Below are 52032 nucleotides of genomic sequence, written 5' to 3'. Positions count from 1 at the left end.
CCGTACTCAAGTACAGCCTGCGGCTAGTTTCCTAGTTTGCTCTTTGATTTTCATTGAGTATGAAATGAGAAGACAAAAAGATTGTCACAAACACCTATTTTTTTGATAGAATAGAAGTAGTGAAAAAAGAAATGAGTTAGACATGTCAAAAGGATTTTTAGTCTCTCTTGAGGGACCAGAGGGAGCAGGAAAGACCAGTGTTTTAGAGGCCTTGCTCCCAATTTTAGAGGAAAAAGGGGTAGAAGTGCTGACAACCCGTGAGCCAGGCGGAGTCTTGATTGGGGAGAAGATTCGGGAAGTAATTTTGGATCCAAGTCATACTCAGATGGATGCGAAGACAGAGCTCCTTCTCTATATCGCCAGTCGCAGGCAGCACTTGGTTGAAAAAGTTCTTCCAGCGCTTGCAGCTGGAAAACTGGTTATTATGGACCGCTTTATTGACAGTTCAGTTGCCTATCAGGGCTTTGGGCGTGGTTTAGATATAGAAGCGATTGATTGGCTTAATGAGTTTGCGACAGATGGACTGAAACCTGATTTGACTCTTTATTTTGATATCGAGGTGGAAGAAGGGCTGGCTCGCATAGCTGCGAATAGCAATCGTGAGGTCAATCGTTTGGACTTGGAAGGGTTGGACTTGCATAAAAAAGTTCGTCAAGGCTACCTTTCTCTTCTGGACAAAGAAGGCAATCGTATTGTCAAGATTGATGCTAGTCGCCCTTTGGAGCAGGTTGTGGAAACTACCAAGGCTGTCTTGTTTGACAGAATGGGCTTGACAAGATGAAACAAGATCAACTAAAGGCTTGGCAGCCAGCTCAGTTTGACCGCTTTGTCCGTATCCTAGAACAAAATCAGCTCAATCACGCCTATCTCTTTTCAGGTTTCTTTGGAAGCTTGGAAATGGCGCAATTTTTGGCTAAGAGCCTCTTTTGTACGGATAAAGTAGGCGTGTTGCCATGTGAGAAATGCCGAAATTGTAAGCTGATTGAACAGGGAGAATTTCCCGATGTTACTTTGATTAAGCCGGTCAATCAGGTCATCAAGACAGAACGGATTCGAGAATTGGTGGGGCAGTTTTCTCAAGCAGGGATTGAAAGCCAGCAACAGGTCTTTATTATTGAGCAAGCGGAAAAGATGCATCCCAACGCAGCTAATTCTCTGCTCAAGGTCATTGAAGAACCCCAGAGTGAGGTTTACATTTTCTTCTTGACCAGTGATGAGGAAAAGATTTTACCGACCATCCGTAGTCGAACCCAGATTTTCCATTTTAAAAAGCAAGAAGAAAAGCTCATCTTGCTCTTAGAACAAATGGGATTGGTTAAGAAAAAAGCGACTCTTTTAGCCCAGTTTGCTCAATCGCGAGCTGAAGCAGAAAAGTTAGCCAATCAGGCAAGCTTTTGGACCTTGGTTGATGAAAGTGAACGCCTGCTGACGTGGTTAGTAGCTAAGAAAAAAGAAAGTTATCTGCAGGTTGCTAAATTAGCCAACTTGGCGGATGACAAGGAAAAACAGGATCAGGTTTTACGGATTCTTGAAGTCCTCTGTGGACAAGATATCCTACAAGCAAGAGTAAGAGTGATTTTACAAGATTTGCTAGAAGCTAGGAAAATGTGGCAGACTAATGTCAGCTTTCAAAATGCCATGGAATATCTGGTCTTGAAAGAAATATAAATTCAAAAATGAACGATAAAGAAAGGAAAGGGCTGTTTTATGGACAAAAAAGAATTATTTGACGCGCTGGATGATTTTTCCCAACAGTTATTGGTGACCTTGGCCGATGTGGAAGCCATTAAGAAAAATCTCAAGAGCCTGGTAGAAGAAAATACAGCTCTTCGCTTGGAAAATAGTAAGTTGCGCGAACGCTTGGGTGAGGTGGAAGCAGACGCTCCTGTCAAGGCCAAGCATGTTCGCGAAAGTGTCCGTCGCATTTACCGTGATGGATTTCACGTTTGTAATGATTTTTATGGACAACGTCGAGAGCAGGACGAGGAATGTATGTTCTGTGATGAGTTGTTATATAGGGAGTAGGCATGCAGATTCAAAAAAGTTTTAAGGGGCAGTCTCCCTATGGCAAGCTTTACCTAGTGGCGACGCCGATTGGTAATTTAGATGATATGACCTTTCGAGCTATCCAGACCTTGAAAGAAGTGGATTGGATTGCTGCTGAGGATACGCGCAATACAGGTCTATTGCTCAAGCATTTTGACATTACTACCAAGCAAATCAGTTTTCATGAGCACAATGCCAAGGAAAAGATTCCTGATTTGATTAGTTTCCTGAAAGCAGGACAAAGTATTGCTCAGGTTTCTGATGCGGGTCTGCCTAGCATCTCAGACCCTGGTCATGATTTGGTTAAGGCAGCCATTGAGGAAGAAATTGCGGTTGTGACTGTTCCAGGTGCCTCTGCAGGAATTTCTGCCTTGATTGCCAGTGGTTTAGCGCCACAGCCACATATCTTTTACGGCTTTTTACCCAGAAAATCAGGCCAGCAAAAGCAATTTTTCGACTCAAAAAAAGATTATCCTGAAACTCAGATTTTCTATGAATCTCCCCATCGTGTGTCAGATACGTTAGAAAATATGCTAGAAATCTACGGTGACCGCTCGGTCGTTTTGGTCAGGGAATTGACCAAAATCTATGAAGAATACCAAAGAGGTACCATTTCTGAATTGCTGGAAAGTATCGCTGAAACGCCACTTAAGGGTGAATGCCTTCTCATCGTGGAAGGTGCCAGTCAGGATGTGGAGGAAAAAGACGAGGAAGACTTGTTCTTAGAAATCCAAGCCCGCATACAGCAAGGTATGAAGAAAAATCAAGCCATTAAGGAAGTCGCAAAGATTTATCAGTGGAATAAAAGTCAGCTCTACGCTGCCTACCACGACTGGGAAGAAAATGACTAAACAGGGAAGTTTGCCTTCTTCCCTTTTTTTGTTATACTAGTAAAAGAAAAAAATAGAAAGATTTGTGGGTGTTAAACAAGCCAGTGCCTTGTTTTGATATGAACTTAGGTTCCACCCAAAGAGGTATTAGTGTCGTGTCTCAATCTTATATCAATGTTATCGGTGCTGGTTTGGCAGGTTCTGAAGCAGCCTACCAAATCGCAGAGCGTGGTATTCCAGTTAAACTTTATGAAATGCGTGGTGTCAAGTCAACACCCCAGCACAAAACAGACAATTTTGCTGAGTTGGTTTGTTCCAATTCTCTTCGTGGGGATGCCTTGACAAATGCTGTTGGCCTCCTCAAGGAAGAAATGCGTCGCTTGGGTTCTGTCATCTTGGAATCTGCTGAGGCTACACGAGTTCCTGCAGGCGGTGCCCTTGCGGTGGACCGTGATGGTTTCTCCCAAATGGTGACCGAAAAAGTTGCCAACCATCCCTTGATTGAAGTGGTTCGTGATGAAATTACAGAATTACCAACAGATGTTATCACAGTTGTGGCGACTGGTCCTTTGACCAGCGATGCTCTAGCTGAAAAGATTCATGCTCTCAATGACTGCGATGGTTTCTATTTCTACGACGCGGCAGCGCCTATTATCGATGTCAATACTATAGATATGAGCAAGGTCTATCTCAAGTCTCGTTATGATAAGGGAGAAGCTGCCTACCTCAATGCTCCAATGACCAAGCAAGAGTTTATGGATTTCCATGAAGCCCTGGTCAATGCGGAAGAAGCACCGCTTAATTCTTTTGAGAAAGAAAAGTACTTTGAAGGTTGTATGCCAATCGAAGTCATGGCAAAACGAGGGATTAAAACTATGCTTTACGGTCCTATGAAACCAGTTGGTCTTGAGTATCCGGACGACTACACAGGCCCTCGTGATGGAGAATTTAAAACACCGTATGCGGTTGTTCAGCTTCGTCAGGACAACGCGGCTGGTAGTCTCTACAATATCGTTGGTTTCCAGACCCACCTCAAATGGGGAGAACAAAAGCGTGTCTTCCAAATGATTCCAGGTCTTGAAAATGCCGAGTTTGTCCGTTATGGTGTTATGCATCGCAATTCTTACATGGATTCACCAAATCTTCTTGAGCAGACTTACCGTTCTAAGAAACAACCAAATCTCTTCTTTGCTGGTCAGATGACAGGTGTGGAAGGCTATGTAGAGTCAGCAGCGTCAGGATTAGTTGCGGGAATTAACGCAGCTCGTCTTTTCAAGGGAGAAAGCGAGGCTATCTTCCCAGAGACGACAGCGATTGGAAGCTTAGCTCATTACATCACCCATGCCGACAGCAAACATTTCCAACCAATGAATGTCAACTTTGGAATCATCAAGGAGTTGGAAGGCGAGCGTATCCGTGATAAGAAGGCTCGTTATGAAAAAATTGCTGAGCGTGCCCTCAGTGATTTAGAGGAATTTTTAACAGTCTAATTTTTTTGAAAGAATTGCTCATGATACTATAAAAATCTTAGAAATTGTGATAAAATAGGTAGGATAAAAAAAGGAGAGTGAAAATGGCGAATCCCAAGTATAAACGTATTTTAATCAAGTTATCAGGTGAAGCCCTTGCCGGTGAACGAGGCGTAGGGATTGATATCCAAACAGTTCAAACAATCGCAAAAGAGATTCAAGAAGTTCATAGCTTAGGTATCGAAATTGCCCTTGTTATTGGTGGAGGAAATCTCTGGCGTGGAGAACCTGCTGCAGAAGCAGGAATGGACCGCGTTCAGGCAGATTACACAGGAATGCTTGGGACTGTTATGAATGCTCTTGTAATGGCAGATTCATTACAACAAGTTGGTGTGGATACGCGAGTGCAAACAGCTATTGCCATGCAACAAGTGGCAGAGCCTTATGTCCGTGGACGTGCCCTTCGTCACCTTGAAAAAGGCCGTATCGTTATCTTTGGTGCTGGAATTGGTTCACCTTACTTCTCAACCGATACAACAGCGGCCCTTCGTGCGGCTGAAATCGAAGCAGATGCCATCCTTATGGCTAAAAATGGTGTCGACGGTGTTTATAATGCCGATCCTAAGAAAGACAAGACAGCCGTTAAGTTTGAAGAATTGACCCACCGTGATGTTATTAACAAAGGTCTTCGTATCATGGACTCAACAGCTTCAACCCTCTCAATGGATAACGACATTGACTTGGTTGTCTTCAACATGAACCAACCAGGCAACATCAAACGTGTCGTATTTGGTGAAAATATCGGAACAACAGTTTCAAATAATATCGAAGAAAAGGAATAAGAAAGATTATGGCTAACGCAATTATTGAAAAAGCTAAAGAGAGAATGACCCAGTCTCACCAATCACTTGCTCGTGAATTTGGTGGTATCCGTGCTGGTCGTGCCAATGCAAGCTTGCTTGATCGTGTACATGTAGAATACTACGGAGTAGAAACTCCTCTTAACCAAATCGCTTCAATTACGATTCCAGAAGCGCGTGTTTTGTTGGTGACACCATTTGACAAGTCTTCATTGAAAGACATCGAACGTGCCTTGAATGCTTCTGATCTTGGTATCACACCAGCTAACGACGGTTCTGTTATTCGTTTGGTTATCCCTGCTCTCACAGAAGAAACTCGTCGTGACCTTGCTAAAGAAGTGAAGAAGGTCGGCGAAAATGCTAAAGTGGCTGTCCGCAATATCCGTCGTGATGCTATGGATGAAGCTAAGAAACAAGAAAAAGCAAAAGAAATCACTGAAGACGAATTGAAGACTCTTGAAAAAGATATTCAAAAAGTAACAGACGATGCTGTTAAACACATCGACGACATGACTGCCAACAAAGAGAAAGAACTTTTGGAAGTCTAAAAATAAACAGAAAAACTCAGTTGGCATTGCTGGCTGAGTTTTATTCGAAAGAAGGAAATATGAATACAAATCTTGCAAGTTTTATCGTTGGACTGATCATCGATGAAAACGACCGTTTTTACTTTGTGCAAAAGGATGGTCAAACCTATGCTCTTGCTAAGGAAGAAGGTCAACATACAGTGGGGGATACGGTCAAAGGTTTTGCCTACACGGATATGAAGCAAAAACTCCGCCTGACAACCTTAGAAGTGACTGCCACTCAGGACCAATTTGGTTGGGGCCGTGTCACAGAAGTTCGTAAGGACTTGGGTGTCTTTGTGGATACAGGCCTTCCTGACAAGGAAATCGTTGTGTCACTCGATATTCTCCCTGAGCTTAAGGAACTCTGGCCTAAGAAGGGCGACCAACTCTACATCCGTCTTGAAGTGGACAAGAAAGACCGTATCTGGGGACTCTTGGCTTATCAAGAAGACTTTCAACGTCTGGCTCGTCCTGCCTACAACAACATGCAGAACCAAAACTGGCCAGCCATTGTATACCGTCTCAAGCTGTCAGGAACTTTTGTTTACCTGCCAGAAAATAACATGCTTGGCTTTATCCATCCTAGCGAGCGTTACGCAGAGCCACGTTTGGGACAAGTTCTAGATGCGCGTGTCATTGGTTTCCGTGAAGTGGACCGTACCTTGAACCTCTCTCTCAAACCACGTTCCTTTGAAATGTTGGAAAATGATGCACAGATGATTTTGACCTATTTGGAAAGCAATGGCGGTTTCATGACCTTAAATGATAAGTCATCTCCAGACGATATCAAGGCAACCTTTGGCATTTCTAAAGGTCAGTTTAAAAAAGCTTTAGGTGGTCTTATGAAGGCTGGTAAAATCAAGCAAGATCAGTTTGGGACAGAGTTGATCTAGGGTGACTTATGAGAAAATCATTTTACACTTGGCTCATGACCGAGCGCAATCCTAAAAGTAACAGTCCCAAGGCTATCCTAGCAGACCTAGCTTTTGAAGAGTCATCTTTCCCAAAACACACAGATGATTTTGATGAGGTGAGTCGTTTTTTAGAGGAACATGCTAGCTTTTCCTTTAATATGGGAGACTTCGATCGAATTTGGCAAGAATATCTAGAACATTAAGGCTACTAGATGGGGTTGGGGATAGTAATTTCTCCATCCCTTTGCTATAATAAAAAGAAATAAAAGGATTAGAGAGGTTCTTTATTTGAAGGAACATTCAATTGATATTCAACTGAGTCATCCAGATGACCTGTTTCATCTTTTTGGTTCCAATGAACGCCATCTTCGTTTGATGGAAGAAGAGCTTGATGTGGTGATTCATGCCCGTACGGAGATTGTACAGGTTTTGGGAGGAGAGACTGCCTGTGAGGAAGCCCGTCAGGTTATTCAAGCCTTGATGGTCTTGGTCAATCGTGGGATGACTGTTGGCACGCCAGATGTGGTGACGGCTATTAGCATGGTTAAAAATGATGAAATCGACAAGTTTGTCGCCCTTTACGAAGAAGAAATTATCAAGGACAACACAGGGAAGCCTATCCGTGTCAAAACCTTAGGTCAAAAGCTTTATGTTGATAGTGTCAAGCAGCATGATGTGACCTTTGGAATTGGGCCTGCAGGGACAGGGAAGACCTTTCTTGCAGTGACCTTGGCAGTGACAGCTCTTAAACGTGGTCAGGTCAAGCGGATTATCCTAACTCGTCCAGCGGTGGAAGCAGGAGAGAGTCTAGGTTTTCTTCCGGGTGATCTTAAAGAGAAGGTAGATCCTTACCTTCGACCTGTTTACGATGCCTTGTATCAGATTCTGGGAAAAGACCAAACAACTCGTCTTATGGAGCGTGAAATTATCGAGATTGCCCCCCTTGCCTACATGCGTGGACGGACCTTGGATGATGCCTTTGTCATTCTCGATGAAGCGCAAAATACGACCATCATGCAGATGAAGATGTTCTTGACTCGTTTAGGTTTTAATTCTAAGATGATTGTCAATGGAGATATCAGTCAGATTGACCTGCCACGTAATGTCAAGTCCGGTTTGATTGATGCTCAAGAAAAACTCAAGAACATTCACCAGATTGACTTTGTTCATTTTTCAGCTAAGGATGTGGTTCGCCATCCAGTTGTCGCTCAGATTATCCGAGCTTATGAACCAGCTCCAGTAAAAAAAGAAGAGAGTGAAGAATTAGATCCTCAACCTCTATCTGAAGGATAGTTCTTTTGTACTTAAAGTTATCTCAATGCTAAATCTATAGTTGATTGAAGTTAGAATAGTAGGTCGTGACTGCTAAAACATTTTTAGAAATTAATTTGACTTTCCTAATCGATTTGTTCATATTTTATTTAATATCCTTATATTAGATTAGAAACGTTTCAAGTGGGAGAAATATATGGAATCAATCTTTTTAAAACTAGCTCAGTATCCAATAGTGGAGACAGAGCGTTTATTGCTCAGACCTGTAACCTTGGATGATGCAGAAGCTATGTTTGAGTATGCATCGGACAGAGAAAATACGCGCTACACTTTTCCAACAAATCAAAGCTTGGAAGAGACCAAGAATAACATTGCGCAGTTCTACTTGGCTAATCCCTTGGGACGCTGGGGAATAGAACTAAAAAGCAATGGTCAGTTTATTGGAACCATTGACTTGCACAAGATTGATCCTGTTCTTAAGAAGGCAGCTATTGGCTACATTATCAATAAAAAGTATTGGAATCAAGGATTAACGACAGAAGCCAATCGTGCCGTAATTGAGCTAGCTTTTGAGAAGATAGGGATGAATAAGTTGATTGCCCTTCACGATAAGGCTAATCCCGCGTCAGGAAAGGTCATGGAGAAATCAGGCATGCGTTTTTCCCATGCAGAACCATATGCTTGTATGGACCAGCATGAAGAAGGCCGAATCGTGACAAGAATTCATTATGTCTTGACCAAGGAAGACTATTTTGCAAATAAATAAGCAGTTGAAAAGAAATTTTCAACTGTTTTTTCTTCCTCTTACGAATAATCTAAGAGAGGAGAAAATATGGAAGCAATTATCGAGAAAATCAAAGAGTATAAAATCATTGTCATCTGTACTGGTCTGGGCTTGTTTGTAGGAGGATTTTTTCTGCTAAAGCCAGCTCCATCAACACCTGTCAAGGAAACGAACTTACAGGCAGAAGTTGCAGCAGTTTCCAAGGATTCGGTATCCGAAAAGGAAGTGAAGAAGGAAGAAAAGGAAGAACCCCTTGAACAAGATTTGATCACAGTAGATGTGAAGGGTGCTGTTAAAGCACCAGGAATTTATGATTTGCCTGTAGGAAGTAGAGTCAATGACGCTGTTCAGAAGGCTGGTGGCTTGACAGAGCAAGCAGACAGCAAGTCGCTTAATCTAGCTCAGAAAATTAGTGATGAGGCTCTGGTTTATGTTCCAACTAAGGGAGAAGAATCAGCTAGTCAACAGACTGCTTCTGGGACGGCCTCTTCAACGAGCAAGGAAAAGAAAATCAATCTCAACAAGGCCAGTCTGGAAGAACTCAAGCAGGTCAAAGGCTTGGGAGGAAAACGAGCCCAGGATATTATCGATCATCGTGAGACGAATGGGAAATTCAAGTCAGTTGATGAACTTAAGAAGGTCTCTGGCATTGGTGCTAAAACGATAGAAAAGTTAAAAGACTATGTTACAGTGGATTAAGAATTTCCCCCTTCCTCTAATCTATCTGAGTTTTCTATTGCTTTGGCTTTACTACGCTATTTTCTCAGCATCCTATCTTGCTTTGTTGGGTTTCGTTTTTCTGCTAATCTGTCTTTTTTTCCAATTTCCTTGGAAACCTGCTAGCAAAGTTCTAGCGATTTGTGGAATCTTTGCCTTCTGGTTTCTGTTTCAAAATTGGCAACAGAGTCAAGCGAGTCAACATTTGGCGTATTCTGTTGAAAGACTACGGATTTTGCCTGACACTATTAAGGTCAATGGTGACAGTCTGTCCTTTCGTGGAAAGGCTGACGGACGCATTTTTCAAGTCTATTATAAACTCCAATCCGAGGAGGAGAAAGAACAATTTCAAGCTTTAACCGACCTTCATGAGATAGGACTAGAAGGGAAGCTTTCGGAGCCAGAAGGGCAGAGAAATTTTGGTGGCTTTGACTACCAAGCCTATCTGAAGACTCAGGGAATTTACCAGACTCTCAATATCAAAAAAATTCAGTCACTTCAAAAGGTTGGCAGTTGGGATATAGGTGAAAACCTGTCCAGTTTACGTCGAAAGGCTGTAGTTTGGATTAAGACACACTTTCCAGACCCTATGCGCAATTACATGACGGGGCTTCTATTAGGGCATCTGGACACAGATTTTGAGGAGATGAATGAGCTTTATTCTAGTTTAGGAATTATCCACCTCTTTGCCTTATCAGGCATGCAGGTAGGTTTTTTCATAGACGGATTTAAGAAACTTCTCTTGCGATTGGGCTTGATCCAAGAAAAGTTGAAATGGTTGACTTATCCCTTTTCTCTTATCTATGCAGGTCTGACAGGATTTTCGGCATCGGTTATTCGCAGTCTCTTGCAGAAGCTACTGGCTCAGCATGGGGTTAAGGGATTGGATAATTTTGCCTTAACGGTTCTTGTTCTCTTTATGGTCATGCCCAACTTTTTCCTGACTGCAGGAGGAGTCTTGTCCTGCGCTTATGCTTTTATCTTGACCATGACCAGCAAAGAAGGGGAGGGGCTTAAGGCTGTTGCTAGAGAAAGTCTAGTCATCTCCTTGGGCATATTGCCTATTCTATCCTTCTATTTTGCGGAATTTCAGCCATTGTCCATCCTCTTGACCTTTGTCTTTTCCTTTCTTTTTGACTTGGTCTTCTTACCGCTCTTGTCTATCTTATTTGCCCTTTCCTTTCTCTATCCAGTCATTCAGCTTAATTTTATTTTTGAATGGTTAGAGGGAATGATTCGCTTGGTATCACAGGTGGCAAGTAGACCGCTTGTCTTTGGACAACCCAATGCATGGCTTTTAATTTTATTGTTAATTTCTTTGGCTTTGGTCTATGATTTGAGGAAAAACATTAAAAGGCTAATGGTGTTGAGCTTATTGATTACAGGTCTCTTTTTCTTGACCAAGCATCCACTGGAAAATGAAATTACCATGCTGGATGTGGGGCAAGGAGAAAGTATTTTCTTACGGGATGTAACTGGGAAAACCATTCTCATAGATGTCGGTGGTAAGGCAGAATCTGATAAGAAAATCGAAAAATGGCAAGAAAAGGCGACGATCAGCAATGCCCAGAGAAGCTTGATACCCTATCTTAAAAGTCGAGGAGTGGCCAAGATTGATCAGCTGATTTTGACAAATACGGACAAGGAACATGTTGGAGATTTGTTGGAGGTGACCAAGGCTTTCCATGTAGGCGAAATTTTAGTGTCCAAAGGTAGTTTGAAACAGAAGGAATTTGTTGCAGAACTACAGGCAACTCAAACCAAGGTGCGTAGTGTGTCAGTGGGAGAGAACCTTCCAATTTTTGGAAGTCAGTTAGAAGTCCTATCTCCAAGGAAAATTGGAGATGGAGATCATGAAGATTCCCTGGTTTTGTATGGAAAACTCTTGGATAAGCACTTTCTCTTCACAGGAAATTTGGAGGAGAAAGGAGAGAAGGACATGCTGAAGCAATATCCTGACCTAGAAGTGGATGTTTTGAAAGCGAGCCAACATGGCTCTAAAAAATCATCAAGTTCAGCCTTTTTAGAACAGCTCAAACCAGAGGTGATTCTTATTTCAGTTGGAAAGAACAATCGAACGAAACTTCCCCATCAGGAAATCTTGACCCGACTGGAAGGTATCAATAGCAAAGTATATCGAACTGACCAGCAAGGAGCTATACGCTTTAAAGGTTGGAATAGTTGGAAAATCGAAAGCGTTCGATAGAAAGGATAAATACTATATATTGGTAAAATAAACTAAAAATCTGTTGCATAATAATGATAAAAACGATATAATGAAAGCGTCTTCAATATTGATGATATAAAACCATTAAAAATTAGCAAAAAACGTTTAATTACTTAGTTTATGATCTATTGGTCTTTTTTAGTCCAGTGTATCTGCTGTGAGAGTTCTTAAAACTTATCGGTATGGTCGGAATACCTACTATAAGTCTAGTGTGAATTGCTAGAGACATAACTATATTAATCCCCTGTTATGGTATCGTTATGACAGCTATTCTGAATATAAAATTGGTTCTGGTTGGAATTACGATTGTTATGAGGTACTAAACTACTACAGCGGAGGCTATTAATCCAAAAAGGAGGGCTAGATATGTTGCAGCTTACTCATGTGACCTTAAAAACGCGACAAGTCATCTTACAAGATGTTGATTTTACATTTGAAAAGGGTAGGATTTATGGTATTCTTGCTATAAATGGCTCTGGAAAGACGACACTGTTCCGCGCCATTAGCAATTTAATTTCTATAAGTAGCGGAAATATTGCAACCCCTCCTTCTTTATTTTATTATGAGAGTATTGAATGGCTGGATGGAAACTTAAGTGGGATGGACTACCTTCGTCTTATCAAAAACATCTGGAAGTCAGGTCTGAACTTGAGGGATGAAATTGCCTATTGGGAAATGTCTGACTATATCAGTCTTCCCATTCGCAAGTATTCCTTAGGCATGAAGCAACGCTTAGTGATTGCCATGTATTTCCTCAGTCAGGCGAAATGCTGGCTTATGGATGAGATTACAAATGGCTTAGATGAGTATTATCGACAGAAGTTTTTTGATAGGCTGGCACAAATCGATAGACAAGAACAGCTGGTTCTTTTAAGTTCCCACTATAAGGAAGAGTTGCTTGATGTCTGCGATAGAGTAGTAACCATTCATCAGGGGCAAATAGAAGAGGTTTAGTTTATGAAAGATGTTAGTCTATTTTTATTGAAAAAAGTTTTCAAAAGTCGCTTAAACTGGATTATCTTAGCTTTATTTGTATCTGGACTCGGTGTTACCTTTTATTTAAATAGTCGGACTGCAAACTCACACAGCTTGGAGAGCGAGTTGGAAACCAGTCTTGTAAAAGATGAGAGAATCATCAATGAATATGAAGAGAAACTCTCCCAAATATCTGATACCAGCTCGGAGGAATACCAGATTGCTAAAAATACTTTAGACGGGCAAAAAAATCTTTCGACTCAAAAGACAGAAATTCTGACTTTATTAAAAGAAGGGCGATGGAAAGAAGCCTACTATTTGCAGTGGCAAGATGAAGAGAAGAATTATGAAATGATATCAAATAACCCGACTATTAGCTCTGACTTTAAAATGGCGGTTGACCGCCAACGAAAGATTTACCAAGCCCTGTATCCCTTGAACATAAAAGCACATACTTTGGAGTTTCCGACCCACGGGATTGATCAGATTATCTGGATTTTAGAGGCTATCATCCCAACCTTGTTTGTGATTGCTATTATTTTTATGCTAACGCAACTATTTGCAGAAAGATATCAAAATCATCTGGACACAGCTCAGTTATATCCTTTTTCAAAAGTGGCATTTGCCATGTCCTCCCTTGGAGTTGGAGTGGGCTATGTAACTGTGCTGTTTATCGGAATCAGCGGATTTTCTTTTCTAGTGGGAAGTCTGATAAGTGGTTTTGGACAGTTAGATTATCCCTACCCTATTTATAGCTTAGTGAATCAAGAGGTAACTATTGGAAAGATACAAGATGTGTTATTTCCTGGCTTGTTCTTAGCTTTCTTAGCCTTTATCGTCATTGTGGAAGTTGTGTATTTGATTACTTACTTTTTCAAGCAAAAAATGCCTGTCCTCTTTCTGTCACTCATTGGGATTGTTGGCTTATTGTTTGGCATCCAAACAATTCAGCCTCTTCAAAGGATTGCACATCTGATTCCTTTTACTTACTTACGTTCAGTGGAGATTTTATCTGGAAGATTACCTAAGCTGATTGATAATGTCAATCTAAATTGGAGCATGGGGATGGTCTTACTTCCTTGCCTGATTATCCTTTTGTTAGTGGGGATTCTATTTATCGAAAGATGGGGAAGTTCACGTAAAAAGGAAGTTTTTAATAGGTCTTAGCATTCTTATAGGGAAGGTGTGGAAAAACTAATACAGAGAGGGAATCAACTTGATTCTCTCTTTTTGATGAGGAAACCAAGACAAAATACAAACAGAAACTTTCAAAAAAATAACTTTTTATCTTGACAAGGGCTAGAAAACTTGGTATCATATAAAAGTTGAGAAAAGCAGAAGTGAGAGCTTCTCGCCTTGTGACATTAAGTTGCCTGGCCCTACGGATGAAAAGTTTCTAAGAAACGCTATCATAACGTGCGGGCTTGTATTATTACGAGTCCGCTATTGTTTTTCTCTAATAAAACAAAAGAGGTGAAAACCATAGCAAAGCAAGACTTATTCATCAATGATGAGATTCGTGTACGTGAAGTTCGCTTGATTGGTCTTGAAGGAGAACAGCTAGGCATCAAGCCACTCAGTGAAGCGCAAGCTTTGGCTGATAACGCTAATGTTGACCTAGTATTGATTCAACCCCAAGCCAAACCGCCTGTTGCAAAAATTATGGACTACGGTAAGTTCAAATTTGAGTACCAGAAGAAGCAAAAAGAACAACGCAAAAAACAAAGTGTTGTTACTGTGAAAGAAGTTCGTCTAAGTCCAACTATTGACAAGGGTGACTTTGATACAAAACTTCGCAATGCACGCAAATTCCTTGAAAAAGGAAATAAAGTTAAGGTATCTATTCGCTTTAAGGGTCGTATGATTACCCATAAAGAGATTGGTGCAAAAGTTTTAGCCGAGTTTGCTGAAGCAACTCAAGATATTGCCATCATCGAACAACGTGCTAAAATGGATGGACGTCAAATGTTCATGCAATTGGCGCCAGCGACTGACAAAAAATAATTGTCAGAAAGTTAAATAAAGGAGAAAAAATCATGCCAAAACAAAAAACACACCGCGCATCAGCTAAACGTTTCAAACGTACAGGTTCTGGTGGACTTAAACGTTTCCGTGCTTACACTTCTCACCGTTTCCACGGAAAAACTAAGAAACAACGTCGTCATCTTCGTAAAGCATCTATGGTGCATTCAGGAGATTACAAACGTATCAAAGCAATGCTTACTCGCTTGAAATAATAGCTTGACTGTAAGTAAACAATTCTAGGAAATATTTGGAGGAAATAAAACATGGCACGTGTTAAAGGTGGCGTTGTATCACGCAAACGTCGTAAACGTATTCTTAAATTAGCAAAAGGTTACTATGGAGCTAAACACATCTTGTTCCGTACTGCAAAAGAACAAGTAATGAACTCTTACTACTATGCATACCGTGACCGCCGTCAGAAAAAACGTGACTTCCGCAAATTGTGGATCACTCGTATCAACGCGGCAGCTCGTATGAACGGACTTTCATACTCACAATTGATGCATGGTTTGAAATTGGCTGAGATCGAAGTTAACCGTAAAATGCTTGCTGACTTGGCTGTTAATGATGCAGCAGCTTTCACAGCTCTTGCAGATGCAGCTAAAGCAAAACTTGGTAAATAATAACAGATAAGACTGGAACAGGATTGTCCCAGTCTTTTTAAAAATAAAGGAGAAAAATATGGCGTCAAAAATGCTACATACTTGCTTGCGAGTAGAAAATCTTGAAAAATCAATTGCATTTTATCAAGATGCTTTTGGATTTAAAGAATTGCGTCGCAGAGATTTTCCAGATCATGCCTTCACGATTGTCTATCTAGGTCTTGAGGGTGACGACTATGAGTTGGAGTTGACTTATAACTACGATCACGGTCCTTATGTGGTTGGAGATGGGTTTGCCCATATCGCTCTCAGTACACCTGATCTTGAGGCGCTTCATCAAGAGCACAGTGCCAAAGGCTATGAAGTTACTGAGCCAAATGGTCTACCAGGAACTGCACCTAATTATTACTTTGTCAAAGACCCTGATGGCTACAAGGTCGAAGTCATTCGTGAAAAATAATCTCGTGAAGTCAAGTAGAATGTTCGTTTTCTACTTGACTTTTTTAAGCTGAAAGAGTATACTAATAAAAATTTAACCTTTAAGGGGAGTCCAGAGAGACTCACAAGGTGTCAGATAAAAGAATAGTGCAATTTTCTAGAGGAGACTTTTTGAGTGTGCTCTCTTCTGTTGTACGATTTTAACTGAGGCCTTGCAATCGCAAGGTCTTTTCTTTGTCTGGTCCCCTTAAAATTTAAGGAGGAAAAGTCATGAATCCCACATGTAAGAAACGTTTGGGTGCAATTCGTTTGGAAACCATGAAGGTGGTTGCACAGGAGGAAATCGCACCAGCAATCTTTGAATTAGTCCTAGAAGGGGAAATGGTTGAAGCCATGCGAGCAGGCCAATTTCTTCATCTGCGTGTGCCTGATGATGCCCATCTTTTGCGCCGTCCTATTTCGATTTCATCTATTGATAAGGTTAAGAAGCAGTGTCATCTCATTTATCGGATTGAAGGAGCTGGGACAGCTATTTTCTCAACCTTAAGTCAGGGAGATACTCTTGATGTGATGGGCCCTCAGGGAAATGGTTTTGACTTGTCTGACCTTGATGAGCAGAGCCAGGTTCTCTTAGTTGGAGGGGGGATTGGTGTTCCTCCCTTGCTTGAAGTGGCCAAGGAATTGTATGCGCGTGAGGTGAAAGTAGTGACTGTCCTCGGTTTTGCGACTAAGGGCGCTGTTATTTTAGAGACGGAATTGGCTCAATATGGGCAGGTCTTTGTAACGACAGATGATGGTTCTTATGGCATTAAGGGGAATGTTTCTGTTGTCATCAATGATTTAGACAGTCAGTTTGATGCTGTTTACTCGTGTGGGGCCCCTGGAATGATGAAGTTTATCAATCAAACCTTTTATGACCATCCAAGAGCCTATCTATCTCTGGAATCTCGTATGGCTTGTGGGATGGGGGCTTGTTATGCGTGCGTCCTAAAAGTACCAGAAAGCGAGACGGTTAGCCAACGCGTCTGTGAAGATGGTCCTGTTTTCCGCACAGGAACAGTTGTATTGTAAGGAGAAAATTATGACTAGAAATCGTTTACAAGTTTCTCTACCTGGTTTGGATTTGAAAAATCCGATTATTCCAGCATCAGGCTGTTTTGGTTTTGGACAAGAGTATGCCAAGTACTATGATTTAGACATTTTAGGTTCTATTATGATTAAGGCGACAACCCTTGAACCACGTTTTGGCAATCCAACTCCAAGGGTGGCAGAGACGCCTGCTGGTATGCTCAATGCAATCGGTTTGCAAAATCCTGGTTTGGAAGTGGTGTTGGCTGAAAAGTTACCTTGGCTGGAAAGAGAATATCCCAATCTTCCTATCATCGCCAATGTAGCTGGATTTTCAAAACAAGAGTATGCAGCTGTTTCTCATGGGATTTCCAAGGCAACTAATGTGAAGGCTATCGAGCTCAATATTTCTTGCCCCAATGTAGACCACTGTAATCACGGACTTTTGATTGGTCAAGATCCAGATCTGGCTTATGATGTTGTGAAGGCAGCGGTGGAAGCCTCTGATGTGCCGGTTTATGTCAAACTAACTCCTAGTGTGACGGATATCGTCACTGTTGCAAAAGCTGCAGAAAATGCGGGAGCAAGTGGCTTGACCATGATCAATACCCTTGTCGGTATGCGCTTTGACCTCAAAAACAGAAAACCAATCTTGGCCAATGGAACAGGTGGAATGTCTGGTCCAGCAGTCTTTCCAGTAGCTCTCAAACTCATCCGACAAGTAGCCCAAACAACAGACCTGCCCATTATTGGAATGGGAGGAGTGGATTCGGCTGAAGCTGCCTTAGAAATGTATCTGGCTGGAGCATCTGCCATTGGAGTTGGAACAGCTAACTTTACCAATCCATATGCCTGTCCTGATATCATCGAAAATTTACCAAAGGTTATGGACAAATATGGCATCAGCAGTCTGGAAAATCTCCGAAAGGAAGTAAAAGAGTCTCTGAGGTAAACTGCAATCAATCTGTTTTTGATTGTTTTCAGATTTATTAAGGAAGTATGTTAAAAATCCTGATTTCAAGTAAAATCAGGATTTTTTCATGGATGCGATTTTTTCTGGATCTGGTGTGACACGGAGGGTCTTTTGTCCTGTGTAGGTTACAAAACCGGGTTTTCCACCAGTTGGTTTATTGAGTTTCTTGACTTCAATCATATCTACCTGCACCAGATTTGACAGGCGACCTTGAGAGAAGTAAGCGGCTAGCTCTGCTGCGTCTGTCTTGACTTCATCGGATGGGTTAAGATTTCCTGAGATGACAACATGGCTTCCAGGAATATCTTTGGCGTGGAACCAAAGTTCCTCCTTGCGGGCCATTTTAAAGGTTAGTTCCTCATTTTGCAGGTTATTGCGCCCGACATAGATGATGGTTTTGCCATCACTTGCCAGATATTGTTCTGGTTTTTTGCGTTTCTGGATTTTCTCCCGTTGTCTTCTGCGAATAAAGCCTGTTTGGATCAATTCTTCACGGATTTCAGCGATTTCTTCCAGTCCAGCTTGGTTGAGGACGGTTTCCACACTTTCCAGATAGAGAATGGTTGCCTTGGTTTCTTCAATCAGATCAGTCAAGTATTTGACAGCTTCTTTGAGTTTCTGGTAACGTTTAAAGTAGCGTTGGGCATTCTGGTTGGGAGTCAGAGCCTTATCAAGCGCAATTGTGATAGGTTGATTAGTGTAGTAATTGTCTAGGATAACCTGGTCTTGGTCGTTAGGCACTTGATGGAGGAAGGTTGTCAGCAATTCTCCTTTTTGGCGAAATTCTTCAGCATTGTCTGTCGCCAGTAACTCTTTTTCTTGTTTTTTCAGCTTGTGTCGATTTTTCTGAAGTTCATTTTCAACACGACGAATGAGTTCACTGGCTTGCTGTTTAACGCGGTCGCGTTCAGCCTTGTCCTTATAGTAGGTGTCCAACAAATCAGAAAGACTGGCAAAAGGCTCTCCCACCTGATTTGCAAAAGGAACTGGACTGAAGGAAGTATCAGTCAAGCATGGCTTGGTTTCTTGATTGAAAAAGGTACGGAAAGTAGATAGTTTATCACTAGCCAGAATATTTTCCAATTCATTTGCCGTATCACGTCCCAGACCTTGAAAGAGGCTTTGAAGATTTTTAGCTGTCGTTTCCTGTGTTTGCAGGATTTCAAAGAGTTTTTCATCCTTGATTGTGAAAGGATTGAGAGATTCCGTACTTGGCGGAGCGATATAGGTTGACCCAGGAAGCAAGGTGCGGTAGCTATTTTGTGAAAAACCGACGTGTTTAATGACTTCGAGGATTTTATGGCTACTTTTATCGACTAGTAGAATATTGCTGTGTTTACCCATGATTTCGATAATCAAGGTAGCCTGAATATGGTCTCCAATCTCGTTTTTATTGGAAACTGTAATTTCCACAATACGGTCATTTTCCACTTGCTCAATCGACTCAATCAGGGCACCCTGCAAATATTTTCTTAAAACCATAATAAAGGTAGAAGGTTGGGCTGGATTTTCAAAAGTCGTTTGAGTCAGCTGGATGCGTCCAAAAACTGGATGCGCAGAAAGGAGCAAACGATGACTTTTGCGATTGCTACGGATTTGCAAGACTAACTCTTGTTCAAAGGGTTGATTAATTTTTTGAATGCGACCATTTAGTAATTCAGTTCGCAATTCCTCAACCATGTGGTGTAAAAAAAATCCATCAAATGACATGGTTCTCTCCTCGTGAGTGTATTCCATAGTATTATATCAAAAAGGTAGAATAAAATCATGGAAATGTGGTATAATAAAGCCAAGTAAAGAGAAACGAGAAGCACATGTATATTGAAATGGTAGATGAAACTGGTCAAGTTTCAAAAGAAATGTTGCAACAAACCCAAGAAATTTTGGAATTTGCAGCCCAAAAATTAGGCAAAGAAGACAAGGAGATGGCAGTTACCTTTGTGACCAATGAACGTAGTCATGAACTCAATCTTGAGTACCGTGACACAGACCGTCCGACAGATGTCATCAGCCTTGAATATAAGCCAGAGCTGGAAATTGCCTTTGACGAAGAGGATTTACTTGAAAATCCAGAATTGGCAGAGATGATGTCTGAGTTTGATGCCTATATTGGGGAACTTTTCATCTCTATTGATAAGGCACATGAGCAGGCCGAGGAATACGGTCACAGCTTTGAGCGTGAGATGGGCTTCTTGGCAGTACACGGCTTTTTACATATCAACGGCTATGATCACTACACTCTGGAAGAAGAAGCGGAGATGTTCGGTTTACAAGAAGAAATTTTGACAGCCTATGGACTCACAAGACAATAAACGAAAATGGAAAAATCGTGACCTGATATCCAGTTTAGAATTTGCTCTCACAGGAATTTTTACTGCCATCAAGGAAGAACGCAATATGCGAAAACATGCAGTGACGGCTCTTGTAGTCATTCTTGCAGGTTTTGTTTTTCAGGTGTCACGAATCGAATGGCTCTTTCTCCTATTGAGCATTTTCTTGGTAGTAGCCTTTGAAATTATTAACTCTGCTATCGAAAATGTGGTGGATTTGGCTAGTCACTATCACTTTTCCATGCTGGCTAAAAATGCCAAGGATATGGCAGCTGGCGCAGTACTAGTGGTCTCTCTTTTTGCAGCCTTAACAGGCGCATTGATTTTTCTCCCACGAATCTGGGATTTATTATTTTAAACAGTAAGAGGAAATTATGACATTTAAATCAGGCTTTGTAGCCATTTTAGGACGTCCCAATGTTGGGAAGTCAACTTTTTTAAATCATGTCATGGGGCAAAAGATTGCCATTATGAGTGACAAGGCGCAGACAACGCGCAATAAAATCATGGGAATTTACACGACCGATAAGGAGCAAATCGTCTTTATCGACACACCAGGGATTCACAAACCTAAGACGGCTCTTGGAGATTTCATGGTTGAGTCTGCCTACAGTACCCTTCGTGAAGTGGATACAGTTCTTTTTATGGTGCCTGCTGATGAGGCGCGTGGTAAGGGGGACGACATGATTATCGAACGCCTTAAGGCTGCCAAGGTTCCTGTGATTCTGGTGGTGAACAAGATTGATAAGGTTCACCCAGACCAGCTTTTGTCTCAGATTGATGATTTCCGTAATCAGATGGACTTTAAGGAAATCGTTCCAATCTCAGCTCTTCAAGGGAATAACGTGTCTCGTCTAGTGGATATTTTGAGTGAAAATCTGGACGAAGGTTTCCAATATTTCCCGTCTGATCAAATTACAGACCATCCAGAGCGCTTCTTAGTATCAGAAATGGTTCGCGAGAAAGTCTTGCACCTAACTCGTGAAGAAATTCCGCACTCAGTTGCTGTAGTGGTTGATTCTATGAAACGAGATGAAGAGACAGACAAGGTTCATATCCGTGCAACCATCATGGTCGAGCGCGATAGCCAAAAAGGGATTATCATCGGTAAAGGTGGCGCTATGCTTAAGAAAATCGGGACTATGGCTCGTCATGATATCGAACTTATGCTAGGAGACAAGGTTTTCCTAGAAACATGGGTCAAGGTCAAGAAAAATTGGCGCGATAAAAAGCTAGATTTGGCTGACTTTGGCTATAATGAAAAAGAATATTAAGTAGAGGTGGGCTCATGCCTGCTTCTTGTTTTTACAGAAGGAGGACCTATGCCTGAATTACCTGAGGTTGAAACCGTTCGTCGTGGCTTAGAAAAATTGATTTTGGGAAAGAAGATTTCGAGTATAGAAATTCGCTATCCCAAGATGATTAAAACGGATTTGGATGAGTTTCAAAAGGAAGTTCCTGGTAAAGTTGTTGAGTCAATGGGGCGCCGTGGAAAATATTTGCTTTTCTACCTGACAGACAAGGTTTTGATTTCCCATCTGCGGATGGAGGGCAAGTATTTTTACTATCCAGACCAGGTTCCTGAGCGCAAGCATGCCCATGTTTTCTTTCAGTTTGAGGATGGTGGGACGCTTGTTTATGAGGATGTACGCAAGTTTGGTACTATGGAATTGTTTGCACCTGACCTTTTGGATGCCTACTTTGTTTCCAAAAAATTAGGTCCTGAACCAAGGGAGCAAGACTTTGATTTACAGGTCTTTCAAACTGCACTAGCCAAGTCCAAAAAGCCTATCAAATCCCACTTATTAGACCAGACCTTGGTGGCTGGCCTTGGCAATATCTATGTGGATGAGGTTCTCTGGCGAGCTCAGGTTCATCCAGCTAGATCTTCCCAGACTTTGACAGCAGAAGAAGCGACAGCCATTCATGACCAGACCATTGCTGTTTTGGGGCAGGCGGTTGAAAAAGGTGGCTCAACCATTCGGACTTATACCAATGCCTTTGGGGAGGACGGAACCATGCAGGATTTTCATCAGGTCTATGACAAGGCTGGTCAAAAATGTTCACGCTGCGGCACCATCATTGAAAAAATCCAACTAGGCGGACGGGGAACCCACTTTTGTCCAAATTGTCAAAGGAGGGACTGATGGGAAAAATCATTGGAATCACTGGGGGAATTGCCTCTGGTAAGTCAACTGTGACAAATTTTCTAAGACAGAATAGCTTTCAAGTAGTGGATGCTGACGCAGTCGTCCACCAATTACAGAAACCTGGTGGTCGTCTGTTTCAGGCTTTAGTCCAGCATTTTGGGCAAGAAATCATTCTTGAAAACGGAGAACTCAATCGTCCTCTCCTAGCTAGTCTCATCTTTTCAAATCCTGAAGAGCAAGAATGGTCTAAGCAAATTCAAGGGGAGATTATCCGTGAGGAACTGGCTACTTTGAGAGACCAGTTGGCTCAGACAGAATCTATCTTTTTCATGGATATTCCCTTACTTTTTGAACAGGACTACGTCCCTTGGTTTGATGAGACATGGTTGGTCTATGTGGATAGAGATATCCAAGTAGAACGCTTAATGAAAAGGGATCAGCTATCCAAGGATGAAGCTGAGTCTCGTCTGGCAGCCCAGTGGTCTTTAGAAAAAAAGAAACATATGGCCAGCCATATTCTAGATAATAATGGCAATCGTGATCAGCTTCTAACTCAAGTGATTTCTCTACTTGAGGGAGGTAAGCAAGATGACAGAGATTAACTGGAAAGATAATCTGCGCATTGCTTGGTTTGGTAATTTTCTGACAGGAGCCAGTATTTCCTTGGTTGTGCCTTTTATGCCCATCTTTGTGGAAAATTTAGGTGTAGGGAGTGATCAAGCTGCTTTTTATGCAGGTTTAGCTATTTCTGTCTCTGCCATTTCCGCCGCTCTATTCTCTCCTATCTGGGGCATCCTTGCTGACAAATACGGTCGAAAACCCATGATGATTCGGGCCGGCATGGCCATGACCATTACTATGGGAGGTTTGGCTTTTGTCCCAAATATTTATTGGTTAATCTTTCTTCGTTTATTAAATGGTGTATTTGCGGGTTTTGTTCCTAACGCCACAGCCTTGATAGCCAGTCAGGTTCCCAAGGAGAAATCAGGCTCCGCTCTCGGGACTTTGTCTACTGGCGTAGTTGCAGGCACTCTAACTGGTCCCTTTATCGGTGGCTTTATTGCAGAATTATTTGGCATTCGTACTGTTTTCTTACTGGTTGGTAGTTTTCTGTTCTTAGCCGCTGTTTTGACTATTTGCTTTATCAAGGAAGATTTTCAACCAGTAGCAAAAGAAAAGGCCATTCCAACAAAGGAATTATTTACATCAGTTAAATATCCCTATATCTTGGTCAACCTCTTTCTGACTAGTTTTGTCATACAATTTTCAGCCCAATCGATCGGCCCTATCTTAGCTCTGTATGTGCGCGACTTAGGCCAGACAGAGAATCTTCTCTTTGTATCTGGTTTGATTGTATCTAGTATGGGCTTTTCCAGTATGATGAGTGCAGGAGTCATGGGAAAACTAGGTGACAAGGTGGGTAATCATCGTCTCTTGGTTGTAGCCCAGTTTTATTCAGTCATCATCTATCTCCTCTGTGCTAATGCCTCTAGCCCCCTTCAACTAGGGCTCTATCGTTTTCTCTTTGGTTTGGGAACCGGTGCCTTGATTCCTGGAGTTAATGCTCTTCTCAGCAAGATAACGCCCAAAGCTGGTATTTCGAGGGTCTTTGCCTTCAATCAGGTATTCTTTTATCTGGGAGGTGTCGTTGGTCCTATGGCAGGTTCTGCAGTAGCAGGTCAATTTGGCTACCACGCAGTATTTTATGCGACAAGTCTTTGTGTTGCCTTTAGTTGTCTCTTTAACCTGCTTCAATTTCGAACATTATTAAAAGTAAAGGAAATCTAGTGCGAGTAAAAATTAATCTCAAATGCTCCTCTTGTGGCAGTATCAATTACCTAACCAGTAAAAACTCCAAAACCCATCCAGACAAGATTGAGGTTTTAAAGTATTGTCCCAAGGAAAGAAAAGTAACTCTACATCTTGAATCTAAGTAGATTTTATGGTAAAATAATAGGGATTTTAAGGAGTTTGATATGTATAACCTATTATTAACCATTTTATTAGTATTATCTGTTGTGATTGTGATTGCGATTTTCATGCAACCAACCAAAAACCAATCCAGCAATGTATTTGATGCCAGCTCAGGTGATTTGTTTGAACGTAGTAAAGCACGCGGTTTTGAAGCTGTAATGCAGCGTTTGACAGGGATTTTAGTCTTTTTCTGGCTAGCCATTGCCTTAGCATTGACGGTATTATCAAGTAGATAAGAAAATAATGGGCAGGACTAGGTCTTTGCCTCTTTTTATTTTTAAATGATGTTTGAGAAGGTTTTACAGTAAAAGAAAATTAAAAATCTAGAAAGAAAATATGAAAGATAGAATAAAAGAATATTTGCAAGACAAGGGAAAGGTGACTGTCAATGATTTGGCTCAGGCTTTGGGAAAAGACGGTTCCAAGGATTTTCGTGAGTTGATTAAAACCTTGTCCTTAATGGAAAGAAAGCACCAGATACGCTTTGAAGAAGATGGTAGTCTGACCTTGGAAGTCAAGAAAAAACATGAGATTACTCTCAAGGGGATTTTTCATGCTCATAAAAATGGCTTTGGTTTTGTCAGTCTGGAAGGGGAAGAGGACGACCTTTTTGTAGGAAAAAACGATGTTAACTACGCTATTGATGGTGATACCGTTGAGGTGGTCATCAAGAAAGTTGCTGACCGCAACAAGGGAACAGCAGCCGAAGCTAAAATTATCGATATCCTAGAGCACAGTTTGACAACCGTAGTCGGTCAAATCGTTCTGGATCAGGAAAAGCCCAAGTATGCTGGCTACATCCGTTCAAAAAATCAGAAAATTAGCCAACCGATTTATGTAAAAAAACCAGCTCTTAAACTTGAAGGAACTGAAGTGCTTAAGGTCTTTATCGACAAGTATCCAAGTAGAAAACATGATTTTTTTGTAGCTTCGGTGCTTGATGTAGTTGGTCATTCGACAGATGCTGGGATTGATGTTTTGGAAGTTTTGGAGTCTATGGATATTGTCTCTGAATTTCCAGAGGCTGTTCTTAAGGAAGCTGAAACAGTGCCAGATGCTCCATCTGAAAAAGATATGAAAGACCGCATTGATTTGCGAAATGAGATTACTTTTACCATTGACGGTGCGGATGCCAAGGACTTGGACGATGTGGTGCATATCAAGGCCTTGAAAAATGGAAATCTGGAACTTGGAGTTCACATAGCAGATGTTTCCTACTATGTGACCGAGGGTTCCGCCCTTGACAAGGAAGCCCTTAACCGCGCAACTTCTGTCTATGTGACAGACCGTGTGGTTCCAATGCTTCCAGAACGACTGTCAAATGGAATCTGCTCCCTCAATCCTCAAGTTGACCGCCTGACTCAGTCTGCCATTATGGAAATTGATGAACATGGTCGTGTAGTCAACTACACCATCACACAAACGGTTATCAAGACAAGCTTCCGTATGACCTATAGTGATGTCAATGATATCCTAGCTGGAGACAAGGAAAAGAGACAAGAATATCAGAAAATTGTTCCAAGTATTGAACTTATGGCTAAGCTCCATGAAACTCTAGAAAACATGCGTGTGAAACGTGGAGCCCTCAATTTCGATACCAATGAAGCCAAGATTTTAGTGGATAAGCAAGGTAAGCCTGTTGATATCGTTCTTCGTCAGCGTGGTGTTGCCGAGCGCATGATTGAGTCCTTTATGCTGATGGCCAACGAAACAGTTGCCGAGCATTTCAGCAAGCTGGATTTGCCTTTCATTTATCGTATCCATGAGGACCCTAAGGCTGAAAAGGTTCAGAAGTTTATTGATTATGCTTCAAGTTTTGGATTGCGAATTTACGGGACTGCCAGTGAGATTAGCCAGGATGCCCTCCAAGACATCATGCGTACTGTTGAGGGAGAACCTTATGCAGATGTATTGTCCATGATGCTTCTGCGCTCCATGCAGCAGGCTCGCTATTCGGAGCACAATCACGGCCACTATGGCCTTGCTGCTGACTATTACACTCACTTTACCAGTCCGATTCGTCGTTATCCAGACCTCCTTGTTCACCGTATGATTCGTGATTATGGCCGTTCTAAGGAAATAGCAGAGCATTTTGAGCAAGTGATTCCAGAGATTGCGACCCAGTCTTCCAACCGTGAACGTCGTGCCATTGAAGCTGAGCGTGAAGTCGAAGCCATGAAAAAGGCTGAGTACATGGAAGAATACGTGGGCGAGGAGTATGATGCGGTTGTGTCTAGCATCGTTAAATTCGGTCTCTTTGTTGAATTGCCGAATACAGTTGAGGGCTTGATTCACATCACTAATCTACCTGAATTTTATCATTTCAATGAACGGGATTTGACTCTTCGTGGGGAGAAATCAGGTATCACTTTCCGAGTGGGTCAGCAGATCCGTATCCGTGTTGAAAGAGCGGATAAAATGACTGGAGAGATTGATTTTTCATTCGTACCTAGTGAGTTTGATGTGATTGAAAAAGGCTTGAAACAGTCTAGTCGTAGTAGCAGAGGGTGTGGTTCAAATCGTCGTTCGGATAAGAAGGAAGACAAGAGAAAATCAGGTCGCTCAAATGATAAGCGCAAGCATTCACAAAAAGACAAGAAGAAAAAGGGTAAGAAACCTTTTTACAAGGAAGTAGCTAAGAAAGGAGCCAAGCATGGCAAAGGGCGAGGGAAAGGTCGTCGCACAAAATAAAAAGGCGCGCCACGACTATACAATCGTAGATACGCTAGAGGCAGGGATGGTCCTGACAGGAACTGAAATCAAGAGTGTACGAGCAGCTCGAATCAATCTCAAGGATGGATTTGCCCAAGTAAAAAATGGAGAAGTCTGGCTGAGCAATGTTCATATCGCTCCTTACGAAGAGGGCAATATCTGGAACCAAGAACCAGAGCGTCGTCGTAAACTCCTGCTCCATAAGAAACAAATCCAAAAATTAGAACAAGAGACCAAAGGAACAGGAATGACACTGGTTCCCCTAAAAGTCTATATCAAAGATGGCTATGCCAAGCTCCTTTTAGGCCTAGCTAAAGGTAAGCATGACTATGATAAACGGGAGTCAATCAAACGTCGTGAGCAGAATCGCGATATTGCGCGCGTGATGAAAGCTGTTAATCAGCGATAAAAAGAGGAAATGAAGATGGAAAAATTAGTTGCCTATAAACGGATGCCCTTGTGGAATAAAGAAACCATGCCAGAGGCGGTTCAGCAGAAACACAATACCAAGGTTGGGACTTGGGGGAAAATTACTGTCTTGAAGGGAGCTCTCAAGTTTATTGAATTGACAGGAGATGGTGAGGTTTTAGCTGAGCACCTCTTTGAAGCGGGGGCTGACAATCCAATGGCACAACCACAAGCTTGGCACCGAGTGGAGGCTGTAACAGACGATGTAGAATGGTATTTGGAATTTTATTGTAAACCTGAGGATTATTTCCCTAAGAAATACAATACCAATCCGGTTCATTCAGAGGTCCTAGAGGCTATGCAGACAGTAAAACCAGGGAAAGCCTTGGATTTGGGCTGTGGTCAAGGCCGTAACTCTCTCTTTCTAGCCCAGCAAGGTTTTGATGTGACAGCTGTGGATCAAAATGAACTGTCCCTTGAAATCTTGCAAAGCATTGTTGAGCAGGAAGATTTGGATATGCCTGTTGGTCTTTACGATATCAATTCAGCCAGCATTGGGCAAGAATATGATTTCATCGTATCGACAGTTGTTTTGATGTTTTTGCAAGCAGACCGCATTCCTGAAATTATCAAAAATATGCAGGAGAAAACTACTGTTGGTGGCTACAATCTTATCGTCTGTGCCATGGACACGAAGGATTATCCTTGCTCGGTTAACTTCCCATTTACCTTTAAAGAAGGGGAATTGGCTGAATACTACAAGGACTGGGAAATGGTTAAGTACAATGAAAATCCAGGCCATCTTCACCGTCGCGATGAGAATGGCAATCGTATTCAACTACGCTTTGCGACCATGCTAGCTAAGAAAATCAAGTAAATATGTATGAAGGTTGGGGAATTTCCTGACCTTTTTTCTTTTTTTTACGAATAATATAGAAAAAGGAGGGAAATCATGTTTGTTGCTAGAGATGCTAGGGGGCAGCTGGTAAATGTGTTAGAGGATAAGCTTGAGAAGGAAGAATACACCTGTCCAGCTTGTGGAGGTCAGCTCCGTTTGCGTCAAGGACCAAGTGTCCGGACCCATTTTGCACATAAATCTTTAAAAGACTGTGATTATTCCTCTGAAAATGAAAGCCCAGAACACCTGTCCAATAAGGAAGTCCTCTATCACTGGTTGAAAACAGAGGCTGAGGTGCAATTAGAATACCCGCTTCCAGAGCTTAAACAGATTGCAGATGTATTTGTAAATGGCAATCTAGCTCTAGAAGTTCAGTGTAGTCCCTTGCCTCAAAAAATTCTTAAAGAGCGTAGTGAGGGCTATCGTAGTCAGGGTTACCAAGTACTGTGGTTGCTGGGAGAAAAACTTTGGCTCAAGGATCGTTTGACTCGTCTGCAACAAGGTTTTCTTTATTTCAGTCAAAATATGGGCTTTTATGTTTGGGAAGTAGACAAGAAAAAACAGGTTTTAAGGCTGAAATATCTCATCCACCATGATCTCCGAGGTAAACTCCATTATCAGATTAAGGAATTTCCCTATGATCAAGATAGTCTACTGGAGATATTACGTCTTCCCTATAAGAAACAAAAAATATCTCATTTTACAGTTTCTGAGGATAAGGACATCTGTCGCTATATCCGGCAACAATTGTATTATCAAAATCCTTTTTGGATGAAAGAACAAGCAGAAGCCTATCAAAAGGGAGAGAATATCCTGACTTATGAGCTAAAAGCATGGTATCCTCAAATTAGACCACTAGTGGGCAAATTTTTCCAGATTGAACAAGACTTGAATAGCTATTATCAGCACTTTTACACCTATTATCAAGAAAATCCTCAAAATGATTGGCAAAAGCTTTACCCACCAGCCTTTTATCAGCAATATTTCTTGAAAAATATGGTAGAATAGAAAGGATGGAGGAATCTAATGGTATTACAAAGAAATGAAATAAATGAAAAAGATACATGGGATCTATCAACGATCTACCCAACTGATCAGGCTTGGGAAGAAGCCTTAAAAGATTTAACAGAACAATTGGAGACAGTAGCCCAGTATGAAGGCCATCTCTTGGATAGTGCGGATAACCTACTAGAAATCACTGAATTTTCTCTTGAGATGGAACGCCAAATGGAGAAGCTTTACGTTTATGCACATATGAAGAATGACCAAGACACACGTGAAGCCAAGTACCAAGAGTACTATGCTAAGGCCATGACACTCTACAGCCAGCTAGACCAAGCCTTTTCATTCTATGAACCTGAATTTATGGAAATTAGTGAAAAGCAGTATGCTGACTTTTTAGAGGCTCAACCAAAATTGCAGGTTTATCAACACTATTTTGATAAGCTTTTGCAAGGCAAGGATCACGTTCTTTCACAACGTGAAGAAGAATTATTAGCTGGAGCTGGAGAAATCTTTGGTTCGGCAAGTGAAACCTTTGCGATTTTAGATAATGCAGATATCGTCTTTCCATTTGTTAAAGATGAAGATGGTAATGAAGTACAATTATCACATGGCGTTTATATGCGCTTGATGGAGTCTAAAAATCGTGAGGTACGCCGTGGTGCCTATCAAGCCCTTTATGCGACTTATGAACAATTCCAACATACCTATGCCAAAACCTTGCAAACAAATGTTAAGGTTCAAAACTACCGAGCAAAAGTTCGCAACTACAAGAGTGCTCGTCATGCAGCCCTAGCGGCAAATTTTGTTCCAGAGAGTGTTTATGACAATTTGGTAGCAGCAGTTCGCAAGCACTTGCCACTCTTGCATCGTTACCTTGAGCTTCGTTCAAAAATCTTGGGGATTTCAGACCTCAAGATGTACGATGTCTACACACCACTTTCATCTGTTGAATACAGTTTTACTTACCAAGAAGCCTTGAAAAAGGCAGAAGATGCCTTGGCAGTCTTGGGTGAGGATTACTTGAGCCGTGTTAAACGTGCCTTCAGTGAGCGTTGGATTGATGTTTACGAAAATCAAGGCAAGCGTTCAGGGGCCTACTCTGGTGGTTCTTACGATACCAATGCCTTTATGCTTCTTAACTGGCAGGACAATCTAGACAATCTCTTTACTCTTGTTCATGAAACAGGTCACAGTATGCATTCAAGCTATACTCGTGAAACGCAGCCTTATGTTTACGGAGATTATTCTATCTTCTTGGCTGAGATTGCCTCAACTACCAATGAGAATATCTTGACGGAGAAATTGTTGGAAGAAGTGGAAGACGACGCAACGCGCTTTGCTATTCTTAATAACTTCTTGGACGGTTTCCGTGGAACAGTTTTCCGACAAACTCAATTTGCTGAGTTTGAACACGCCATCCACCAAGCGGATCAAAATGGGGAAGTCTTGACAAGTGATTTCCTAAATAAACTCTATGCAGACTTGAACCAAGAGTATTATGGTTTGAGCAAGGAAGATAATCCTGAAATCCAATACGAGTGGGCACGTATTCCACACTTCTACTATAACTACTATGTATACCAATATTCAACAGGTTTTGCAGCAGCCTCAGCTTTGGCTGAAAAAATTGTTCATGGTAGTCAGGAAGACCGTGACCGTTATATTGATTATCTCAAGGCTGGTAAGTCTGACTACCCACTTAATGTCATGAGAAAAGCTGGTGTTGATATGGAGAAGGAAGACTACCTCAACGATGCCTTTGCAGTCTTTGAACGCCGTTTAAATGAGTTTGAAGCCCTTGTTGAAAAATTGGGATTGGCATAAGATGGTTGAATCGTATAGTAAAAATGCTAACCATAATATGCGTCGTCCTGTTGTTAAGGAAGAAATTGTAGACTTGATGCGCCAGCGTCAAAAGCAAGTCACAGGTTCTTTGAAAGAATTGGAAGATTTTGCCCGCAAGGAAAATATTCCCATTATTCCTCATGAAACGGTTGCTTACTTCCGTTTTCTTATGGAAACCATACAACCTAAAAACATTCTGGAAATTGGGACGGCTATCGGTTTTTCAGCTCTTTTAATGGCGGAACATGCACCAAATGCCAAGATTACAACCATTGACCGCAATCCAGAAATGATTGGTTTTGCCAAGGAAAATTTTGTTCAGTTTGACAGTCGCAAGCAAATCACGCTTTTAGAAGGAGATGCGGTAAATGTCTTATCTACACTGACAGAGTCCTATGATTTCGTCTTTATGGATTCAGCCAAGTCTAAATACATCGTCTTTCTGCCAGAAATCCTCAAACATTTGGAAGTTGGAGGTGTGGTTGTTTTGGATGACATTTTCCAAGGTGGTGATGTTGCCAAGGATATTATGGAAGTCCGTCGTGGCCAGCGAACTATTTATCGAGGCCTTCAAAGACTGTTTGACGCAACTTTAGATAATCCAGGACTCACCGCAACATTAGTCCCTCTGGGAGACGGTATTCTCATGCTTCGTAAAAATGTAGCAGATGTTCAATTGCCTGACAGCGAATGATTTTCAGAATAATTTAAGAAAATATAGTAAAATAGATAGGGTAACACTTATCTCAAAGGAGTAGACATGAAGAAAAAATTATTGGCAGGTGCCATTACACTATTATCAGTAGCAACTTTAGCAGCTTGTTCGAAAGGTTCAGAAGGAGCAGACCTTATCAGCATGAAAGGGGATGTCATCACAGAACATCAGTTTTATGAGCAAGTGAAGAGCAATCCTTCAGCTCAACAAGTGTTGTTGAACTTGACCATCCAAAAAGTATTTGAGAAACAATATGGTTCGGAAGTAGATGACAAAGAAGTCAACGATACTATTGCCGAAGAAGAAAAACAATATGGTGAGAACTACCAACGTGTTTTGTCACAAGCAGGCATGACTCTTGAAACACGTAAAGCTCAAATTCGTACAAGTAAATTGGTTGAGTTGGCAGTTAAGAAGGCAGCAGAGGCTGAATTGACAGATGATGCTTATAAGAAGGCCTTTGACGAGTACACTCCTGATGTGACTGCTCAAATTATCCGTTTGGACAATGAAGACAAGGCCAAAGAAGTCCTCGAAAAAGCTAAGGCAAGTGGCGCAGATTTCGCTCAATTGGCCAAAGATAACTCAACTGATGAGAAAACCAAAGCTAACGGTGGAGAAATTACCTTTGATTCTGCTTCAACAGAAGTACCAGATCAAGTTAAGAAAGCAGCTTTTGCCTTGGATGTTAACGGCATTTCTGATGTCATTACAGTTACTGGAACACAAGCCTACAGCAGCCAATATTATATTGTTAAACTCACTAAGAAAACAGAAAAATCATCTAATATTGATGACTACAAAGAAAAATTAAAAACTGTTATCTTAACTCAAAAACAAAACGACGCATCATTTGTTCAAAGCATTATCGGAAAAGAATTGCAAGCAGCCAATATCAAGGTTAAGGACCAAGCCTTCCAAAATATCTTTACCCAATATATTGGTGGTGGAGATTCAAGCTCAAGCAGTTCTTCAAAAGAATAAAACAGAAAAGAGCCCAGTGCTCTTTTTCTTATGACAAAAATAGTCCATCTGATGGATAAGAGTTTTTTTCTTTCGGAAAAAATGGTATAATAGCAATCAAAACTAGAAAACAAACGGAATTTGGGAAGCAATTATGTTGTTCTCATTAGATTGGTGATACTATGAAGATTAGTAAAAGGCACCTGTTAAATTATTCTATTCTAGTTCCTTACTTGCTTTTATCTATTTTGGGCTTGATTGTGGTTTATTCGACAACCAGTGCTATTTTAATTCAAGAAGGCCAAAGTGCACTGCAATTGGTCCGAAGTCAGGGACTATTTTGGATATTTAGTTTGATACTGATTGCCTTGATATATAAGTTGAGACTGAATTTTTTAAGAAACGAACGTCTTTTATTTATCGTTATGTTCGTTGAGCTGATTCTTTTAGTTTTGGCTCGTTTGATTGGTATTCCTGTCAATGGAGCCTATGGCTGGATTTCTGTAGGGCCTTTGACTATTCAGCCGGCCGAATACTTGAAAATTATTATTATTTGGTATTTAGCAAATAGATTTTCCAAACAACAAGAGGATATAGCTATTTATGATTTTCAAGTTTTGACACAAAATCAGTGGCTTCCTCGCGCTTTTAATGACTGGCGCTTTGTCCTCTTTGTCATGATTGGAAGCCTTGCTATTTTCCCAGATTTGGGGAATGCTTCTATTTTAGCTTTGGTTGCCTTGATTATGTATACGATTAGTGGTATCGCTTATAGATGGTTTATTGCATTTTTGGGAATTTTGGTGGGTATTTCTGCCCTATCCTTATCACTTATTTCTTTTATAGGGGTTGATAAATTTTCAAAAATTCCAGTATTTGGCTATGTGGCCAAGCGTTTCAGTGCCTATTTTAATCCCTTCGCTGATTTGGCAGGGGCAGGTCACCAACTCGCAAATTCCTATTTTGCCATGGTGAATGGTGGTTGGTTTGGTCTAGGCTTAGGAAATTCAATTGAAAAACGTGGCTATTTACCAGAGGCCCATACAGACTTTGTATTTTCAATAGTCATTGAAGAATTTGGATTTGTGGGAGCCAGCTTGATTTTAGCACTTGTCTTTTTCCTGATTTTGCGAATTATCCTAGTCGGTATTCGTGCTAAGAATCCCTTTAATTCCATGATGGCGATTGGAGTTGGGGGGATGATGTTGGTACAGGTCTTTGTCAATATCGGTGGAATTTCTGGCATTATTCCCTCGACAGGAGTAACCTTCCCCTTCCTATCACAAGGAGGGAATAGTCTCCTAGTATTGTCTATAGCCATCGCCTTTGTATTAAATATTGATGCAAGTGAAAAACGTGCTCAATTATATGAGGAGTTAGAAGCTCACTCATCAAACTATATGTAGAGCTGAGAGTGGAAAGGATTACCTATGTCTCTTCAAAAATTAGAAAACTATAGTAATAAAGCTGTCGTGCAAGAAGAAGTATTGATTTTAACAGAATTGTTAGAAGATATCACTAAAAACATGCTTGCCCCAGAGACTTTTGAAAAAATCATGGAGTTGAAAGAATTATCAACTCAAGAAGATTATCAAGGCTTGAATCAATTGGTTACGAGTCTGTCAAATGATGAAATGGCTTATATTTCACGCTATTTCTCCATCTTACCTCTTTTGATTAATATTTCAGAAGACGTGGATTTGGCTTATGAAATCAACCACCAAAATAATATCGATCAAGATTATCTTGGGAAGTTATCAGCAACAATCAAAATGGTTGCAGAAAAAGAAAATGCGGTTGAAATTCTAGAACATTTGAATGTTGTTCCAGTTTTGACTGCCCATCCAACACAAGTGCAACGTAAGAGTATGCTGGATTTGACTAACCATATCCATACCCTCTTGCGTAAGTATCGTGATGTGAAATTAGGTTTGATTAATAAGGAAAAATGGCATAATGATCTCCGTCGTTACATTGAGATTATCATGCAGACAGACATGATTCGTGAAAAGAAATTGAAAGTAACCAATGAAATCACGAATGTTATGGAATATTACAATAGTTCCTTCCTGAAGGCGGTTCCTCATCTGACTGCTGAGTACAAGCGTCTGGCTAAAAAACACGGCTTAGAGTTGAAACATCCTAAACCAATTACCATGGGTATGTGGATTGGTGGAGACCGTGATGGTAATCCTTTTGTGACTGCAGACACCTTGAAACAATCTGCTATGACTCAGTGTGAAGTCATCATGAATTACTATGATGAAAAGATTTACCAACTTTATCGTGAATTCTCTCTCTCAACTAGTATTGTCAATGTGAGCAAGCAAGTCAGAGAAATGGCTCGTCAATCCAAGGATAATTCTATTTACCGTGAAAAAGAACTCTACCGTCGTGCCTTGTTTGATATTCAATCAAAAATCCAAGCAACAAAAACCTATCTGATTGAGGATAAGGAAGTTGGAGCTCGCTATGAAACAGCTAATGACTTTTATAAGGATTTAATCACTATCCGTGATTCCCTCTTGGAAAATAAGGGTGAAGCACTGATTTCTGGTGATTTTGTTGAGTTGATTCAAGCAGTTGAAATTTTTGGTTTCTATTTGGCATCAATTGACATGCGTCAAGATTCTAGTGTTCATGAGGCCTGTGTAGCCGAACTCTTGAAATCAGCAGGAATTCATTCTCGTTATAGCGAACTAAGTGAAGAAGAAAAGTGCCAGCTTCTCTTGAAAGAATTGGAGGAAGATCCACGTATTCTTTCTGCTACTCACGTTGAAAAATCAGAGTTACTTGAAAAAGAATTGGCCATCTTTAAGGCTGCTCGTAAGTTGAAAGATAAGTTGGGTGATGATGTTATTCGTCAAACCATTATTTCACATGCAACTAGCGTATCAGACATGTTGGAATTGGCTATCTTGCTAAAAGAAGTAGGGTTAGTTGATAAAGAAAGAGCCCGTGTCCAAATCGTTCCTCTCTTTGAAACAATTGAGGACTTGGACCATTCAGAAGAAACCATGAGAGAATACCTTTCTCTTCCTCTTGCTAAGAAATGGATTGCTTCACGTAATAACTACCAAGAAATCATGCTTGGTTACTCTGATAGTAATAAAGATGGTGGCTACCTATCATCATGTTGGACCCTCTACAAGGCTCAACAACAATTGACTGGTATTGGAGATGAATTTGGCGTTAAGGTTACCTTCTTCCATGGTCGTGGTGGTACCGTCGGTCGTGGTGGTGGACCAACCTATGAAGCCATCACATCTCAACCGCTTAAGTCTATCAAGGATCGTATCCGCTTGACGGAGCAGGGTGAAGTTATTGGCAATAAATACGGTAACAAAGACGCAGCCTACTATAACCTTGAAATGCTAGTATCTGCAGCCATTAACCGTATGATTACTCAGAAGAAGAGCGATACTAATACCTCAAATCGTTACGAAGCTATTATGGACCAAGTAGTGGACCGTAGTTACGATATCTACCGTGACTTGGTCTTTGGTAATGACCATTTCTATGATTATTTCTTCGAGTCAAGTCCAATCAAGGCTATTTCAAGCTTTAACATTGGTTCTCGTCCAGCCGCTCGTAAGACTATTACTGAAATCGGTGGTTTGCGTGCTATCCCTTGGGTATTCTCATGGTCGCAAAGTCGTGTCATGTTCCCTGGCTGGTATGGGGTTGGTTCAAGCTTCAAAGAATTTATTGATAAAAATCCCGAAAATATTGAAATTTTGCGTGATATGTATCAAAATTGGCCCTTCTTCCAGTCTCTCCTTTCAAATGTTGATATGGTCTTGTCAAAATCAAATATGAACATTGCTTTTGAATATGCTAAACTTTGTGAAGATGATCAAGTAAAAGCAATTTATGAGACTATTTTAAATGAGTGGCAAGTTACCAAGGAAGTTATCTTGGCTATCGAAGGTTATGATGAACTCTTGGCTGAAAATCCATATCTAAAAGCAAGTTTGGATTATCGTATGCCATACTTTAATATTCTTAACTACATCCAGTTGGAGTTGATTAAACGTCAACGCCGAGGAGAATTATCAAGCGATCAAGAAAAATTGATCCATACAACCATCAACGGAATTGCAACAGGATTGCGTAATTCAGGTTAATACCTATCAAGCTTCCTCTTTTCTATAGGGGAAGTTTTTGAATAGTTCAAAAAAATACTCAAAGAGTCTTGACAAGTAATTGAAAAATGATATAATTTAAACATTCAGAAAAGTAATCATTCAAACTTTTTAGAGAGTCTGTGGTAGCTGAAAACAGATAAGTGGTGATGATGAAAATTGGGCTGGATGTTATTTAGAATTTGAAATCATAAAAATTCGGTGAGCACACCTTATAGTGCATCTCGTGATTGCGAGACAGAGCGATAGGGAACTTCCCTATAATTGAGGTGGTACCGCGCATCGACGTCCTCACACAAGTTTTTGTGTGAGGACTTTTTTGATGGAGGTTAGTATGGAAAGAAAACGATGGCGTCGCTTGTTTATACTCAATGAAAATCAAAAAGCAAACTAGGAAGCTAGCCGCAAGCTGTACTTGAGTACGGTAAGGCGACGCTGACGTGGTTTGAAGAGATTTTCGAAGAGTATTAGATAAGTGAAGTATTTTAAAGGAATAAAAAAGGAGAAATAGAATGAAAAATAAACGTTTAATTGGAATTATCGCTGCGTTATCAGTTTTAGTAGCAGGAAGCTTGATTTACTCTTCAATGAATAAACCAGAAGCTAAGAATGAGAAGAAAGTTGCCAAAGTTGGTGTCCTTCAGTTTGTGAGCCATCCATCTCTTGACTTGATTTATAAAGGGATTCAAGATGGACTTGCAGAAGAAGGTTATAAAGATGACCAGTTGAAGATTGACTTTATGAACTCAGAAGGTGACCAAAGTAAGGTTGCGACAATGAGTAAACAATTGGTTGCAAATGGGAATGACCTTGTGGTTGGTATTGCAACGCCAGCTGCTCAAGGTTTGGCAAGCGCCACAAAAGACCTACCGGTTATCATGGCTGCTATTACAGACCCAATCGGTGCTAACTTGGTCAAAGATTTGAAAAAACCAGGTGGCAACATTACAGGGGTATCTGACCACAATCCAGCTCAACAACAAGTTGAACTCATCAAAGCTTTGACACCAAATGTGAAAACAATCGGAGCTCTTTACTCAAGTAGCGAAGACAATTCAAAAACTCAAGTTGAAGAATTTAAGGCTTATGCTGAAAAAGCAGGTTTGACAGTGGAAACATTTGCAGTTCCTTCAACAAATGAAATTGCTTCAACAGTTAATGTTATGACTAGCAAGGTTGATGCTATCTGGGTTCCAATTGATAACACAATCGCATCTGCATTTTCAACAGTTGTATCAAGCAACCAATCGGCTAAGAAACCAATTTATCCAAGTGCAACTGCCATGGTAGAAGCAGGTGGTTTGGCATCCGTTGTAGTTGACCAACATGACCTTGGTGTGGCAACTGGTAAAATGATTGCGCAAGTCTTGAAAGGTGCAAAACCAGCTGATACTCCAGTCAATGTCTTTTCAACTGGTAAATCAGTTATCAATAAAAAATTGGCACAAGAGCTAGGTATTACGATTCCTGAATCTGTTCTAAAAGAAGCAGGACAAGTGATTGAATAATCTACAATGGAGGAGTTGGGGACATCTCCTCCAATTTTTTACAATAGAAATCATATAGAAAAGGTTAAGAAACAGATGATATTATCTATTATTTCTCAAGGATTTGTCTGGGCTATTTTAGGTCTGGGAATCTTTATGACATTTAGGATTTTGAACTTTCCAGATATGACGACAGAAGGTTCCTTCCCTCTTGGGGGAGCTGTTGCTGTCACTTTGATAACGAAAGGCGTGAATCCTTTTTTAGCGACACTTGTTGCTGTAGGAGCAGGTTGTTTGGCTGGAATGGCAGCAGGCCTTCTTTATACAAAAGGGAAGATCCCAACCTTGCTCTCCGGGATTTTGGTGATGACTTCCTGTCACTCTATCATGCTCTTGATTATGGGGCGTGCGAATTTAGGCCTGCTTGGAACCAAGCAAATTCAGGATGTTTTGCCTTTTGATTCGGATTTGAATCAACTCTTGACAGGTCTCATCTTTGTGAGTATTGTTATTGCTCTCATGCTCTTTTTCTTGGACACCAAACTAGGACAAGCCTATATTGCTACAGGTGACAATCCTGATATGGCTAGAAGTTTCGGGATTCATACTGGACGCATGGAGCTCATGGGCTTGGTCTTATCAAATGGTGTGATTGCCCTTGCAGGAGCTCTTATTGCCCAGCAAGAAGGCTATGCCGATGTATCTCGAGGAATCGGTGTTATCGTTGTGGGGCTTGCAAGTTTGATTATTGGAGAAGTTATCTTCAAGAGTTTGAGCTTGGCAGAACGTCTGGTTACCATTGTTGTAGGTTCTATCGCTTATCAATTCTTAGTGTGGGCAGTTATTGCGCTTGGCTTTAATACAAGTTACCTTCGTTTGTACAGCGCCGTGATTTTAGCAGTCTGCCTCATGATTCCAACATTTAAGCAAACAATCTTGAAAGGAGCCAAATTAAGCAAATGACAGCAATTGTAGAATTAAAAAATGCAACCAAAGTCGTTAAAAATGGCTTTGATGAAGAAAAGATTATTTTAAATGATGTTTCCTTAGAAATTTTTGAACAGGACTTTATCACGATTTTAGGTGGAAATGGTGCTGGCAAATCAACTCTCTTTAACACTATTGCAGGAACCTTGTCATTAACCAGTGGGACCATCCGTATTTTAGGTGAGGATGTTACCAAGTTTTCACCAGAGAAGCGCGCTAAGTATCTGTCTCGTGTCTTCCAAGATCCAAAGATGGGGACAGCTCCTCGTATGACAGTGGCAGAGAATCTCTTGATTGCCAAATTTCGTGGTGAAAAGCGTGGATTGTTACCACGACGCTTGACTAGTTATAAGGATGAATTTCAAGCGACCATTGAAAAAGTAGGAAATGGTCTTGAGAAACACTTGAATACACCGATTGAGTTCTTATCAGGTGGGCAAAGACAGGCCTTGAGTCTCTTGATGGCAACCTTGAAACGACCTGAATTACTCTTGTTAGACGAGCATACTGCGGCCCTTGATCCAAAGACTAGTGTTGCTTTGATGGAATTGACAGATGAATTTGTTAAGAATGACCAGCTGACAGCGCTTATGATTACTCATCACATGGAAGATGCTCTTAAGTATGGCAATCGCTTGATTGTCATGAAAGAAGGACGAATTATCCAAGATTTGAACCAAGAAGATAAAGCAAAAATGAAAATCTCTGATTATTATCAACTCTTTGAATAAAGTAGGGAAAATGAGTGAAATGGTTTACTTTTTTTCTGAAATAAAGTATACTATATAAAGTAAACTATGATAACATGGAGGTATTGTGTATGGTTGACAAACAAGTCATTGAAGAAATCAAAAACAATGCCAACATTGTGGAAGTCATAGGAGATGTGATTTCTTTACAAAAGGCAGGACGGAACTATCTAGGGCTCTGTCCTTTTCATGGTGAAAAAACACCTTCTTTCAACGTTGTCGAGGACAAGCAGTTTTACCACTGTTTTGGTTGTGGGCGCTCAGGTGATGTCTTTAAGTTCATCGAGGAGTACCAAGGGGTTCCCTTTATGGAGGCTGTCCAAATCTTAGGTCAGCGTGTTGGGATTGAGGTTGAAAAACCGCTTTATAGTGAGCAGAAGCCAGCTTCACCCCACCAAGCTCTTTATGATATGCATGAAGATGCTGCCAAATTTTATCATGCTATTCTCATGACAACGACCATGGGGGAAGAGGCCAGAAACTACCTTTATGAGCGTGGTTTGACAGATGAAGTGTTCAAGCATTTTCGGATTGGTTTAGCACCTCCAGAACGAAACTATCTCTATCAACGTTTGTCTGGTCAGTATCGTGATGAGGATTTTCTAGATTCAGGGCTATTTTACCTATCGGATGCAAATCAATTTGTAGACACCTTTCACAATCGCATCATGTTTCCCCTAACAAATGACCAGGGAAAGGTCATTGCCTTCTCAGGTCGTATCTGGCAGAAAACGGATTCACAAACTTCTAAGTATAAAAATAGCCGATCGACTGCAATTTTTAACAAAAGTTACGAATTATATCATATGGATAGGGCAAAAAAATCTTCTGGTAAAACTAGTGAGATTTACCTCATGGAAGGGTTCATGGATGTCATTGCAGCCTATCGGGTTGGAATCGAAAATGCTGTCGCATCTATGGGAACAGCCTTGAGTCGTGAGCATGTTGAGCATCTGAAAAGGCTAACCAAGAAGTTGGTTCTTGTTTACGATGGCGATAAGGCTGGGCAAGCTGCGACATTGAAAGCGCTGGACGAAATTGGTGATATGCCTGTGCAGATCGTCAGCATGCCTGATAACTTGGACCCAGATGAATATCTACAAAAAAATGGTCCAGAAGATTTGGCCTATCTATTAACGAAAACTCGTATTAGTCCGATTGAGTTCTACATTCACCAGTATAAGCCTGAAAATAGTGAAAATCTGCAAGCTCAGATTGAGTTTATTGAAAAAATAGCTCCCTTGATTGTTCAAGAAAAGTCCATCACTGCTCAAAACAGCTATATTCATATTTTAGCTGACAGTCTGGCGTCCTTTGATTATGCCCAGATTGAGCAGATTGTTAATGAAAGCCGTCAGGCACAAAGGCAGAATCGCATGGAAGGAATTTCCAGACCGACGCAAATCACTATGCCTATCACCAAGCAGTTATCGGCTATTATGAGGGCAGAAGCCCATCTACTTTATCGAATGGTGGAATCCCCTATTGTTTTGAACGATTACCGCTTGCGAGAAGACTTTGCATTTGATACACCTGAATTTCAGGTCTTATATGACTTGCTTGGTCAGTATGGCAATCTTCCTCCAGAAGTTCTAGCAGAACAGACAGAGGAAGTTGAAAGAGCTTGGTACCAAGTCTTAGCTCAGGATTTGCCTGCTGAGATGTCACCGCAGGAACTAAGTGAAGTAGAAATGACTCGAAACAAGGCTCTCTTGAATCAGGACAATATGAGAATCAAAAAGAAGGTGCAGGAAGCTAGCCATGTAGGAGATACCGACACAGCCTTAGAAGAATTGGAACGTTTAATTTCACAAAAGAGAAGAATGGAGTAATAATGGTAACAAAACAAAAAGAAGTAACAACATTTGACGTACAAGTAGCAGAATTTATCCGTAATCATAAGCAAAAAGGGACAGCAACAGATGATGAAATCAATGCTAGTCTTGTTGTCCCTTTTACCTTGGATGCTGATGGGATTGAAGATCTCTTGCAACGGATTCAAGATGCAGGAATTTCTATCACAGATAACGAAGGAAACCCAAGTGCGCGTGTTCTTAGTGCTGAAGAAGAACCGGAACTCAGTGATGAGGACTTGATTGGTTCAACGTCGGCTAAGGTCAATGACCCTGTCCGTATGTACTTGAAAGAAATCGGGGTCGTTCCTCTTTTGACCAATGAAGAGGAAAAAGAGTTAGCACTGGCTGTTGAAGCGGGTGACATCGAAGCCAAACAACGTCTTGCGGAAGCCAACCTTCGTTTGGTTGTTTCTATAGCCAAACGCTATGTCGGTCGTGGTATGCAGTTCCTTGACTTGATTCAAGAAGGGAACATGGGCTTGATGAAGGCGGTTGACAAGTTCGACTATTCTAAAGGGTTCAAGTTCTCAACTTATGCAACTTGGTGGATTCGTCAGGCTATTACTCGTGCTATTGCGGATCAAGCTCGTACCATCCGTATCCCAGTTCACATGGTTGAAACGATTAACAAGCTTGTTCGTGAACAGCGGAATCTCCTTCAAGAATTGGGACAAGATCCAACGCCAGAACAAATCGCTGAACGTATGGATATGACCCCTGACAAGGTTCGTGAAATCTTGAAGATTGCTCAAGAACCAGTATCTCTTGAAACTCCAATTGGTGAAGAGGATGATAGCCATCTTGGGGACTTTATCGAAGATGAAGTGATTGAAAATCCAGTGGACTATACAACTCGTATCGTTTTGCGTGAGCAGTTGGATGAAGTCTTAGATACTCTTACAGACCGTGAAGAAAATGTTCTACGTCTGCGTTTCGGACTAGACGATGGAAAAATGCGTACCCTTGAAGATGTGGGTAAAGTCTTTAACGTAACTCGTGAGCGTATCCGTCAGATTGAGGCCAAGGCTTTGAGAAAACTACGTCAACCAAGTCGCAGCAAACCGCTTCGTGATTTTATTGAAGACTAAGAGTGAGGATGAATATGGCTTATACAGAAGAGCAAATTGAAAACATCAAAACACGGATTTTATCAGCCTTGGAAGAAGTTATTGACCCTGAGTTGGGAATCGATATTGTCAATCTTGGTTTGATTTATGAGATTCGTTTTGATGGCGACACAGGGCAAACAGAGATTGATATGACGTTGACAACTATGGGTTGTCCCTTGGCAGACCTTTTGACTGACCAGATTTATGATGCTATGACAGAGGTGCCAGAAGTAACGGATACTGAGGTTAAATTAGTCTGGTATCCAGCCTGGACAGTTGAAAAAATGAGTCGCTATGCACGCATTGCCCTAGGCATTAAGTAAACATATAAAAGTATGTGAGAGACCCTTGGAAAAGTGAGGAAATTTCCCCCTCTTTTCCTCTAGTCTCTCCTTTCTTTTGCTGATTTTATTCAAAGAAAATGATATAATAGTAGTTATGGAAAAAAAGAAATTACGCATCAATATGTTGAGTTCAAGTGAGAAAGTAGCAGGACAAGGAGTTTCAGGTGCTTACCGTGAATTAGTTCGTCTTCTTCATCGTGATGCCAAGGACCAATTGATTGTTACAGAAAATCTTCCAATAGAAGCAGATGTGACTCACTTTCATACAATTGATTTCCCCTATTATTTATCAACATTTCAAAAGAAACGCTCAGGAAGGAAAATTGGCTATGTGCATTTCTTACCTGATACACTTGAGGGGAGTTTGAAAATTCCATTTTTCTTAAAGGGAATTGTGAAACGCTATGTATTTTCTTTTTACAACCGGATGGAGCACTTAGTTGTGGTCAATCCTATGTTTATCGAGGATTTGGTGGCAGCTGGTATTCCACGTGAAAAAGTGACCTATATTCCTAACTTTGTCAACAAGGAAAAATGGCATCCTCTTCCAGAGGAAGAGGCAGCGAGACTGCGTACAGAGCTAGGTCTTAGTGACAATCAGTTTATCGTAGTAGGTGCTGGTCAAGTTCAGAAACGTAAAGGGATTGATGATTTTATCCGTCTGGCTGAGGAATTGCCTCATATTACCTTTATCTGGGCTGGTGGTTTCTCTTTTGGTGGTATGACAGATGGTTATGAACGCTACAAGAAAATCATGGAGAATCCCCCTAAAAATTTGATTTTTCCAGGTATTGTGTCACCAGAGCGGATGCGCGAATTGTATGCCCTAGCGGACCTTTTCTTGTTGCCTAGTTACAATGAGCTCTTTCCGATGACGATTTTAGAGGCTGCCAGTTGTGAAGCTCCTATTATGTTGCGTGATTTAGATCTTTATAAGGTGATTTTAGAGGGGAATTATCGGGCGACAGCAGACAGAGAAGAGATGAAAGAAGCTATTCTGGAATATCAAGCGAATCCTGCTGCTTTAAAAGATTTGAAAGAAAAAGCTAAGAATATTTCTAGAGAGTATTCAGAAGAGCATCTGTTACAAATCTGGTTGGACTTTTATGAGAAACAAGCTGCTTTAGGGAGAAAGTAAAAAGTGAGGTAATCTATGCGAATTGGTTTATTTACAGATACCTATTTTCCTCAGGTTTCAGGTGTTGCGACCAGTATTCGAACCTTAAAAACAGAGCTTGAAAAGCAGGGGCACGCTGTTTTTATCTTTACGACGACAGATAAGAATGTCAATCGTTATGAAGATTGGCAGATTATCCGCATTCCAAGTGTTCCCTTCTTTGCTTTTAAGGATCGCCGCTTTGCCTATCGAGGATTCAGCAAGGCGCTTGAAATTGCTAAACAATATCAGCTAGATATTATTCATACCCAGACAGAATTTTCTCTTGGCTTGTTGGGAATTTGGATTGCGCGTGAATTGAAGATTCCAGTCATCCATACCTATCACACCCAATACGAAGACTACGTGCATTATATTGCTAAGGGGATGTTGATTCGTCCTAGTATGGTCAAGTACTTAGTCAGAGGTTTCCTGCATGATGTGGATGGGGTTATTTGTCCTAGTGAGATTGTCCATGATTTGCTATCTGACTATAAGGTCAAGGTTGAAAAACGGGTCATTCCAACTGGGATTGAATTAGCTAAGTTTGAGCGTCCGGAAATCAAGCAGGAAAATCTGAAAGAACTACGTAGTAAACTAGGGATTCAAGATGATGAAAAGATGTTGCTTAGTCTTTCCAGAATTTCCTATGAAAAAAATATTCAAGCAGTTTTAGCAGCCTTTGCAGAAGTTCTGAAAGAAGAAGACAAGGTTAAACTGGTGGTAGCTGGGGATGGTCCTTATCTGGATGACCTCAAAGAGCAAGCCCAGAAACTAGAGATTCAAGACTCTGTTGTCTTTACAGGGATGATTGCTCCTAGTGAGACAGCTCTTTACTATAAGGCGGCGGATTTCTTCATCTCGGCATCGACAAGTGAAACCCAAGGCTTGACCTACTTGGAAAGCTTAGCCAGTGGAACGCCTGTCATTGCTCATGGAAATCCTTATCTGGACAATCTGATCAGTGATAAAATGTTTGGAACCTTGTACTATGGAGAACATGATTTGGCTGGTGCTATTTTGGAAGCCCTGATTGCAACGCCAGATATGAATGAGCATACTTTATCAGAGAAGTTGTACGAGATTTCAGCTGAGAACTTTGGAAAACGGGTGCATGAGTTTTATCTGGATGCCATTATTTCAAATAACTTCCAGAAAGATTTAGCCAAAGATGATACGGTCAGTCAGCGTATCTTTAAGACAGTTTTGTATCTACCGCAACAGGTGGTTGCTGTACCCGTAAAAGGCTCTAGACGCATGCTGAAGGCTTCAAAAACACAGTTGATCAGCATAAGAGATTATTGGAAAGACCATGAAGAATAGAAAGAGGAACAGTATGAAAAAACAATTAATGAGAAGCGGTCGTGATAAAAAGATTGCGGGTGTTTGTGCCGGGGTAGCCCATTATTTTGATATGGATCCTACTATTGTTCGCGTAATATGGGGTGTTCTTGCTTTTGGTTATGGAGCAGGAGTTGTAGCTTATATCATTTTATGGATTATTGCGCCAGAAGCAAGTGACTATTGAAAACTAGCTAAATTCATGCTAAGATAATAGAAAATAGAATGTAACGAAGGAGATAAAAATGGCATTTGGAGATAATGGAAATCGTAAAAAAACTATGTTTGAGAAAATAACCTTATTTATCGTGATTATCATGCTAGTAGCAAGTTTATTGGGAATTTTTGCAACTGCAATTGGTGCCCTCAGTAATCTATAAAATAGATTCAAGAAAATTTAGTGACTGGGATTTCCCAGCCCTTTTTTAAAGTGAGAAGAAAAAATGAGTATGTTTTTAGATACAGCTAAGATCAAGGTCAAGGCTGGTAATGGTGGTGATGGCATGGTTGCCTTTCGCCGTGAAAAATATGTCCCTAATGGCGGTCCTTGGGGCGGTGATGGTGGTCGTGGAGGCAATGTCGTCTTCGTTGTAGATGAAGGTCTACGTACCCTCATGGATTTCCGCTATAATCGCCATTTCAAGGCTGATTCTGGTGAGAAAGGAATGACCAAAGGGATGCATGGTCGTGGTGCTGAGGACCTTAGAGTTCGAGTACCACAAGGTACGACTGTTCGTGATGCAGAGACTGGCAAGGTTTTGACAGATTTGATTGAACATGGTCAAGAATTTATCGTTGCCCACGGTGGACGTGGTGGACGTGGAAATATCCGCTTTGCGACACCAAAAAATCCTGCACCTGAAATCTCTGAAAATGGAGAGCCAGGTCAGGAGCGTGAGTTACAATTGGAACTAAAAATCCTTGCAGATGTTGGTTTGGTTGGTTTCCCATCTGTAGGGAAATCCACACTTCTAAGTGTTATCACCTCAGCTAAACCTAAAATTGGTGCCTACCACTTTACCACTATTGTGCCAAATCTAGGTATGGTTCGTACCCAATCAGGTGAATCTTTTGCAGTAGCCGACTTGCCAGGCTTGATTGAAGGTGCCAGTCAAGGTGTTGGTTTGGGAACCCAGTTCCTCCGTCACATCGAGCGTACACGTGTCATTCTTCACATTATTGATATGTCAGCTAGCGAAGACCGTGATCCTTATGAGGACTACTTAGCTATCAATAAGGAGTTAGAGTCTTATAACCTCCGTCTTATGGAGCGTCCACAGATTATCGTAGCCAACAAAATGGACATGCCTGAGAGTCAAGAAAATCTTAAAGAATTTAAGAAAAAATTTGCTGAAAACTACGATGAATTTGAAGAGTTACCAGCTATCTTCCCAATTTCTGGTTTGACTAAGCAAGGTCTGGCAACGCTATTGGATGCTACAGCTGAATTGTTAGACAAGACACCAGAATTCTTGCTCTATGACGAGTCAGATATGGAAGAAGAAGCATACTACGGCTTTGACGAGGAAGAAAAAGCCTTTGAAATTAGTCGTGATGATGATGCAACGTGGCTACTTTCTGGTGAAAAACTGATGAAACTCTTTAATATGACCAACTTTGATCGTGACGAATCAGTCATGAAATTTGCTCGCCAGCTTCGTGGTATGGGGGTTGATGAAGCCCTTCGTGCGCGTGGTGCTAAAGATGGTGACTTGGTCCGAATTGGTAAATTTGAGTTTGAATTTGTAGACTAGGAGACTGATATGGGAGATAAACCGATATCTTTCCGAGATGCGGATGGTAATTTTGTTTCCGCCGCAGACGTTTGGAATGAAAAGAAATTGGAAGAACTATTTAATCGTCTCAATCCAAATCGTGCCTTGAGGTTGGCACGAACTAAAAAAGACAATCCATCTTAAATACGTAAGATAAAACTCCAATTATCAGTCAAGTTAACTGTAACAAATAGAAGCTAAGATCTAGAAAGGGCAAAATTTGTCCTTTCTTTTCACTTATAAATTATAATATATTGAAATGGAATATAAACAAATAGACTAGGAAATTCAAATCAAATGACTAACAAGGCTTTATAAGTCGTGTTGTCCTATTCTACCTTCAAGACACTGATTTTTTCTATTGAAAAAGAATTTTTTTACAAAAATAGTTGGTTATTTAGTTTATTTATGCTATAATAGGAGCAATTATTTTTAGGAGGTGTCAGTATGTCTTATTTGTTTGAGATATTACCGAGTTTATTGAGCGGTGCAAGCATGACTTTACAGGTTTTTGCACTTGTCTTGATTTTTTCTATTCCCTTGGGCGTTTTGATTGCCTTTGCCTTGCAAGTCCATTGGAAGCTCCTCCATCATCTGATTAACATTTATATCTGGATCATGCGAGGCACACCCTTGCTCTTGCAGTTGATCTTTATCTATTATGTGCTCCCAAGTATTGGGATCCGTTTGGACCGTCTTCCTGCGGCTATCATTGCCTTTGTTCTCAATTATGCGGCTTACTTTGCTGAAATCTTCCGTGGTGGGATTGAGACTATCCCTAAAGGTCAATATGAGGCTGCTAAGGTCTTGAAGTTCAGTCCCTTTGCCACAGTTCGCTATATTATCTTGCCCCAAGTGACCAAGATTGTTCTTCCTAGCGTGTTTAACGAAGTCATGAGTTTGGTCAAGGATACTTCCTTGGTTTATGCTCTAGGCATTTCAGACCTTATCTTGGCTAGTCGAACAGCTGCCAACCGTGATGCTAGTCTGGTTCCTATGTTCTTGGCAGGAGCCATTTACTTAATTTTGATTGGTATTGTGACCATTCTTGCCAAAAAAGTTGAGAAGAAGTACAGTTACTATAGATAGGAGGCTGCCATGTTAGAATTACGAAATATCAATAAGGGATTTGGTGAAAAGCAAATTTTGTCCAATTTCAGTCTAAGTATTCCTGAAAAACAAATCCTGGCTATCGTTGGGCCTTCTGGTGGAGGTAAAACAACTCTCTTACGTATGCTTGCAGGTCTTGAAACCATTGATTCAGGGCAAATCTTTTATAATGGAGAACCTTTAGAATTGGATGAACTGGAGAAGCGAAATCTACTGGGATTTGTCTTCCAAGATTTTCAACTTTTCCCTCATTTATCAGTTCTAGATAATTTGACTTTATCACCTGTGAAAACTATGGGAATGAAGCAGGAAGAGGCTGAGAAGAAGGCGCGTGATCTCTTGGAACAGTTAGGACTGGCAGGGCACGCAGACGCCTATCCATTCTCACTATCTGGTGGGCAAAAGCAACGGGTGGCCTTGGCGCGTGCTATGATGATTGACCCAGAAATCATTGGCTACGATGAACCAACTTCGGCCCTAGATCCAGAATTACGCTTGGAAGTGGAAAAACTGATTTTGCAAAATAGGGAACTTGGGATGACGCAGATTGTGGTTACCCACGATTTACAATTCGCTGAAAATATTGCAGATCAGATTCTCAAGGTTGAGCCCAAGTAGGAGGTGACGATGACTAATAAGAAAATTGCTTTGGTATTGGTTTCGTTCCTGACTCTCTTTTTAACGGCTTGTACTCAGAAGGCTAGCAATCCAAAGCAGGATAACTGGGATAAGTATCAAGAGCAAGGCAGTATAACCATTGGTTTTGACAATACCTTTGTACCCATGGGATTTGAAGAAAAGAATGGCCAATATACGGGCTTTGATATTGACTTAGCACAAGCAGTTTCTGAAAAATTAGATTTTAAGGTGCAATTTCAGCCAATTGACTGGGATATGAAGGAAACGGAACTGCAAAATGGGACCATTGATGCCATCTGGAATGGCTATTCTGCCACTGATGAACGCCGAGAGAAGGTTGCCTTTAGCATTCCTTATATGGAAAATCAGCAAGTTCTGGTTACGAAGAGAAGCCAGCAAATTCATTCAGTAGAGGAGATGAAGGATAAGGCCTTGGGTGCCCAAGCTGGGTCCTCTGGTTATCTTGACTTTGAGGCCCAGCCAGATTTATTGAAAAATCGTGTCAAAGACCAGAAGGCCAATCAATACCAGAGTTTCAATGAAGCCTTGATTGATTTGAAGAATGACCGAATTGATGCCTTGTTGATTGACCGAGTGTATGCTAATTACTACCTCCAGTCTGAGGGGATATTAAATGACTATAATGTCTTTTCAGCTGGATTTGAGAGTGAATCTTTTGCGGTCGGAGTTAGACCAGCTGATAAAAGATTATTAACAGCATTAAACCAAGCCTTTATCGAACTATACCAAGAAGGAAAGTTCCAGGAAATCAGCCAGAAATGGTTTGGAGAAGATGTAGCAACAAAAGAAGTGAAAAGTAGAGATTGAGTTTTTACTCAGTCTCTTTTTGCATCAAAAAATCCTCTGGCAAGTACCAGAGGATAAGAGCTTATTTCATTGTTGGGAAGAGCAATACATCACGGATAGTAGTTGTGTCGGTGAGGAGCATGCAGAGACGGTCGATACCAATTCCTAAACCACCTGTTGGCGGCATACCGTATTCAAGAGCTTCAATGTAGTCATAGTCGATTCCTGTCGCTTCATCATCACCAAGTTCTTTGGCTTTAGCTTGGGCTTCGAAACGGCTAAGCTGATCGATTGGGTCGTTCAACTCAGTAAAGGCATTACCGTACTCCTTAGTCATGATGAAGAGCTCGAAGCGGTCAGTAAAGCGATCGTCTTCAGGATTTTTCTTAGCCAGTGGAGATACAGCTACTGGATGTCCATAGACAAAGGTTGGTTGGATCAAAGTTTCTTCAACAAACTCTTCAAAGAAGGCATTGATGATGTGGCCAACTTCAGTGTAGTGTTTTTCAACTGGAACTTTCTTCTCAGCTGCGATTGCCTTAGCTTCTTCCAAAGTCATGTCTTGCCAGAAATCTACACCAGTAATTTCCTTGATAGCATCAACCATGTGAACACGTTTAAATGGTTCGTTAATCTTGATTTCAGTACCTTGATAGTTGACTGGACCATCACCTTTAACTGATTTAGCAGCATGTTGGATAATGCCTTCCGTCAAGTCCATGATGTCTTGGAAGTCTGCATAAGCTTGGTAGACTTCGATAGAAGTGAACTCAGGGTTATGAGTAGCATCCATTCCTTCGTTACGGAAGATACGACCGATTTCATAGACACGTTCCATACCACCCACGATAAGGCGTTTCAAGTGAAGCTCAGTCGCGATACGAAGTACCATGTCAATGTTTTGGGCATTGTGGTGGGTGATAAATGGACGGGCAGAAGCACCACCAGCCTCATTGTGAAGAACAGGTGTTTCCACTTCTAGGAAACCTTTTTGATCAAGGTAACGACGGATTTCAGAGATGATTTTTGAACGAGTGACAAAACGCTCAAAGCTTTCGCGATTCGAAATCAAGTCCAAGTAACGTTTACGGTAAATTGTTTCAACGTCTGTCAAACCGTGGAATTTCTCAGGGAGTGGGCGAAGTGCTTTAGACAAGTGAGTGATGTGAGTAGCTTTGATAGAGAGTTCTCCCATATCTGTACGCATCACTTCACCTTCGACACCAAGAAAGTCACCAAGGTCTGCTTTTTTGAAGATTTCGTAGTTTTCTTCACCGACAGCATCTTTACGAACATAGATTTGGATTTGACCTTCGCGGTCTTGAAGGTGGGCAAAACCTACTTTACCTTTACCACGTTTGGTTACCAAGCGTCCTGCGATAGTAGCTGTTTCGTTTTTATCGTGTAATTGTTCTTTATCGAGGTCAGCAAATTTATCTTTTAATTCTTGTGAATTTGCAGTACGTTCAAAGCGTTTTCCAAAGGGATCGATTCCTTGTTCACGGAGCGCAGCCATTTTTTCACGGCGAACGATCTGCTGGTCATTTAGTTCTTCCATATGTTCTGTTGACATGGGATCCTCCTAGTTTTACTCAAAATTGAATACGATGAGTCATTTTTTGCGATACTCCCATTTTATCATAAATAGCCAAGAAATTCACGGATAATCTTTCAAAACTAAAAAGAACTTGACGCTCGTAACTTCTCAAAGTAACTTCCACCTCTCTCCCAAAACTGGAAGTTAGTCTCAGACGACGA

55 protein-coding genes and 2 other annotated features are annotated in these 52032 nt (G+C 41.0%); of the genes, 53 read left to right on the top strand and 2 right to left on the bottom strand.

Features of this window, described 5'->3' with window-relative positions; genetic code table 11:
• Positions 1 to 142 precede the first annotated feature (142 nt).
• The 21 genes from tmk to ADI86_RS10055 all read left to right on the top strand — a co-directional run bounded on the left by tmk (position 143) and on the right by ADI86_RS10055 (position 17748).
• A complete protein-coding gene (gene tmk, locus ADI86_RS10165) occupies positions 143 to 781 on the top strand; it encodes a dTMP kinase (RefSeq protein ID WP_049532909.1) in 639 nt (212 codons plus the stop codon).
• Entirely contained in the window at positions 778 to 1668 is an 891-nt protein-coding gene (locus ADI86_RS10160) for a DNA polymerase III subunit delta' (protein WP_049532908.1), read from the top strand. The genes tmk and ADI86_RS10160 overlap by 4 nt, the downstream gene beginning before the upstream one ends.
• Before the next feature lie 39 nt (positions 1669 to 1707).
• Entirely contained in the window at positions 1708 to 2025 is a 318-nt protein-coding gene (gene yabA / locus ADI86_RS10155) for a DNA replication initiation control protein YabA (RefSeq protein WP_000358228.1), read from the top strand.
• Between the two features lie 2 nt (positions 2026 to 2027).
• A complete protein-coding gene (gene rsmI / locus ADI86_RS10150) occupies positions 2028 to 2897 on the top strand; it encodes a 16S rRNA (cytidine(1402)-2'-O)-methyltransferase (RefSeq protein WP_049532907.1) in 870 nt (289 codons plus the stop codon).
• A 134-nt stretch (positions 2898 to 3031) separates the two neighbouring features.
• Positions 3032 to 4366, top strand: a complete 1335-nt coding sequence (gene trmFO / locus ADI86_RS10145) for a methylenetetrahydrofolate--tRNA-(uracil(54)-C(5))-methyltransferase (FADH(2)-oxidizing) TrmFO (protein WP_049532906.1) — start codon at positions 3032 to 3034, stop codon at positions 4364 to 4366.
• An 83-nt stretch (positions 4367 to 4449) separates the two neighbouring features.
• Positions 4450 to 5187 carry a UMP kinase gene (gene pyrH / locus ADI86_RS10140; RefSeq protein ID WP_000002996.1) on the top strand — a complete coding sequence of 246 codons (738 nt, stop codon included), beginning with the start codon at positions 4450 to 4452 and terminating at the stop codon, positions 5185 to 5187.
• Positions 5188 to 5195: 8 nt separating this feature from the next.
• The gene (gene frr, locus ADI86_RS10135) at positions 5196 to 5753 is read left to right on the top strand and encodes a ribosome recycling factor (protein WP_001262225.1); all 558 of its coding nucleotides are present in this window, start codon (positions 5196 to 5198) and stop codon (positions 5751 to 5753) included.
• Between the two features lie 59 nt (positions 5754 to 5812).
• Positions 5813 to 6667 carry an RNA-binding virulence regulatory protein CvfB gene (gene cvfB / locus ADI86_RS10130; protein ID WP_001095445.1) on the top strand — a complete coding sequence of 285 codons (855 nt, stop codon included), beginning with the start codon at positions 5813 to 5815 and terminating at the stop codon, positions 6665 to 6667.
• Positions 6668 to 6675: 8 nt separating this feature from the next.
• Positions 6676 to 6891 (top strand): YozE family protein, encoded by a 216-nt coding sequence (locus tag ADI86_RS10125; protein WP_049532905.1) that lies wholly within the window; start codon positions 6676 to 6678, stop codon positions 6889 to 6891.
• Between the two features lie 85 nt (positions 6892 to 6976).
• The gene (locus ADI86_RS10120) at positions 6977 to 7981 is read left to right on the top strand and encodes a PhoH family protein (protein WP_049532904.1); all 1005 of its coding nucleotides are present in this window, start codon (positions 6977 to 6979) and stop codon (positions 7979 to 7981) included.
• 175 nt (positions 7982 to 8156) lie between these two features.
• A complete protein-coding gene (locus ADI86_RS10110; protein WP_049532903.1) occupies positions 8157 to 8726 on the top strand; it encodes a GNAT family N-acetyltransferase in 570 nt (189 codons plus the stop codon).
• A gap of 66 nt (positions 8727 to 8792) precedes the next feature.
• A complete protein-coding gene (locus ADI86_RS10105) occupies positions 8793 to 9443 on the top strand; it encodes a helix-hairpin-helix domain-containing protein (protein ID WP_049532902.1) in 651 nt (216 codons plus the stop codon).
• The gene (locus ADI86_RS10100; RefSeq protein ID WP_049532901.1) at positions 9427 to 11667 is read left to right on the top strand and encodes a DNA internalization-related competence protein ComEC/Rec2; all 2241 of its coding nucleotides are present in this window, start codon (positions 9427 to 9429) and stop codon (positions 11665 to 11667) included. The genes ADI86_RS10105 and ADI86_RS10100 overlap by 17 nt, the downstream gene beginning before the upstream one ends.
• Positions 11668 to 12054: 387 nt before the next feature.
• Positions 12055 to 12642: an ATP-binding cassette domain-containing protein gene (locus ADI86_RS10090; RefSeq protein ID WP_049532900.1), complete on the top strand. Its 588-nt coding sequence runs from the start codon at positions 12055 to 12057 to the stop codon at positions 12640 to 12642.
• Positions 12643 to 12645: 3 nt separating this feature from the next.
• Complete coding sequence (locus tag ADI86_RS10085; RefSeq protein ID WP_049532899.1) at positions 12646 to 13830, top strand: hypothetical protein; 1185 nt, start codon at positions 12646 to 12648, stop codon at positions 13828 to 13830.
• A gap of 159 nt (positions 13831 to 13989) precedes the next feature.
• Positions 13990 to 14121 (top strand) — a sequence feature (ribosomal protein L20 leader region).
• A 15-nt stretch (positions 14122 to 14136) separates the two neighbouring features.
• Positions 14137 to 14667: a translation initiation factor IF-3 gene (gene infC / locus ADI86_RS10080; protein ID WP_000848180.1), complete on the top strand. Its 531-nt coding sequence runs from the start codon at positions 14137 to 14139 to the stop codon at positions 14665 to 14667.
• Between the two features lie 32 nt (positions 14668 to 14699).
• On the top strand, positions 14700 to 14900 hold the full coding sequence (rpmI, locus tag ADI86_RS10075; RefSeq protein ID WP_001125943.1) for a 50S ribosomal protein L35: 201 nt from the start codon (positions 14700 to 14702) through the stop codon (positions 14898 to 14900).
• Positions 14901 to 14951: 51 nt separating this feature from the next.
• Positions 14952 to 15311, top strand: coding sequence for a 50S ribosomal protein L20 (gene rplT / locus ADI86_RS10070; protein ID WP_000124834.1), 360 nt, complete (start codon positions 14952 to 14954; stop codon positions 15309 to 15311).
• 58 nt (positions 15312 to 15369) lie between these two features.
• Positions 15370 to 15750, top strand: a complete 381-nt coding sequence (locus tag ADI86_RS10065; RefSeq protein ID WP_000157153.1) for a VOC family protein — start codon at positions 15370 to 15372, stop codon at positions 15748 to 15750.
• Between the two features lie 248 nt (positions 15751 to 15998).
• A complete protein-coding gene (locus ADI86_RS10060) occupies positions 15999 to 16799 on the top strand; it encodes a dihydroorotate dehydrogenase electron transfer subunit (RefSeq protein WP_049532897.1) in 801 nt (266 codons plus the stop codon).
• Positions 16762 to 17748, top strand: a complete 987-nt coding sequence (locus ADI86_RS10055) for a dihydroorotate dehydrogenase (RefSeq protein WP_162489324.1) — start codon at positions 16762 to 16764, stop codon at positions 17746 to 17748. Before ADI86_RS10060 ends, ADI86_RS10055 begins: the two co-directional genes overlap by 38 nt.
• Before the next feature lie 75 nt (positions 17749 to 17823).
• Here the strand turns inward: ADI86_RS10055 and pavA are convergent, their stop codons facing one another.
• Positions 17824 to 19479: an Rqc2 family fibronectin-binding protein PavA gene (pavA, locus tag ADI86_RS10050; RefSeq protein ID WP_049532893.1), complete on the bottom strand. Its 1656-nt coding sequence runs from the start codon at positions 19477 to 19479 to the stop codon at positions 17824 to 17826.
• Positions 19480 to 19583: 104 nt separating this feature from the next.
• Here pavA and ybeY point away from each other — a divergent pair, with 104 nt between their 5' ends.
• From ybeY to ADI86_RS09890, 32 genes are all read left to right on the top strand, one after another.
• Positions 19584 to 20081: an rRNA maturation RNase YbeY gene (gene ybeY / locus ADI86_RS10045; protein WP_049532891.1), complete on the top strand. Its 498-nt coding sequence runs from the start codon at positions 19584 to 19586 to the stop codon at positions 20079 to 20081.
• On the top strand, positions 20062 to 20457 hold the full coding sequence (locus tag ADI86_RS10040) for a diacylglycerol kinase family protein (RefSeq protein ID WP_000378166.1): 396 nt from the start codon (positions 20062 to 20064) through the stop codon (positions 20455 to 20457). Before ybeY ends, ADI86_RS10040 begins: the two co-directional genes overlap by 20 nt.
• Before the next feature lie 16 nt (positions 20458 to 20473).
• Complete coding sequence (gene era / locus ADI86_RS10035; RefSeq protein WP_049532890.1) at positions 20474 to 21373, top strand: GTPase Era; 900 nt, start codon at positions 20474 to 20476, stop codon at positions 21371 to 21373.
• 48 nt (positions 21374 to 21421) lie between these two features.
• Complete coding sequence (mutM, locus tag ADI86_RS10030) at positions 21422 to 22246, top strand: DNA-formamidopyrimidine glycosylase (protein WP_049532887.1); 825 nt, start codon at positions 21422 to 21424, stop codon at positions 22244 to 22246.
• A complete protein-coding gene (coaE, locus tag ADI86_RS10025) occupies positions 22246 to 22851 on the top strand; it encodes a dephospho-CoA kinase (RefSeq protein WP_049532886.1) in 606 nt (201 codons plus the stop codon). Before mutM ends, coaE begins: the two co-directional genes overlap by 1 nt.
• The gene (locus tag ADI86_RS10020) at positions 22838 to 24037 is read left to right on the top strand and encodes a multidrug efflux MFS transporter (protein WP_049532884.1); all 1200 of its coding nucleotides are present in this window, start codon (positions 22838 to 22840) and stop codon (positions 24035 to 24037) included. The genes coaE and ADI86_RS10020 overlap by 14 nt, the downstream gene beginning before the upstream one ends.
• The gene (gene rpmG, locus ADI86_RS10015) at positions 24037 to 24186 is read left to right on the top strand and encodes a 50S ribosomal protein L33 (protein WP_001809104.1); all 150 of its coding nucleotides are present in this window, start codon (positions 24037 to 24039) and stop codon (positions 24184 to 24186) included. The genes ADI86_RS10020 and rpmG overlap by 1 nt, the downstream gene beginning before the upstream one ends.
• A gap of 39 nt (positions 24187 to 24225) precedes the next feature.
• Positions 24226 to 24459 carry a preprotein translocase subunit SecG gene (gene secG, locus ADI86_RS10010; protein WP_000282517.1) on the top strand — a complete coding sequence of 78 codons (234 nt, stop codon included), beginning with the start codon at positions 24226 to 24228 and terminating at the stop codon, positions 24457 to 24459.
• A 100-nt stretch (positions 24460 to 24559) separates the two neighbouring features.
• Positions 24560 to 26914: a ribonuclease R gene (gene rnr, locus ADI86_RS10005; RefSeq protein WP_049532882.1), complete on the top strand. Its 2355-nt coding sequence runs from the start codon at positions 24560 to 24562 to the stop codon at positions 26912 to 26914.
• Positions 26877 to 27344, top strand: coding sequence for an SsrA-binding protein SmpB (smpB, locus tag ADI86_RS10000; protein WP_001051750.1), 468 nt, complete (start codon positions 26877 to 26879; stop codon positions 27342 to 27344). The genes rnr and smpB overlap by 38 nt, the downstream gene beginning before the upstream one ends.
• Positions 27345 to 27359: 15 nt before the next feature.
• A complete protein-coding gene (gene tehB, locus ADI86_RS09995) occupies positions 27360 to 28220 on the top strand; it encodes an SAM-dependent methyltransferase TehB (RefSeq protein ID WP_049532881.1) in 861 nt (286 codons plus the stop codon).
• A 75-nt stretch (positions 28221 to 28295) separates the two neighbouring features.
• On the top strand, positions 28296 to 29249 hold the full coding sequence (locus ADI86_RS09990) for a competence protein CoiA (protein ID WP_049532879.1): 954 nt from the start codon (positions 28296 to 28298) through the stop codon (positions 29247 to 29249).
• A gap of 18 nt (positions 29250 to 29267) precedes the next feature.
• Entirely contained in the window at positions 29268 to 31070 is a 1803-nt protein-coding gene (pepF, locus tag ADI86_RS09985) for an oligoendopeptidase F (RefSeq protein WP_049532877.1), read from the top strand.
• A 1-nt stretch (position 31071) separates the two neighbouring features.
• The gene (locus ADI86_RS09980; RefSeq protein ID WP_080983234.1) at positions 31072 to 31785 is read left to right on the top strand and encodes an O-methyltransferase; all 714 of its coding nucleotides are present in this window, start codon (positions 31072 to 31074) and stop codon (positions 31783 to 31785) included.
• Positions 31786 to 31851: 66 nt separating this feature from the next.
• A complete protein-coding gene (gene prsA / locus ADI86_RS09975; protein WP_049532875.1) occupies positions 31852 to 32790 on the top strand; it encodes a peptidylprolyl isomerase PrsA in 939 nt (312 codons plus the stop codon).
• Positions 32791 to 32951: 161 nt separating this feature from the next.
• A complete protein-coding gene (ftsW, locus tag ADI86_RS09970; RefSeq protein WP_049532873.1) occupies positions 32952 to 34175 on the top strand; it encodes a cell division peptidoglycan polymerase FtsW in 1224 nt (407 codons plus the stop codon).
• Positions 34176 to 34199: 24 nt separating this feature from the next.
• Positions 34200 to 36896, top strand: a complete 2697-nt coding sequence (gene ppc, locus ADI86_RS09965) for a phosphoenolpyruvate carboxylase (RefSeq protein WP_049532871.1) — start codon at positions 34200 to 34202, stop codon at positions 36894 to 36896.
• A gap of 96 nt (positions 36897 to 36992) precedes the next feature.
• Positions 36993 to 37210: a binding site (T-box leader), on the top strand.
• A gap of 216 nt (positions 37211 to 37426) precedes the next feature.
• Complete coding sequence (gene trpX, locus ADI86_RS09960; RefSeq protein WP_049532869.1) at positions 37427 to 38422, top strand: tryptophan ABC transporter substrate-binding protein; 996 nt, start codon at positions 37427 to 37429, stop codon at positions 38420 to 38422.
• Positions 38423 to 38497: 75 nt separating this feature from the next.
• On the top strand, positions 38498 to 39364 hold the full coding sequence (locus tag ADI86_RS09955; RefSeq protein WP_045612545.1) for an ABC transporter permease: 867 nt from the start codon (positions 38498 to 38500) through the stop codon (positions 39362 to 39364).
• On the top strand, positions 39361 to 40119 hold the full coding sequence (locus ADI86_RS09950; RefSeq protein ID WP_045611494.1) for an ABC transporter ATP-binding protein: 759 nt from the start codon (positions 39361 to 39363) through the stop codon (positions 40117 to 40119). The genes ADI86_RS09955 and ADI86_RS09950 overlap by 4 nt, the downstream gene beginning before the upstream one ends.
• A gap of 89 nt (positions 40120 to 40208) precedes the next feature.
• Positions 40209 to 41969: a DNA primase gene (gene dnaG, locus ADI86_RS09945; RefSeq protein WP_049532868.1), complete on the top strand. Its 1761-nt coding sequence runs from the start codon at positions 40209 to 40211 to the stop codon at positions 41967 to 41969.
• A gap of 2 nt (positions 41970 to 41971) precedes the next feature.
• Entirely contained in the window at positions 41972 to 43081 is a 1110-nt protein-coding gene (rpoD, locus tag ADI86_RS09940; protein WP_000256769.1) for an RNA polymerase sigma factor RpoD, read from the top strand.
• Between the two features lie 14 nt (positions 43082 to 43095).
• Positions 43096 to 43425 (top strand): metal-sulfur cluster assembly factor, encoded by a 330-nt coding sequence (locus tag ADI86_RS09935; RefSeq protein ID WP_000331925.1) that lies wholly within the window; start codon positions 43096 to 43098, stop codon positions 43423 to 43425.
• 115 nt (positions 43426 to 43540) lie between these two features.
• Positions 43541 to 44584, top strand: a complete 1044-nt coding sequence (cpoA, locus tag ADI86_RS09930) for an alpha-galactosylglucosyldiacylglycerol synthase (protein WP_049532867.1) — start codon at positions 43541 to 43543, stop codon at positions 44582 to 44584.
• A 15-nt stretch (positions 44585 to 44599) separates the two neighbouring features.
• On the top strand, positions 44600 to 45925 hold the full coding sequence (locus ADI86_RS09925; RefSeq protein ID WP_049532866.1) for a glycosyltransferase family 4 protein: 1326 nt from the start codon (positions 44600 to 44602) through the stop codon (positions 45923 to 45925).
• 28 nt (positions 45926 to 45953) lie between these two features.
• Positions 45954 to 46130 carry a PspC domain-containing protein gene (locus ADI86_RS09920; protein WP_049532910.1) on the top strand — a complete coding sequence of 59 codons (177 nt, stop codon included), beginning with the start codon at positions 45954 to 45956 and terminating at the stop codon, positions 46128 to 46130.
• Between the two features lie 58 nt (positions 46131 to 46188).
• A complete protein-coding gene (locus ADI86_RS09915) occupies positions 46189 to 46323 on the top strand; it encodes a DUF4044 domain-containing protein (protein ID WP_000863859.1) in 135 nt (44 codons plus the stop codon).
• A 63-nt stretch (positions 46324 to 46386) separates the two neighbouring features.
• Entirely contained in the window at positions 46387 to 47697 is a 1311-nt protein-coding gene (gene obgE / locus ADI86_RS09910; protein ID WP_049532865.1) for a GTPase ObgE, read from the top strand.
• 9 nt (positions 47698 to 47706) lie between these two features.
• Positions 47707 to 47862 (top strand): hypothetical protein, encoded by a 156-nt coding sequence (locus ADI86_RS12060; protein WP_000502580.1) that lies wholly within the window; start codon positions 47707 to 47709, stop codon positions 47860 to 47862.
• A 303-nt stretch (positions 47863 to 48165) separates the two neighbouring features.
• On the top strand, positions 48166 to 48807 hold the full coding sequence (locus ADI86_RS09900) for an amino acid ABC transporter permease (protein WP_049532864.1): 642 nt from the start codon (positions 48166 to 48168) through the stop codon (positions 48805 to 48807).
• 9 nt (positions 48808 to 48816) lie between these two features.
• On the top strand, positions 48817 to 49446 hold the full coding sequence (locus ADI86_RS09895; protein ID WP_049532863.1) for an amino acid ABC transporter ATP-binding protein: 630 nt from the start codon (positions 48817 to 48819) through the stop codon (positions 49444 to 49446).
• Between the two features lie 9 nt (positions 49447 to 49455).
• Positions 49456 to 50295 (top strand): amino acid ABC transporter substrate-binding protein, encoded by an 840-nt coding sequence (locus ADI86_RS09890; protein ID WP_049532862.1) that lies wholly within the window; start codon positions 49456 to 49458, stop codon positions 50293 to 50295.
• A 61-nt stretch (positions 50296 to 50356) separates the two neighbouring features.
• Here the strand turns inward: ADI86_RS09890 and lysS are convergent, their stop codons facing one another.
• Positions 50357 to 51847: a lysine--tRNA ligase gene (gene lysS / locus ADI86_RS09885; RefSeq protein ID WP_049532861.1), complete on the bottom strand. Its 1491-nt coding sequence runs from the start codon at positions 51845 to 51847 to the stop codon at positions 50357 to 50359.
• Positions 51848 to 52032: the final 185 nt, after the last annotated feature.

It is taken from the genome of Streptococcus pseudopneumoniae, from assembly GCF_001074975.1.
In the GTDB taxonomy this organism is placed as follows: Bacteria; Bacillota; Bacilli; order Lactobacillales; family Streptococcaceae; genus Streptococcus; species Streptococcus pseudopneumoniae_D.
This window is presented reverse-complemented; position numbering and strand designations above follow the sequence as displayed.

Excerpts from the sequence above, each read along its gene's own strand:
- cvfB (WP_001095445.1), top strand. The coding sequence starts at position 5,813 with ATGAATACAAATCTTGCAAGTTTTATCGTTGGACTGATCATCGATGAA.
- ADI86_RS10160 (WP_049532908.1), top strand. The coding sequence starts at position 778 with ATGAAACAAGATCAACTAAAGGCTTGGCAGCCAGCTCAGTTTGACCGC.
- prsA (WP_049532875.1), top strand. The coding sequence starts at position 31,852 with ATGAAGAAAAAATTATTGGCAGGTGCCATTACACTATTATCAGTAGCA.
- ADI86_RS09990 (WP_049532879.1), top strand. The coding sequence starts at position 28,296 with ATGTTTGTTGCTAGAGATGCTAGGGGGCAGCTGGTAAATGTGTTAGAG.
- rplT (WP_000124834.1), top strand. The coding sequence starts at position 14,952 with ATGGCACGTGTTAAAGGTGGCGTTGTATCACGCAAACGTCGTAAACGT.
- ybeY (WP_049532891.1), top strand. The coding sequence starts at position 19,584 with ATGTATATTGAAATGGTAGATGAAACTGGTCAAGTTTCAAAAGAAATG.
- mutM (WP_049532887.1), top strand. The coding sequence starts at position 21,422 with ATGCCTGAATTACCTGAGGTTGAAACCGTTCGTCGTGGCTTAGAAAAA.
- ADI86_RS10110 (WP_049532903.1), top strand. The coding sequence starts at position 8,157 with ATGGAATCAATCTTTTTAAAACTAGCTCAGTATCCAATAGTGGAGACA.
- obgE (WP_049532865.1), top strand. The coding sequence starts at position 46,387 with ATGAGTATGTTTTTAGATACAGCTAAGATCAAGGTCAAGGCTGGTAAT.
- secG (WP_000282517.1), top strand. The coding sequence starts at position 24,226 with ATGTATAACCTATTATTAACCATTTTATTAGTATTATCTGTTGTGATT.
- ftsW (WP_049532873.1), top strand. The coding sequence starts at position 32,952 with ATGAAGATTAGTAAAAGGCACCTGTTAAATTATTCTATTCTAGTTCCT.
- dnaG (WP_049532868.1), top strand. The coding sequence starts at position 40,209 with ATGGTTGACAAACAAGTCATTGAAGAAATCAAAAACAATGCCAACATT.
- cpoA (WP_049532867.1), top strand. The coding sequence starts at position 43,541 with ATGGAAAAAAAGAAATTACGCATCAATATGTTGAGTTCAAGTGAGAAA.
- ADI86_RS10060 (WP_049532897.1), top strand. The coding sequence starts at position 15,999 with ATGAATCCCACATGTAAGAAACGTTTGGGTGCAATTCGTTTGGAAACC.
- pepF (WP_049532877.1), top strand. The coding sequence starts at position 29,268 with ATGGTATTACAAAGAAATGAAATAAATGAAAAAGATACATGGGATCTA.
- ADI86_RS10085 (WP_049532899.1), top strand. The coding sequence starts at position 12,646 with ATGAAAGATGTTAGTCTATTTTTATTGAAAAAAGTTTTCAAAAGTCGC.
- ADI86_RS10105 (WP_049532902.1), top strand. The coding sequence starts at position 8,793 with ATGGAAGCAATTATCGAGAAAATCAAAGAGTATAAAATCATTGTCATC.
- ADI86_RS10055 (WP_162489324.1), top strand. The coding sequence starts at position 16,762 with ATGGTCCTGTTTTCCGCACAGGAACAGTTGTATTGTAAGGAGAAAATT.
- tehB (WP_049532881.1), top strand. The coding sequence starts at position 27,360 with ATGGAAAAATTAGTTGCCTATAAACGGATGCCCTTGTGGAATAAAGAA.
- ADI86_RS09915 (WP_000863859.1), top strand. The coding sequence starts at position 46,189 with ATGGCATTTGGAGATAATGGAAATCGTAAAAAAACTATGTTTGAGAAA.
- ADI86_RS09950 (WP_045611494.1), top strand. The coding sequence starts at position 39,361 with ATGACAGCAATTGTAGAATTAAAAAATGCAACCAAAGTCGTTAAAAAT.
- rnr (WP_049532882.1), top strand. The coding sequence starts at position 24,560 with ATGAAAGATAGAATAAAAGAATATTTGCAAGACAAGGGAAAGGTGACT.
- ADI86_RS09895 (WP_049532863.1), top strand. The coding sequence starts at position 48,817 with ATGTTAGAATTACGAAATATCAATAAGGGATTTGGTGAAAAGCAAATT.
- rsmI (WP_049532907.1), top strand. The coding sequence starts at position 2,028 with ATGCAGATTCAAAAAAGTTTTAAGGGGCAGTCTCCCTATGGCAAGCTT.
- coaE (WP_049532886.1), top strand. The coding sequence starts at position 22,246 with ATGGGAAAAATCATTGGAATCACTGGGGGAATTGCCTCTGGTAAGTCA.
- ADI86_RS10020 (WP_049532884.1), top strand. The coding sequence starts at position 22,838 with ATGACAGAGATTAACTGGAAAGATAATCTGCGCATTGCTTGGTTTGGT.
- trpX (WP_049532869.1), top strand. The coding sequence starts at position 37,427 with ATGAAAAATAAACGTTTAATTGGAATTATCGCTGCGTTATCAGTTTTA.
- ADI86_RS09955 (WP_045612545.1), top strand. The coding sequence starts at position 38,498 with ATGATATTATCTATTATTTCTCAAGGATTTGTCTGGGCTATTTTAGGT.
- ADI86_RS10065 (WP_000157153.1), top strand. The coding sequence starts at position 15,370 with ATGGCGTCAAAAATGCTACATACTTGCTTGCGAGTAGAAAATCTTGAA.
- ADI86_RS09980 (WP_080983234.1), top strand. The coding sequence starts at position 31,072 with ATGGTTGAATCGTATAGTAAAAATGCTAACCATAATATGCGTCGTCCT.
- ADI86_RS10125 (WP_049532905.1), top strand. The coding sequence starts at position 6,676 with ATGAGAAAATCATTTTACACTTGGCTCATGACCGAGCGCAATCCTAAA.
- smpB (WP_001051750.1), top strand. The coding sequence starts at position 26,877 with ATGGCAAAGGGCGAGGGAAAGGTCGTCGCACAAAATAAAAAGGCGCGC.
- ADI86_RS09900 (WP_049532864.1), top strand. The coding sequence starts at position 48,166 with ATGTCTTATTTGTTTGAGATATTACCGAGTTTATTGAGCGGTGCAAGC.
- ADI86_RS09925 (WP_049532866.1), top strand. The coding sequence starts at position 44,600 with ATGCGAATTGGTTTATTTACAGATACCTATTTTCCTCAGGTTTCAGGT.
- ADI86_RS12060 (WP_000502580.1), top strand. The coding sequence starts at position 47,707 with ATGGGAGATAAACCGATATCTTTCCGAGATGCGGATGGTAATTTTGTT.
- lysS (WP_049532861.1), bottom strand. The coding sequence starts at position 51,847 with ATGTCAACAGAACATATGGAAGAACTAAATGACCAGCAGATCGTTCGC.
- ADI86_RS10100 (WP_049532901.1), top strand. The coding sequence starts at position 9,427 with ATGTTACAGTGGATTAAGAATTTCCCCCTTCCTCTAATCTATCTGAGT.
- ADI86_RS09935 (WP_000331925.1), top strand. The coding sequence starts at position 43,096 with ATGGCTTATACAGAAGAGCAAATTGAAAACATCAAAACACGGATTTTA.
- ADI86_RS10090 (WP_049532900.1), top strand. The coding sequence starts at position 12,055 with ATGTTGCAGCTTACTCATGTGACCTTAAAAACGCGACAAGTCATCTTA.
- era (WP_049532890.1), top strand. The coding sequence starts at position 20,474 with ATGACATTTAAATCAGGCTTTGTAGCCATTTTAGGACGTCCCAATGTT.
- pyrH (WP_000002996.1), top strand. The coding sequence starts at position 4,450 with ATGGCGAATCCCAAGTATAAACGTATTTTAATCAAGTTATCAGGTGAA.
- ADI86_RS09920 (WP_049532910.1), top strand. The coding sequence starts at position 45,954 with ATGAGAAGCGGTCGTGATAAAAAGATTGCGGGTGTTTGTGCCGGGGTA.
- rpmI (WP_001125943.1), top strand. The coding sequence starts at position 14,700 with ATGCCAAAACAAAAAACACACCGCGCATCAGCTAAACGTTTCAAACGT.
- pavA (WP_049532893.1), bottom strand. The coding sequence starts at position 19,479 with ATGTCATTTGATGGATTTTTTTTACACCACATGGTTGAGGAATTGCGA.
- frr (WP_001262225.1), top strand. The coding sequence starts at position 5,196 with ATGGCTAACGCAATTATTGAAAAAGCTAAAGAGAGAATGACCCAGTCT.
- tmk (WP_049532909.1), top strand. The coding sequence starts at position 143 with ATGTCAAAAGGATTTTTAGTCTCTCTTGAGGGACCAGAGGGAGCAGGA.
- rpoD (WP_000256769.1), top strand. The coding sequence starts at position 41,972 with ATGGTAACAAAACAAAAAGAAGTAACAACATTTGACGTACAAGTAGCA.
- ppc (WP_049532871.1), top strand. The coding sequence starts at position 34,200 with ATGTCTCTTCAAAAATTAGAAAACTATAGTAATAAAGCTGTCGTGCAA.
- ADI86_RS09890 (WP_049532862.1), top strand. The coding sequence starts at position 49,456 with ATGACTAATAAGAAAATTGCTTTGGTATTGGTTTCGTTCCTGACTCTC.
- ADI86_RS10040 (WP_000378166.1), top strand. The coding sequence starts at position 20,062 with ATGGACTCACAAGACAATAAACGAAAATGGAAAAATCGTGACCTGATA.
- yabA (WP_000358228.1), top strand. The coding sequence starts at position 1,708 with ATGGACAAAAAAGAATTATTTGACGCGCTGGATGATTTTTCCCAACAG.